At 73.5% G+C, this 57,531-nt stretch carries 49 protein-coding genes and 2 pseudogenes (2 of these 51 only partly in view); 20 read left to right on the top strand and 31 right to left on the bottom strand.

The window, feature by feature from the left end; translation table 11 throughout:
• From OHA91_RS09370 to treY, 3 genes are all read right to left on the bottom strand, one after another.
• Positions 1-817, bottom strand: partial view of a hypothetical protein gene (locus OHA91_RS09370; protein WP_266492894.1) — the 5' portion only. It extends 485 nt beyond the left edge of the window; only the first 817 of its 1,302 coding nucleotides appear in the window; the start codon lies at positions 815-817; its stop codon lies beyond the left edge, outside the window.
• A 4-nt stretch (positions 818-821) separates the two neighbouring features.
• Positions 822-2,588 (bottom strand): protein kinase domain-containing protein, encoded by a 1,767-nt coding sequence (locus OHA91_RS09365; RefSeq protein ID WP_266492896.1) that lies wholly within the window; start codon positions 2,586-2,588, stop codon positions 822-824.
• Positions 2,589-2,673: 85 nt separating this feature from the next.
• Positions 2,674-4,947, bottom strand: coding sequence for a malto-oligosyltrehalose synthase (gene treY / locus OHA91_RS09360; RefSeq protein WP_328739031.1), 2,274 nt, complete (start codon positions 4,945-4,947; stop codon positions 2,674-2,676).
• A gap of 82 nt (positions 4,948-5,029) precedes the next feature.
• Between treY and OHA91_RS09355 the strand changes: the two genes are divergently transcribed.
• The gene (locus tag OHA91_RS09355; protein ID WP_328739030.1) at positions 5,030-6,334 is read left to right on the top strand and encodes an MFS transporter; all 1,305 of its coding nucleotides are present in this window, start codon (positions 5,030-5,032) and stop codon (positions 6,332-6,334) included.
• On the opposite strand, the gene glgX is transcribed toward OHA91_RS09355, so the two are convergent.
• Positions 6,319-8,433 carry a glycogen debranching protein GlgX gene (glgX, locus tag OHA91_RS09350; RefSeq protein ID WP_328741106.1) on the bottom strand — a complete coding sequence of 705 codons (2,115 nt, stop codon included), beginning with the start codon at positions 8,431-8,433 and terminating at the stop codon, positions 6,319-6,321. The two genes, OHA91_RS09355 and glgX, sit on opposite strands and share 16 nt — an antisense overlap.
• Positions 8,434-8,717: 284 nt before the next feature.
• Here glgX and OHA91_RS09345 point away from each other — a divergent pair, with 284 nt between their 5' ends.
• From OHA91_RS09345 to OHA91_RS09335, 3 genes are all read left to right on the top strand, one after another.
• The gene (locus tag OHA91_RS09345) at positions 8,718-9,995 is read left to right on the top strand and encodes an SAV2148 family HEPN domain-containing protein (protein ID WP_031151290.1); all 1,278 of its coding nucleotides are present in this window, start codon (positions 8,718-8,720) and stop codon (positions 9,993-9,995) included.
• Between the two features lie 91 nt (positions 9,996-10,086).
• On the top strand, positions 10,087-10,824 hold the full coding sequence (locus OHA91_RS09340; protein WP_031151292.1) for a 3'-5' exonuclease: 738 nt from the start codon (positions 10,087-10,089) through the stop codon (positions 10,822-10,824).
• Between the two features lie 105 nt (positions 10,825-10,929).
• Positions 10,930-13,791, top strand: a complete 2,862-nt coding sequence (locus OHA91_RS09335; RefSeq protein ID WP_328739029.1) for a hypothetical protein — start codon at positions 10,930-10,932, stop codon at positions 13,789-13,791.
• A gap of 58 nt (positions 13,792-13,849) precedes the next feature.
• Here OHA91_RS09335 and OHA91_RS09330 read toward each other — a convergent pair whose 3' ends face one another.
• Genes OHA91_RS09330 through OHA91_RS09315 form a run of 4 tightly spaced genes read right to left on the bottom strand, consistent with a single transcriptional unit; the run spans position 13,850 to position 16,207 of the window.
• Positions 13,850-14,635, bottom strand: coding sequence for an alpha/beta fold hydrolase (locus OHA91_RS09330; protein ID WP_031151305.1), 786 nt, complete (start codon positions 14,633-14,635; stop codon positions 13,850-13,852).
• Between the two features lie 45 nt (positions 14,636-14,680).
• On the bottom strand, positions 14,681-15,544 hold the full coding sequence (locus OHA91_RS09325; RefSeq protein WP_328739028.1) for a phosphotransferase enzyme family protein: 864 nt from the start codon (positions 15,542-15,544) through the stop codon (positions 14,681-14,683).
• Positions 15,545-15,590: 46 nt separating this feature from the next.
• Positions 15,591-15,962, bottom strand: coding sequence for a hypothetical protein (locus OHA91_RS09320; RefSeq protein WP_381706944.1), 372 nt, complete (start codon positions 15,960-15,962; stop codon positions 15,591-15,593).
• Complete coding sequence (locus tag OHA91_RS09315; protein WP_381706947.1) at positions 15,959-16,207, bottom strand: helix-turn-helix domain-containing protein; 249 nt, start codon at positions 16,205-16,207, stop codon at positions 15,959-15,961. Before OHA91_RS09315 ends, OHA91_RS09320 begins: the two co-directional genes overlap by 4 nt.
• 134 nt (positions 16,208-16,341) lie before the next feature.
• Here OHA91_RS09315 and OHA91_RS09310 point away from each other — a divergent pair, with 134 nt between their 5' ends.
• The 4 genes and pseudogenes from OHA91_RS09310 (at position 16,342) to OHA91_RS09295 (ending at position 20,719) form a co-directional block, all read left to right on the top strand.
• On the top strand, positions 16,342-18,552 hold the full coding sequence (locus OHA91_RS09310; protein ID WP_328739026.1) for an FUSC family protein: 2,211 nt from the start codon (positions 16,342-16,344) through the stop codon (positions 18,550-18,552).
• A 6-nt stretch (positions 18,553-18,558) separates the two neighbouring features.
• Positions 18,559-19,796: pseudogene (mgt, locus tag OHA91_RS09305) on the top strand (macrolide-inactivating glycosyltransferase).
• A gap of 20 nt (positions 19,797-19,816) precedes the next feature.
• The gene (locus tag OHA91_RS09300; RefSeq protein ID WP_031151319.1) at positions 19,817-20,383 is read left to right on the top strand and encodes a DUF1697 domain-containing protein; all 567 of its coding nucleotides are present in this window, start codon (positions 19,817-19,819) and stop codon (positions 20,381-20,383) included.
• A 51-nt stretch (positions 20,384-20,434) separates the two neighbouring features.
• On the top strand, positions 20,435-20,719 hold the full coding sequence (locus OHA91_RS09295) for a hypothetical protein (protein WP_266492953.1): 285 nt from the start codon (positions 20,435-20,437) through the stop codon (positions 20,717-20,719).
• Here the strand turns inward: OHA91_RS09295 and OHA91_RS09290 are convergent.
• Positions 20,716-21,099, bottom strand: a complete 384-nt coding sequence (locus OHA91_RS09290) for a nuclear transport factor 2 family protein (protein WP_031151324.1) — start codon at positions 21,097-21,099, stop codon at positions 20,716-20,718. The two genes, OHA91_RS09295 and OHA91_RS09290, sit on opposite strands and share 4 nt — an antisense overlap.
• 85 nt (positions 21,100-21,184) lie before the next feature.
• On the opposite strand from OHA91_RS09290, the gene OHA91_RS09285 reads away from it, so the two are divergent.
• On the top strand, positions 21,185-22,186 hold the full coding sequence (locus OHA91_RS09285; RefSeq protein WP_031151326.1) for a ketopantoate reductase family protein: 1,002 nt from the start codon (positions 21,185-21,187) through the stop codon (positions 22,184-22,186).
• A 13-nt stretch (positions 22,187-22,199) separates the two neighbouring features.
• On the opposite strand, the gene OHA91_RS09280 is transcribed toward OHA91_RS09285, so the two are convergent.
• The 14 genes from OHA91_RS09280 to OHA91_RS09215 all read right to left on the bottom strand — a co-directional run bounded on the left by OHA91_RS09280 (position 22,200) and on the right by OHA91_RS09215 (position 36,209).
• Positions 22,200-22,955 (bottom strand): sirohydrochlorin chelatase, encoded by a 756-nt coding sequence (locus OHA91_RS09280; RefSeq protein WP_031151329.1) that lies wholly within the window; start codon positions 22,953-22,955, stop codon positions 22,200-22,202.
• Between the two features lie 5 nt (positions 22,956-22,960).
• Positions 22,961-23,845, bottom strand: a complete 885-nt coding sequence (locus tag OHA91_RS09275) for an ABC transporter permease (protein WP_328739025.1) — start codon at positions 23,843-23,845, stop codon at positions 22,961-22,963.
• Positions 23,832-24,626, bottom strand: coding sequence for an ABC transporter ATP-binding protein (locus tag OHA91_RS09270; RefSeq protein WP_328739024.1), 795 nt, complete (start codon positions 24,624-24,626; stop codon positions 23,832-23,834). Before OHA91_RS09270 ends, OHA91_RS09275 begins: the two co-directional genes overlap by 14 nt.
• 41 nt (positions 24,627-24,667) lie before the next feature.
• Positions 24,668-25,789, bottom strand: a complete 1,122-nt coding sequence (locus OHA91_RS09265; RefSeq protein ID WP_328739023.1) for an aliphatic sulfonate ABC transporter substrate-binding protein — start codon at positions 25,787-25,789, stop codon at positions 24,668-24,670.
• A gap of 196 nt (positions 25,790-25,985) precedes the next feature.
• Positions 25,986-27,335, bottom strand: coding sequence for a sulfate adenylyltransferase subunit 1 (locus OHA91_RS09260; RefSeq protein WP_031151923.1), 1,350 nt, complete (start codon positions 27,333-27,335; stop codon positions 25,986-25,988).
• A 2-nt stretch (positions 27,336-27,337) separates the two neighbouring features.
• Positions 27,338-28,276, bottom strand: a complete 939-nt coding sequence (gene cysD, locus OHA91_RS09255; RefSeq protein WP_328739022.1) for a sulfate adenylyltransferase subunit CysD — start codon at positions 28,274-28,276, stop codon at positions 27,338-27,340.
• Positions 28,273-28,818, bottom strand: a complete 546-nt coding sequence (gene cysC / locus OHA91_RS09250; RefSeq protein ID WP_030666272.1) for an adenylyl-sulfate kinase — start codon at positions 28,816-28,818, stop codon at positions 28,273-28,275. The genes cysD and cysC overlap by 4 nt, the downstream gene beginning before the upstream one ends.
• A 35-nt stretch (positions 28,819-28,853) precedes the next feature.
• Positions 28,854-29,597, bottom strand: coding sequence for a phosphoadenylyl-sulfate reductase (locus OHA91_RS09245; protein WP_031151928.1), 744 nt, complete (start codon positions 29,595-29,597; stop codon positions 28,854-28,856).
• Complete coding sequence (locus OHA91_RS09240; protein WP_031151930.1) at positions 29,594-29,782, bottom strand: hypothetical protein; 189 nt, start codon at positions 29,780-29,782, stop codon at positions 29,594-29,596. Before OHA91_RS09240 ends, OHA91_RS09245 begins: the two co-directional genes overlap by 4 nt.
• Positions 29,779-31,482, bottom strand: a complete 1,704-nt coding sequence (locus OHA91_RS09235; RefSeq protein ID WP_328739021.1) for a nitrite/sulfite reductase — start codon at positions 31,480-31,482, stop codon at positions 29,779-29,781. The genes OHA91_RS09240 and OHA91_RS09235 overlap by 4 nt, the downstream gene beginning before the upstream one ends.
• A 139-nt stretch (positions 31,483-31,621) precedes the next feature.
• On the bottom strand, positions 31,622-31,798 hold the full coding sequence (locus OHA91_RS40030) for a hypothetical protein (protein ID WP_158076142.1): 177 nt from the start codon (positions 31,796-31,798) through the stop codon (positions 31,622-31,624).
• Positions 31,799-32,367: 569 nt separating this feature from the next.
• Entirely contained in the window at positions 32,368-32,931 is a 564-nt protein-coding gene (locus OHA91_RS09225) for a GNAT family N-acetyltransferase (protein WP_031151934.1), read from the bottom strand.
• A gap of 5 nt (positions 32,932-32,936) precedes the next feature.
• Entirely contained in the window at positions 32,937-34,229 is a 1,293-nt protein-coding gene (locus OHA91_RS09220; RefSeq protein WP_031151936.1) for a GAF domain-containing protein, read from the bottom strand.
• 336 nt (positions 34,230-34,565) lie between these two features.
• Positions 34,566-36,209: an acyl-CoA dehydrogenase family protein gene (locus tag OHA91_RS09215; protein ID WP_031151938.1), complete on the bottom strand. Its 1,644-nt coding sequence runs from the start codon at positions 36,207-36,209 to the stop codon at positions 34,566-34,568.
• 17 nt (positions 36,210-36,226) lie between these two features.
• Between OHA91_RS09215 and OHA91_RS09210 the strand changes: the two genes are divergently transcribed.
• Positions 36,227-37,342 carry a YihY/virulence factor BrkB family protein gene (locus tag OHA91_RS09210; protein WP_031151940.1) on the top strand — a complete coding sequence of 372 codons (1,116 nt, stop codon included), beginning with the start codon at positions 36,227-36,229 and terminating at the stop codon, positions 37,340-37,342.
• Between the two features lie 21 nt (positions 37,343-37,363).
• Here the strand turns inward: OHA91_RS09210 and OHA91_RS09205 are convergent, their stop codons facing one another.
• Positions 37,364-37,507: a hypothetical protein gene (locus OHA91_RS09205; protein ID WP_158714792.1), complete on the bottom strand. Its 144-nt coding sequence runs from the start codon at positions 37,505-37,507 to the stop codon at positions 37,364-37,366.
• Between the two features lie 552 nt (positions 37,508-38,059).
• Here OHA91_RS09205 and OHA91_RS39855 point away from each other — a divergent pair.
• From OHA91_RS39855 to OHA91_RS09185, 4 genes and pseudogenes are all read left to right on the top strand, one after another.
• Positions 38,060-38,167, top strand: a pseudogene (locus OHA91_RS39855) (AraC family transcriptional regulator); the annotation flags it as partial.
• Between the two features lie 349 nt (positions 38,168-38,516).
• Entirely contained in the window at positions 38,517-39,059 is a 543-nt protein-coding gene (locus OHA91_RS09195) for a GNAT family N-acetyltransferase (RefSeq protein ID WP_031151942.1), read from the top strand.
• 255 nt (positions 39,060-39,314) lie between these two features.
• Positions 39,315-40,421 carry a ribosome small subunit-dependent GTPase A gene (gene rsgA, locus OHA91_RS09190; RefSeq protein ID WP_031151944.1) on the top strand — a complete coding sequence of 369 codons (1,107 nt, stop codon included), beginning with the start codon at positions 39,315-39,317 and terminating at the stop codon, positions 40,419-40,421.
• 209 nt (positions 40,422-40,630) lie between these two features.
• Positions 40,631-42,283, top strand: a complete 1,653-nt coding sequence (locus tag OHA91_RS09185) for a PKD domain-containing protein (RefSeq protein ID WP_158714793.1) — start codon at positions 40,631-40,633, stop codon at positions 42,281-42,283.
• A gap of 157 nt (positions 42,284-42,440) precedes the next feature.
• On the opposite strand, the gene OHA91_RS09180 is transcribed toward OHA91_RS09185, so the two are convergent.
• Together OHA91_RS09180 and OHA91_RS09175 are read right to left on the bottom strand one after the other, a co-directional pair.
• Positions 42,441-43,058, bottom strand: coding sequence for a GNAT family N-acetyltransferase (locus OHA91_RS09180; RefSeq protein WP_031151946.1), 618 nt, complete (start codon positions 43,056-43,058; stop codon positions 42,441-42,443).
• Positions 43,055-43,465, bottom strand: a complete 411-nt coding sequence (locus OHA91_RS09175) for a DUF4345 domain-containing protein (protein WP_328739020.1) — start codon at positions 43,463-43,465, stop codon at positions 43,055-43,057. The genes OHA91_RS09180 and OHA91_RS09175 overlap by 4 nt, the downstream gene beginning before the upstream one ends.
• 99 nt (positions 43,466-43,564) lie before the next feature.
• Between OHA91_RS09175 and OHA91_RS09170 the strand changes: the two genes are divergently transcribed.
• Positions 43,565-43,720 (top strand): hypothetical protein, encoded by a 156-nt coding sequence (locus OHA91_RS09170; protein ID WP_381705449.1) that lies wholly within the window; start codon positions 43,565-43,567, stop codon positions 43,718-43,720.
• A 78-nt stretch (positions 43,721-43,798) separates the two neighbouring features.
• Here the strand turns inward: OHA91_RS09170 and OHA91_RS09165 are convergent, their stop codons facing one another.
• Both OHA91_RS09165 and OHA91_RS09160 read right to left on the bottom strand, forming a co-directional pair.
• Positions 43,799-44,281 carry a DUF456 domain-containing protein gene (locus OHA91_RS09165; RefSeq protein WP_031151953.1) on the bottom strand — a complete coding sequence of 161 codons (483 nt, stop codon included), beginning with the start codon at positions 44,279-44,281 and terminating at the stop codon, positions 43,799-43,801.
• A gap of 24 nt (positions 44,282-44,305) precedes the next feature.
• Entirely contained in the window at positions 44,306-45,283 is a 978-nt protein-coding gene (locus OHA91_RS09160; protein WP_328739019.1) for a helix-turn-helix domain-containing protein, read from the bottom strand.
• A gap of 197 nt (positions 45,284-45,480) precedes the next feature.
• Between OHA91_RS09160 and OHA91_RS09155 the strand changes: the two genes are divergently transcribed.
• The 4 genes from OHA91_RS09155 to OHA91_RS09140 all read left to right on the top strand — a co-directional run bounded on the left by OHA91_RS09155 (position 45,481) and on the right by OHA91_RS09140 (position 53,753).
• A complete protein-coding gene (locus tag OHA91_RS09155; protein ID WP_328739018.1) occupies positions 45,481-49,251 on the top strand; it encodes a S8 family peptidase in 3,771 nt (1,256 codons plus the stop codon).
• A gap of 102 nt (positions 49,252-49,353) precedes the next feature.
• A complete protein-coding gene (locus tag OHA91_RS09150) occupies positions 49,354-51,393 on the top strand; it encodes a protein phosphatase 2C domain-containing protein (protein WP_328739017.1) in 2,040 nt (679 codons plus the stop codon).
• Between the two features lie 28 nt (positions 51,394-51,421).
• Positions 51,422-53,164 (top strand): pyruvate dehydrogenase, encoded by a 1,743-nt coding sequence (locus OHA91_RS09145; RefSeq protein ID WP_328739015.1) that lies wholly within the window; start codon positions 51,422-51,424, stop codon positions 53,162-53,164.
• Positions 53,165-53,339: 175 nt separating this feature from the next.
• Complete coding sequence (locus OHA91_RS09140) at positions 53,340-53,753, top strand: ATP-binding protein (protein ID WP_037632654.1); 414 nt, start codon at positions 53,340-53,342, stop codon at positions 53,751-53,753.
• Positions 53,754-53,792: 39 nt separating this feature from the next.
• On the opposite strand, the gene OHA91_RS09135 is transcribed toward OHA91_RS09140, so the two are convergent.
• Positions 53,793-54,851 carry a DUF2637 domain-containing protein gene (locus OHA91_RS09135; RefSeq protein WP_031151964.1) on the bottom strand — a complete coding sequence of 353 codons (1,059 nt, stop codon included), beginning with the start codon at positions 54,849-54,851 and terminating at the stop codon, positions 53,793-53,795.
• A gap of 248 nt (positions 54,852-55,099) precedes the next feature.
• Positions 55,100-55,960 carry a (2Fe-2S)-binding protein gene (locus OHA91_RS09130; protein ID WP_031151966.1) on the bottom strand — a complete coding sequence of 287 codons (861 nt, stop codon included), beginning with the start codon at positions 55,958-55,960 and terminating at the stop codon, positions 55,100-55,102.
• A gap of 134 nt (positions 55,961-56,094) precedes the next feature.
• Between OHA91_RS09130 and OHA91_RS09125 the strand changes: the two genes are divergently transcribed.
• Entirely contained in the window at positions 56,095-56,754 is a 660-nt protein-coding gene (locus OHA91_RS09125; RefSeq protein WP_328739012.1) for a GntR family transcriptional regulator, read from the top strand.
• A gap of 71 nt (positions 56,755-56,825) precedes the next feature.
• On the opposite strand, the gene OHA91_RS09120 is transcribed toward OHA91_RS09125, so the two are convergent.
• Positions 56,826-57,531, bottom strand: partial view of a hypothetical protein gene (locus OHA91_RS09120; protein ID WP_037632630.1) — the 3' portion only. The gene runs 104 nt beyond the window's last position; the window shows 706 of its 810 coding nt (coding positions 105-810); its start codon lies off the right edge, out of view; it ends in the stop codon at positions 56,826-56,828.

Raw genomic sequence — 57,531 nt, 5'->3', positions numbered from 1 at the left:
GGTCGTGGTCGACGACCGGCTGGTGCAGCGTCGCCAGCAGGTCGCTGCCGTGGAAGCGCTCGGTGAGCTCCGTCCGGTCGTCGAGGAGCTTGAGGACGTCGCTCGCGAGCAGGTTGTCCGCCAGTTCCTCGTCCGTCCAGGCGCTGGAGGCGGGGCGGGTGCGGGTGGACTCGTACCAGTAGGCGGTCGGGTAGGCGCCGGAGAGCGCCTCGATCTCGTGCCGGTGCCCCAGGAACGTGGCGAACGGATCCTCCTCACCGGGGGCTCCGGCGCCTGGACCGGCGCCGACTGCCAGGAGGGGCCAGGGCAGGTCGAGATCGGAGTCGAAGCGGATCCGCAGGTCCCGGCGCCCGAGCAGGTCCAGCAGTCGGCGCCGCACCTCGGCGAGTCCGCGGCCGTCTCCGGCGAGGAGCTCGTCGAGCAGGTACTGGCCCTCCTCGGCCAGCTCGCTCACCTGGGCCAGCACCTCGACGGCAGAACGGCCGCTGAGATCGGCGATGTTGGTGTACGGCAGGACGTCGAGCGGCCCCTGCTGCCGGGACGGCTGGTACGCGACGAACTCCTGCCAGCGGGATATGAGGCGGGCCGACAGCGTCCTGAGCTCCTCCGCGCCGGTCTCCAGCACCGTGTAGTACGAGCCAGTGCGGGGCTGCGGCAGGACGTCCGGGTGGCCCCACAGACTGATGGTGGTCACGGTGTCGGAGGGCGTTCGGATGCAGACGGTCAGGTGCCGCACTCCGCAGGTCGGGGGTTCCGCGAGCAGCCGGTAGCCGCGGCTGGGGTCCTGCGGGGCGGACAGGTCGATCTGGAGGTTCAACGGTTCAGAACTCCGGTCCATCGTGCCGGGCGGAGCCGAGGAGGGCGGGCTCCTCGGCTTCCAGGGTCGCGTCGAGTTCCTGCAGCACCACACCGTGCGCGCGGTCGTACACGGTGATCCGCAGCCGGTGCCGCCCCGGTGCGTGCGCGGTGAACGTGAAGGCCGCGGCCTCCCCTCCGGGTGCCTGTACGCGATAGCCCGCGCACGGCGGCACGAGGGTCGAGCCTGCTCCGCGCGGTGACGCCACCAGCATCAGCTCGGCGGGCGCGCGGGCGTCCCCGGAGGCCCGGTGCCAGGGATGACCGGGGGGCACGTCGAGGGTGAACTCCAGCCGGACGGCCCGCCCCACGTGCGCGGGGGCGTCGAGCAGCGTCAGCCGGGGAGTGCAGGCGGGCAGCCTGAGCAGGTGCGCGGGCGGCGCGGCGGATGCCGCGGGCTCCGGAGCCTGCGCCGCGCCGGAAGGCGCGCCCGCCGCGGCGGGGGGCCGGGGCGCGGCCTGGGCGTCCGGTGCGGGGGCCCCGCGCAGCAGTGCCAGACAGTGCCAGCTCGCCATCAGGACCACTCGTACCGTCCCGTACGCGGCGCCGAACACCGCCCCGGACAGCAGGGCGGTCAGCGGGTCCGGGGCCGAGGGCCGACTCACCAGGTGCCAGCCGAAGAGCGTGACCAGGGTGACCAGCACGCCCGTCAGGAAAGCTGCCATGGCCCGGCTGGTGGCGGTGGTGAACACGTGCACCAGCTGTTCCCGCAGGTGCTCCGAGAAGGAGCGCGGCGGCCGGTTGGCGACGGCCCAGTGCCCGCCGGGCATCGGTTCGTGCAGCCCGGCGAGCCGGCGCAGCGAGACCGCGGCTGCGGCCGCGGAGGTCCGGGCGCCCGGATGCGGGGAGAGCAGGACCGCCAGGAGCAGGGTGAGCTCGGCCTCCCCGGGGACCCGGGGAGGGCGGGCGTCGTGCACCTTCCGGATCCAGCGGAACCTGCGCAGCGGCCCGTACAGGAGACTGCGGCTGCCCATGAGGATCTCGTAGAGGACCATCCCCAGGGCCCACAGGTCTCCCGAGCAGCTCGGGGTGGGAGGCCGGTCGGCCGTGTGCCGGGCCAGTTCGGGCGCGGTGTAGCGGGAATCGGGACGCCAGGGCCGGAGCCACGGCCCCTGCCCGTCGTGCGGGGAGGGGGCCAGTCCGTAGCCGGCGAGGGCCAGGGTGCGGTCGCCACGGAAGAACACGCTGCGGGGGTCGAACCGGCCGTGCGCGATGCCCGCGTCGTGCATCTCCTGGAGTGCGGCCGCCATCTCCACCCCGAGGTACGCGGCCCCCGCGCCGCCGAGCTTGCCCTGCTCCTTCAGTAACTGTCGCAGGGAGATGGGCTGGACGGGATCCATCACGACCCAGACGGAGCCGCCGTGCTCGAACACGTCGTGAACGGCGAGGAGATGTGGACTGCGCGGCGACGACACCCGGCGGACCTGCCGCATAAGATCACCCGGTACGGCGATCTGGTCCTTGCTCGCCCGTGCTCTCGCGGCCGCCTTCGAGGACTTCGTCCAGCCCTTCCCCGACGGTGGCCGGGGCCCGGCCACCGCCGCCCGGTCCGGGAACGGTTCCAGTAACGGCTCGGACCCCGTCCGCTGCGCCAGGGGCTGTAGTTGCTGGACGAATACCTCCGCCCGTTCCTTCTGGTCGAAGGCCGACCAGTAGACGGTTCCCTCGTGTTCCTCCCAGGCCTGGTCCAGCCAGTACCGCTGCTGGAGCACCCCGGGGTTCTCGGCCGCCATGTACTCGCCCCCTCCACCCGGGCGCGCGGGCCGTGCGGCTCGGGTGCGAGGAAGCCTAGCGGGCGGCAGGCCACGCCGCAGGGGTTCAGCGGCGGAGCCAGACACCCACCGGACGGTCGGACAACAGTGCGGACACCTCGACCGAACTGCTGTGCCTGATAGGTGAGTTCGCATGCGGATGTGGTGAAAGGACCGGCGTCCAGGTGCCCGGCGGCAGGTCCACGCGGGTGTCGCGCCACCCGCCCGATCCCGCCAGTCGGTGGGACAGCCGCGTGGCCGCCACCAGCAGGCCCGGGGCCCGGGTGAAGGCCACCAGGTGGCCGGCCGCAGGGCCCCGGGCCGCGACCGGGGCGTAGCCGCGGAAGAGCTCCGGCCGGTCCCGGCGCAGCCGCAGCAGCACCGCCGTGAGGGCCAGCTTCTCCTCGGCCGGGCCGTGCGGGGCGGCGCCCGCGTCCAGCCGCGCCAGCGCACCGCTCGGGAAGTACGCCGGGCGCCGGTTGTCCGGGTCCACCAGGGCCCGGTACTCGGTCTCCGCGCCCTGGTAGACCTCCGGCACCCCCGGCATCGCGAGGTGCAGCAGCGCCATGCCGAGCAGGTTCGCGCGGGCCGCCTCCGCGAGTTCCGCCGGGAGGTCGAGCGGGGCCGGGGCGTAGCCGGGGACGGCCGTCTCGTACGCCTCGTCCCGGTCGGTCCAGCTGGTGCGCAGGGCGGCCTCGCGGGCCCCCTTGAGCAGGGCGTCGGCCAGCCGCGGCACCGCCTCGGGAGCCCGGCCGAGCCCGAGCGCGGTCTGCCGGGCCACCCAGGCCAGGTGGGGGTCGGGGGCCGCGCTCTCCCGGTCCATCAGCTCCGGCGCCTGCGACAACGCGGAGATCCGGGCCCTGACGTCCGCGCTGCGCTTGGTGTCGTGCGTGGACAGCACCGTGCCCGTCTCCGGCCAGTCCCGGGCCAGGGCGGCGCAGTACGCGTGGAACTCCTCGGGCGACACCGCCGGACGCCCCGGCTCCCCGCCCACCTCGGTGGCCGACAGCAGCGGCGCGTACCGGTAGAAGGCCCGGTCCTCCAGGGACTTGGCGCGCAGGGCCGCCGAGGTCTGGGCGAACCGGGCGGCGAAGGCCGGATCCCGCAGCAGCAGCTCCCGTACGCCGGCCACCGCGGCCGGACCGGCCAGCTCGGCCGCCCGCTCCAGCGCCTGCGGCGGCAGCTCGGGCTCGCCGGGATAGGGCCGGTAGACGGGAAAGGCGATCAGCAACTCGCGAACCGCACCGGCGAGTTCCCCGCCGGCCCGGCGCTCCAGCGCCCCCAGCTCGGCGGCCAGGTCGCCGGTCAGCACCTCCCGCGCACAGGCGCGGGCGGTCTCCGGCCACTGCGGCAGGCCGGTGCACTCGCCGTACCGGTCCGCCAGTTCCGCGGCGCCCTCGGGATCGGTGAACACCCCGTCGACCCGGTGCAGCGCGTCGTACCCGGTGGTCCCCGCCACCGGCCAGGCGGCCGGCAGCCGCTCGTGGCGGGCCAGGATCTTCTCGACCACCACCCAGCAGTCGTCGCCGACGGCGGCCCGCAGCCGGCCCAGGTACTCCTCCGGGTCGGCCAGCCCGTCCACGTGGTCGATCCGCAGCCCCTGCGCGACCCCGTCCCGGACCAGCTCCAGCACCTTCGCATGGGTGGCCGTGAACACGTCCGGGTCCTCCACCCGGACCCCGATCAGCTCCGAAATGGTGAAGAAGCGGCGGTAGTTGAGCGCGGTCGAGGTCTCCCGCCACCAGGCCGGCCGGTACCACTGCGCGGCCAGCAGCTCCGGCAGCGCCAGGCCCTCGGTCCCCTCCCGCAGCGGGAACTCCTGCTCCCCGTGGCGCAGCACCCCGCCGTCGACCCGCAGGTCGCAGGAGTCCACCGGCCCGGCGAGCAGCGGGAGCACCACCTGCCCGCCGCCGGCCTCCCAGTCGATGTCGAACCAGCGTGCGTACGGCGAGTCGGGCCCGTCCCGCAGCACCTCCCACAGCGGCCGGTTCAGCCGCAGCGGCGTCGGCACCGCCATGTGGTTGGGCACGATGTCGAGGACCAGGCCGAGGCCGTGCTCCCGGGCGGAACGGGCCAGGGCCCGCAGGCCGGGCTCGCCGCCCAGTTCGGCCCGTACGCGCGAGTGGTCGGTGACGTCGTACCCGTGGGCCGATCCGGGCGCCGCCTCCAGGACGGGGGAGAGGTGCAGGTGCGACACGCCGAGCGAGGCGAGGTACGGTACGGCCGCCTCGGCCGCCGCGAAGGGGAATTCCGGGCGCAGTTGGAGACGGTAGGTCGACGCCGGGGTGACGGGTTTCGGAACATCAGATTCCGATGCGGGGGTCGGGCGCGGCTGGCTCATGAGAACGTACGTACCCAACCTGCCGGATTCCGTGCCATGACCCAATGCATCCGAGTGACTGCGCCGGGTTAGTGTCGATCAAGTGGTCGGAACCGTCAACACCTATCGAAGAGTCATCGCCCTGACCGGGCCCCTACTCCCGCTCGTCTCTTTCCTCGCCCGCCTGCCCGTGGCGATGTCCCAGTTCGGAAGCTTTCTGCTGGTCGCCCAGACCAGCGGCTCCCTGGCCACCGCGGGCATCGTCGGAGGCACCCTCTCCATCGGCCAGGTCCTCTTCGGGCCCGTCCTCGGCTGGCTCGCCGACCGGCACGGGCAGCGGCCCGTCGTCCTGGCCGCCGCCGCGGTCAACGCCGTCGCCACCGCCGCCCTGGTCGCCGGTGCCCTCACCCACCTCGCGACCCTCCCGCTCGCCGAGATCGGCGCCCTCACCGGCGCCTCCGTGCCGCTGATCGGGCCGCTCGCCCGGACCCGCTCCGTCGCCCTCGCCCACCGCGCCAAGGCCGACGAGGGCGTCGTGGGCGCCGTACACGCGCTCGAAGGCACCCTGGACGAGGCCTCCTTCGTCTTCGGACCCGCCCTGGTCGGACTCGCCGCGCTGATCGCGCACCCGGCCTTCGCCCTGGCCGGCGCGGCCGGCCTCGTCGCCGTCTTCGGCAGCGCCTTCGCCCTGCACCCGACCGCCTCCGCCACCGCCGGCTCCCCGGCGCGCGCACGGCGTACGGGCCGCCGGGTCCGGCCGCCCGCGGTGGTCTACGCCGTACGGGGCTCCCTCGCCCTCCAGGGCATGATGTTCGGCGCCTGCCAGGCCGGCATCACCGCGCTCACCATCCGACTCGGCGTCCCGGACCAGGCCGCCGTCGTCTACTCCGCGATGGGCGTCGTCAGCGCCGCCGTCGGCCTCGCGCTCGGCGCGCTGCCCGCCCGCTTCGGCCTGCGGCTGCGCTGGCGGGTGGCGACCGGAGCCGCCCTCGTGCTCTCGGCGCCCCTGCTGGTCACCGACAGCCTGTGGCCGCTGTACGCGGTCGTCACCGTGCTCGGGGCCGCCTACGCACCCCATCTGATCACCGCGTTCGCGCTCACGGAGCGGGCCGTGGAACCGGCCCGGCTCGCCACCTCGATGGCCTTCGCCGCCAGCAGCCTGGTGGCCGGGCAGGCCGTGGCGCTCGTCGTCGCGGGGCGCCTCGCCGAGAGGTACGGCCCGAGCGGGTCCTTCGCCGTGGCCGTGGGGGCGGCCGCGCTCTGCCTGACCCTCGCCCTCGTCACCCGGGTGCCCGCCGCCCGTACGCACACCGCCCCGGCTGCCGGTCCGGCCGTGGCGCCGCCCGGCGAACCGGCCGCCGGGCAGGCCCGGCCACCGGTCCCGGACCCCGCCTACGCCGGCCGCTGAAGCACCACCAGGCACCGCCCCGTCAGCGCCACCCGGTCGCCGGCCGCGTACTGCGGCCCGGTGCCGGGTGGCAGTACGTCCGCCCGGGAGGTGTCCACCACCAGCCGCCACTGCGCGCCGTGCCCCGGCGGGACGGTGAAGTCCTGCGGATCCGCACCCGCGTTGAACATCAGCAGGAACGAGTCGTCGGTGATCCGCTCCCCGCGGCTGCCCGGCTCGGAGATCGCCTCCCCGTTGAGGAACACGGTCAGCGCCCGTGCGTGCTGCGCCTGCCAGTCGCGCGCCCGCATCTCCTCGCCGTGCGGGGTGAACCAGGCGATGTCGGAGAGCTCGTCGTGCGTGCCCTCCACCGGTCGGCCGTGGAAGAACCGGCGCCGCCGGAAGACCGGGTGGTCGCGGCGCAGCCACACCATCCGGCGGGTGAACTCCAGCAGCGACGGCGCCGGTTTGCCGGGCTCCGGCCAGTCCACCCACGACAGTTCGTTGTCCTGGCAGTAGGCGTTGTTGTTGCCGCCCTGCGTGCGGCCGAACTCGTCGCCGTGGCTGAGCATCGGCACCCCCTGCGACAGCAGCAGGGTGGCCGTGAAGTTGCGCATCTGCCGCTCGCGCAGGGCCAGGACCTCCGGATCCTCGGTCGGACCCTCCACCCCGCAGTTCCAGGACCGGTTGTGGCTCTCGCCGTCCCGGTTGCCCTCCCGGTTGGCCTCGTTGTGCTTCTCGTCGTACGAGACGAGGTCGTTCAGGGTGAACCCGTCGTGGCAGGTGGTGAAGTTGATGGAGGCCAGCGGGCGCCGCCCGTCGTCCTGGTAGAGGTCCGAGGATCCCGTCAGGCGCCCCGCGAACTCCGCGAGCGTGCGCGGCTGCCCGCGCCACAGGTCCCGCACGGTGTCGCGGTACTTGCCGTTCCACTCCGTCCACAGCGGCGGGAAGTTGCCCACCTGGTAGCCGCCCTCGCCGAGGTCCCACGGCTCCGCGATCAGCTTCACCTGGCTGACCACCGGGTCCTGCTGGACCAGGTCGAAGAACGACGACAGCCGGTCCACCTCGTGGAACTGGCGGGCCAGCGTCGCCGCGAGATCGAAGCGGAAGCCGTCCACGTGCATCTCGGTGACCCAGTAGCGCAGCGAGTCCATGATCAGTTGGAGCACGTGCGGGGAGCGCATCAGCAGCGAGTTCCCGGTGCCCGTGGTGTCCATGTAGTGCCGCGGGTCGTCCGACAGCCGGTAGTACGAGGCGTTGTCCAGCCCCCGGAAGGACAGCGTCGGCCCCAGGTGGTTGCCTTCGGCGGTGTGGTTGTAGACCACGTCGAGGATCACCTCGATGCCGGCCTCGTGCAGGGCCCGCACGGCCGACTTGAACTCCAGCACCTGCTGGCCGCGGTCGCCCGAGGCGTAGCCGTTGTGCGGGGCGAAGAAGCCGATCGTGTTGTAGCCCCAGTAGTTGCTCAGCCCGTCGTTGACCAGCCGGTGGTCGTTGACGAACTGGTGCACCGGCATCAGCTCCAGCGCCGTCACCCCGAGCTTGGCGAGGTGGCCGATGACCGCCGGGTGCGCGAGCGCCCCGTACGTGCCGCGCAGCTCCTCGGGCAGGTCGGGATGACGCATGGTCAACCCCTTGACGTGGGCCTCGTACAGCACGGTGTGGTGGTACTCGTGCCGCGGCGGCCGGTCGTTGGCCCAGTCGAAGTACGGGTTCACCACCACCGAGCTCATGGTGTGCGGGGCGGAGTCGAGGTCGTTGCGGGAATCGGGGCGGCCGAAGTGGTAGCCGTACACCGCCTCGTTCCAGTTCACCTCGCCGCTGATCGCCCGCGCGTACGGGTCCAGCAGCAGTTTCGCCGCGTTGCAGCGCCGGCCGCGCTCGGGCTCGTAGGGGCCGTGCACGCGGAAGCCGTAGCGCTGCCCCGGCATGATGCCGGGCAGGTACGCGTGGCGGACGAAGGCGTCCGTCTCGCGCAGTTCGACGGCGGTTTCGGAACCGTCGTCGTGGAGGAGGCACAGCTCGATGCGCCGCGCGGCCTCGGAGTAGACCGCGAAGTTGGTTCCGGCGCCGTCGTACGTGGCGCCGAGGGGATACGCCTGTCCCGGCCAGACCTGCATAGACAACGACTCTTCCCTCGTATCGAAAGACTCCCGGATGATCCGGCGTGGACCGCGTCACTGCCAGATCTTCCCCGAAAGAGGGCCCGCACGCGCGGACTTGGGAGTGGTCCTACCGGGTGACCCGCAGAGCTGACAGTCGGGTCAGCAGACTGTCGGCGCATCGGATAATGGGTCGATGGACAGTCCGTGTGCGGGCCATCGGGCTGCACCGGGCCGCGCGCGCGGGATACCCTTCCGTGATCACTGGAGACGGGCGTCCAGACGCAGAAGGCGGTGCACGGGTGAGCTCGGGAGGTCTGGAGCTGCCCCCTGGTGACAGCAGTCACGAGGGTGGCCCGGCGGACGCCCCAGGTGGTGTCCCCGGCGGGGCGCCGACGGGGATCCCGGCAGGGGCGGTCTCCCTGGCGGGCGGGCCGGCGGAGGCCGGGAACGCGCGGGCCGGAGCCGAACTGGACTGGGGCGCGGAGGCCTGGAGCGAGGTCCGTACGCGGGCGCAGCGGGCGGGCCGGGCGTACATCTGGCTCAACCTGATCGAACAGCGGCTGCGGTCGGTGGTCGGCGCGGTGCTGCGGCCGATCTACGAACCGGTGCACGGCGGGGACGACTGGGTCGTCGCGGCCGCCGGGCCCGCCGGGCAGGAGTGGGTGCAGCGGGCCGTTGCCGTGCGCGAGGTCAGCCGCCGCAAGGGCTACCTGCTCGACTCCGCCGACGACAACGTGCTGAGCTTCCTGACCCTGCCGCAGCTGCGGGAGCTGATGGTCCAGCACTGGCCCTGCTTCGAGCCGTACTTCGACGACCGGCGCGAGATCGAGCTGGCCCTGGACGAGCTGGAGGTCACCCGCAACGTCGTCTCCCGCAACCGGGCGCTGTCGCGGCCCGTGCTGGAGCAGGCGGAGCGGGCCTCGGCGCGGCTGCTGGAGGTGCTGGGCGGGGGCTCCGGCAGTCCCGCCGCGGACCGGCTGCCGATCGACGCCGTCGAGGACCTGGTGGGCGACCGGTACGCGGACGTCGTCTCGGTCCACCCGGACCGGGTGCGCCTCCAGCGCAACCTGCCGGCCGAGGACCTCTTCGGGGGCGCGCGGCGGCTCGACGCCATCGGGATAGGCCTCAACCTGCTGGTGCAGAACTTCTCGGGGCGAAGACTCGTCCGGCTGACGGAGGCGGGCTGCCGGGTTCGGCTGCTGTTCCTGAACCCGGCGAGCAGCGCGGTCAAACGGCGCGAGCGGGAGCTGGGGCTGCGCAAGGGCGAGCTGAGCCGTTCGGTCGAGATGAACATCCTGCACGTGCGAAGGGTGCGGGCGGGCCTGCGGGACCCCTCGCGCTTCGAGATCCACGTCTTCGACGAGACGCCGCGCTTCACCGCCTACCTGGTGGAGGGGCAGGCCTCGGGCATCGCGGTGGTCCAGTCGTACCTGCGGCGGGCGCGCGGCATGGAATCGCCCGTGCTGGTGCTGCGGGGCGGCGGCCGCGGGGTGCCCAAGGACGCGGACCACGGACTCTTCACGACCTACCGGGAGGAGTTCGAGTCGATGTGGGAGGACTCCCGGCCGGTGTCGTGAGCACCCCCCGGCAGGGGCGTCGCCGGGCTTGTCAGTGGCCCGTGGCAGGCTGAAACCCGTTGACCGAAGGTGTACGGGGGAGGGACAAGGGGTGGAGGACCAGCGCGGTACGGGGGGCTGGCACGGCCGGGTGCTGATCGGGTTCGACCTGGAGACGACCGGCACGGAGCCGGGCGAGTCGAGGATCGTGACGGCGGCCGTGGTCGAGGTGCGCGGCGGTGCGGTGCACGAGCGGCGAGGCTGGCTCGCGGATCCGGGGATACCGATTCCGGAGGGGGCCTCGGCCATCCACGGGATCAGCACGGAGCGGGCGGTCGCGGAGGGCCGCCCGGTGCGGGAGGTCGCCGACGAGGTCGCGCAGGCGCTGGTCGCGCACTGGCGTACGGGGGCGGTCGTCGTGGCGTACAACGCGGCCTTCGACCTCACGCTGCTGAGCGCCGAACTGGCCCGGCACGGGCTGCCCTCGCTGGCCGACCGGCTGGGCGGCGCGCGGACCGGCCCGGTGGTCGACCCGCTGACCATCGACCGCGCCGTGGATCGCTTCCGGCGCGGCAAGCGGACCCTGGAAGCGGTCTGCGGGGTGTACGGGGTCACGCTGGAAGCGGCGCACGACGCGGGCGCGGACGCGCTGGCCGCGGTCCATGTGGCCCGCGCGATAGCCGAGCGGCACCCGCAGGTGGCCGCGCTGACCCCGGCCGACCTGCACGCACAGCAGGGCACCTGGCACGCCCGCTGGGCCCGGGACTTCCAGTCCTACCTGCGCCGCCAGGGCACCCCGGACGCGGTGATCGACACCGCCTGGCCCCTGCGGGACCTGGTACCGGCCTGACCGGACCCGGCCGGACGGGGCGGTGGCGGGGCACACGAGAATCGGCCACGCCGATCCCGTACGGATGTGCGACGATCGCTCGTCGCACATCACCATGGGGGGTCCATGACAACCGCATCGGCGTCCGGAAGACGCCTGGTTTCCACCGTATTGACGTGTCTGTTCGCCATCCTCGCGGCACTGCTCGCGCCCGTGGGCGCAGCACAGGCCGCACCGGTCGCCGAGGACTGCGTCGGCGTCACCGAGGGGCGGTACGCGGGCACGTTCACCGCGGCCGGGCAGACGCACTGCCTGGAGCTGCCGAGCCCGCAGGGCGCCCGGATCGCCGCCCTCACCTCGCGCGGCGGCGCGGGCCTGACCGTCCAGGTCGAGGTGGTCGATCGCAACGGCACCGCGCAGTGCACCGCCGGCGATCTGGTGCGGGGCGAGTGCGCACTGACCGGGACGGCGCCGTTCCGCGCGCTGGTGCACGCCGACGACACCGAGGCCACCGGTCCGTACGGCGTCCACTTCGTCCGTACGGACGTACTCCAGAAGGAGTGCCGGACCCTGCCCGCGGGGACGTTCGCCGACGACTCGGGGACGGTGCGGCTGGAGACCGGCAACGGCGTCTTCTCGCACTGCCTGACGATTCCGGCCGACGCGCACTCCACCGCCGAGCTCCTCCGTGTCCGCTACAGCCTTCCGGACGACGCGGACCTGTTCCCGGACTACGCGATCACCATGATCGACACCGATGGCGACGGGCCGTCCTGCTACAGCCACCCCACCCCGGGCCAGCAGCTCCGGACGGACGGCCTCACCAGCTGCTCCTTCACCGCGGGCAAGGCCTACACCGTGCTCCTGGAGGGCCAGGACGTCCCGCGCGGCCACACCCTGGACCGCCGCGACGTCACCGCCACGGCCCGCGGCTGCGCCACCTCCGCCGCTACGGCGGTCGGCGCCCCGGCAACGACCGGGACGTCCGGCCAGAGCGGTACCCTGCGCTGCCACCGGGTCACCACGGCCGCCGCCACGGACCGGCTGCACGTCGACGTCCGGGACACCCACGACAGCACGCACATGCTGATCATGGACAACGCCGGCAACATCGCCTGCCATCCGCGGACCTGGGCGTGCACGCCCACCGGGTCCACCGGCTACCAGGTCGTCACCCAGGCTCCCGAGAACTGGTCCCTGCCCGCTTCCTACCGCCTCGACGCCTGGCGGATCGCCACGGCCGCCGGGCCCGCCGCCGAATGCAAGCGCGTCGGTTCGGTCGCGTACGGCTACGGCCCGCTGACCGGCACGCTCTCCGAGGAGCGGACCGGCGTGTGCGCCGTCCTGCCGAGCATCTCGGGCGACCGGTTCAGGGCCGACATCACCGCCACGGACGGTGGGACGTACACCCCGCAGCCCTCGCTGTACAGCAAGGCCGGGACCAACCTCTGCATGAACACCTCGTCCTCGTACGAGTGCCAGGGCTCCGAGCAGAGCCTGTTCGTCCTCGCGCTGCCGGACCGTACGGACCGCACGGCCTACCGCGCCGAACTCGTCTGCACCACCGCGCCGTGCGGCTCGGAGGAGGTGTCCGTCGGGACGGTCACGCCGACCAGCGTGCAGAGCGGTACGGTCGCCACCCTCACCGTTCAGGGCACCGCGCTGGGCATGGGCACCACCGTCCAGCTGACCGGCGGCCCGGCGCCACTGACGGCCACGACCGTCTCGGTCTCCGACGACGCCCGCACCCTGAAGGCGACCGTGGACCTGCGCACGGCTCCCGCGGGCAACTGGAACATCCGCGTGAGCGCGCTGGGCTCCTCGTACGGGGCGGGCACGCTGACGGTGACCCCGCCCGCGGTCTCCGGCCTGGGCACGTACAAGCCGGTCACGCCGACGCGGTTGATGGACACGCGCAGCGGGCTGGGTGTGCCGAAGGCGAAGGTGGGCCAGGGCGGGACCGTGACCCTGCAGGTCGCGGGCCGCGCCGGGATCCCGGCGTCGGGTGTCACGGCTGTCGTCCTGAACGTGACGGCGACCGACCCGACCACGGCCAGCCACGTCTCCGTGTACCCCGACGGAACGCCGCGTTCGAGTGCGTCGAACCTCAACTTCACCGCCGGGCAGACGATTCCGAACCTGGTCGTCGTCCCCGTGGTGAACGGGAAGGTCAGCTTCTACAACAACGCCGGTTCGGTGGACCTGATCGCCGATGTGGCGGGCTACTACACGACGGACGGCTCGGGTTCCTCGTACAAGCCGGTCACGCCGACGCGGTTGATGGACACGCGCAGCGGGCTGGGTGTGCCGAAGGCGAAGGTGGGCCAGGGCGGCACGGTGACCCTGCAGGTCGCGGGCAGCGCCGGGATCCCGGCCTCGGGTGTCACGGCCGTGGTCCTGAACGTGACGGCGACCGACCCGACCACGGGCAGCTACGTGTCGGTGTACCCGGACGGCACGACCCGTACCAGCGCGTCGAACCTCAACTTCACCGCCGGGCAGACGATTCCGAACCTGGTCGTCGTCCCCGTGGTGAACGGGAAGGTCAGCTTCTACAACAACGCCGGTTCGGTGGACCTGATCGCCGATGTGGCGGGCTACTACACGACGGACGGCTCGGGTTCCTCGTACAAGCCGGTCACGCCGACGCGGTTGATGGACACGCGCAGCGGGCTGGGTGTGCCGAAGGCGAAGGTGGGCCAGGGCGGCACGGTGACCCTGCAGGTCGCGGGCAGCGCCGGGATCCCGGCCTCGGGTGTCACGGCCGTGGTCCTGAACGTGACGGCGACCGACCCGACCACGGGCAGCTACGTGTCGGTGTACCCGGACGGCACGACCCGTACCAGCGCGTCGAACCTCAACTTCACCGCCGGGCAGACGATTCCGAACCTCGTCATCGTCCCCGTGGTGAACGGAAAGGTCAGCTTCTACAACAACGCGGGATCGGTGGACCTGATCGCCGATGTGGCCGGCTACTACACGAAGTAGCGCCGCAACCCCCGTCCTTGCGCCGGCCGATCGGGCCGGCGCAAGGACCGCGCCGTGGCTAGCGGGCGAGGAACGGGCCCAGCGCCGACGTGAGTTCGGCGGGCGCGTCCATCGCGATGAGGTGGGCGGCCGTCGGGAACTCGACCAGGGTGGCGCCGGGGATCTCGGAGGCGTAACGCCGGCCGATGTCCTGGAAGTCGGCGACGTCGAGCTTGCCGATGCCGACCAGGGTGGGGACGGAGATCCCGGACAGGTCGCCCCGTACGACGCCCTGGGAGTGCTCCCCGACGACGTCCTGGTTCACCAGCGACGTGCGGATCGGCTCGCGGAGCCGGTCGGCCAGGCCCGTGGCGACGTCCTCCCACGCGCGCGCCGGACCGCGCACCCACATGTCCAGGTTCGTGGCGACGGCGGCGTCCAGATCGCCCGAGGCCAAGGCCTGCGTCTCCGCCTCGTCGTAGGCGATCATCTCCGCGGACCAGTCGTATCCCGGCCACGGCGCGGCCAGCAGCGCGAGGGAGTGGACCCGGTCCGGGTGGGTCAGGGTGAAGTCCACGGCCACCCGGCCGCCCCAGGACGCCCCCACGAGCCGGACCCGCTCGTGCCCGAGGTGGTCCAGGAGGCGGCGCAGGTCGTCGGTCTCCCTGAACGGGCCGCTCGGCGGCGCGGATTGCCCGAAGCCCCGCAGGTCGTAGCGGATGACGGTGTGCCGTTCCGCGAGGGCGGGGACGACCGCGTCCCACATGTGGTGGTCGGCGATCCCGGCGTGCACGAGCACCACGGGCGGTCCGTCGCCGGTGACGACGTAGGAAAGGTGTCCGAGATCGTCGGAGAGTGTGATCATCCGCAGATATTCGCAGGTCGGTGGTGTCCCCACCACCCCTGAACCCTAGAAGGAACGCCACTGCGTCCGCGGGTCGCCGTGCCTGAGGGAGGCCACCCGGCGGCGGAACTCGGCCAGGGCGCCCGGGTCGGCGGGGGCGTGCTGGGCGACCCAGGCGCAGCTGGCCGTCTCGCGGGCGCCGCGCAGGACCGCGCAGCCCTCCCAGTCGCGGACGTCCCATCCGTACGCCGCCGCGAAGGCCTCGTACTCCCCGGCGGGCATCCCGTACCGGTCGCGGGACAGGGCCATCACCACCAGGTCGTGCTCGCGCAGGTCCGCCGATACGGTCTCCAGGTCCACGAGAGCCGGGCCGTCCGGGCCGACGTGGACGTTGCGGGGCAGGGCGTCGCCGTGGACCGGGCCCGGCGGCAGGTGCGGGGACAGGGCCGCCACCTCGTCCGCGTAGCCGTCGCGGCGGGAGCGCAGGTACGCCGCGTCGGCCGGGTCGATCGCGTCCCCCGCCAGCCGCAGCCAGCGCTCCACCCCGCCCAGCAGGTCCCGTGCCGGCAGGGCGAACGGCGGGTCGGGCAGCGCGTGGACGGCCCGCAGCAGCACCGCCAGGTCCTCGGGCCCCGCGGGCCGCACCGCGTCCGGCAGCCGGTGCCACAGGGTCAGCGGATGTCCGCCCACCAGCCGCGGCCGCGGCTCGGCCGCGCGGACCGCCGGGATGCCGGACGCGGCGAACCAGTCCGCCACCGCCAGTTCGCGCTCGGCCCGCTCCAGCAGCGCGGCCTCCCGGCCCACCTTGACCACGAGGTCGCCGGCCGCGAACACGGCGTTCTCGCCGAGGGCGAGCAGGACGGGCTCCGCGGTCCCGCCCCCGGTGAGGCCCGCCGCCGTCAGTACGTCCCTCGCCCGCGCTTCGTCCATGCGGCTGTTCTACCACCGCCCGGACGGGGCGGTCCGGGACGGCCGGTCAGAGGGGGTCGCCGAGCGGGCCGTGTTCCGCCTCCAGGCTTTTCGCCCAGTGGGCGGCGAAGTCGGGCCGGGTCCCGTCGGCGTCGGTGAACCCGTACTCCTGGTACAGGCCCCAAGTGGCCAGGGCCCGGCCGGACTTGGCCATGATCTGCGGGTCGGCGGCCAGCGCCGCGACCGCCCGGCCCAGATACGCGGGGGATTCGGAGTGGGCGAAGGCCGGGTCCTGTGCCACGCCGTCGTGCCAGGTGGCCTCGGTGACGCCGAAGTGGTCGAGCACGGCCTCCGAACGCAGGAACCCGGGGGTGATCGCCACGGCGGCGACGCCGTGCGGCCTGAGCTCGGCCGCCTGCGCGAAGGCGAGGCGGATCACCGCGGACTTGGCCAGGTCGTAGAAGAACGAGCCGCGGTAGCGGGCGGTGTTGCCGTCGGTGACCGGTCGGCGAGCGCCAGCAGCAGACCGCGCTTGGACCCGAACCGCTGCACGAGGGTGCCGGGCACCAGACCGACCTCGCCGGCCACGGCCGCCAGGGTGAGCCCCGCCGGCCCCACCCGGCCCATGACCCGGACCGCGGCCCGGAGGATCACCGCGTCCTCGACCCCGCGCGGGCGTGCCACGACCGGCCACCTCCCACTTAATAAATGCCTGTTCATTCATTGAACCCTCCGGTCGGGGGCGCGGCAAGCCCGGCCGGCGGGTGGTGGCTTCCGGTGGCCGGCCCGATGCTGGAGTGGTGGGTGCCGAAGAAGACGTGAGCGCAGGCCGCGGCCCCAGTGGCGTGGCACGGCGCGCGATCCGCACCACCCTCTGCGCGTGCGGCGCGTTCTACGTGTGCCTGTACGGGCTGGACCGGCCCGTGGCGGCGACGTACGCCCTCTTCGCGGTGGTCTCGATGGCCGCCCTCTCCCGCATCCCCGGTACCGGCGACCAGCGGGCCGCCGTACTGGTCAGGACCCTGCCGGTGGCGTGGCTGCTCCTGACCGCCGGCACCTTCCTCGCGGTACGGACCTGGACCGCCGTGGCCGGCATGCTGCTCTTCGGCTTCGCCATCGCCTTCGTGGCCGCGGTCGGACCCCGGGCGGCGGGCGCCGCCCCCGGGCTCCAACTGCTCTACATCCTGCCGTGCTTCCCGCCCTACGCACCCGACACCCTCGGCCAACGGCTGGGGGGCGCGACCTTCGGCCTGATCCTGCTCATCCTCGCCGAGAAGTTCATCCTCCCCGAGCCGCGCGGCACCACCTACCGGGAGCTGGCCGCCGGGGCGGCCGGCACCGCCGCCCGCTTCGCCGCCGAGCTGGGCCGGCCCCCGTACACGCTGCCCGCGGCCGAGGTCGAGACCGCCCGGAAGACCGGCGAGTCGCTGCGCCCCCTCCACGTGGAGGAGGCCGAACGCCCCGCCGGGCCGGGCCTGCGCGACCGCGCCCTCGCCCACACCGGCCTGGGGGCGCGCACCCTGCTCGGGCGACTGGTGACCCTGCCCCCGCCCCCTCCGGGGCAGCCGCCGCACAAGACCGGACAGCAGCTGCTGGAGACCGTCGGCCGGTCCGCCGCCGAGACCGGAGCCCTGCTGGCCGGGACGGGCCGCGCGACCGCCGAGGCCGACGCCCTGCGGCGGCTGCGGGAAGAGGTGAGGGAGGCCGCCGAGCGGGAGCCGCAGCCGGTGACCGAGGTGCGCGGCCGCCGACGGGCGGCGCTGCTGGAGGTGGCGGACGCCGCCGTGGCCTTCGCGACCGCCGCCGAGCTGGCGGTCCGGGGCCGGCGCGCCCCGCTGCCCCCCGGGACCGACTCCGGCCGGTTCTGGTACGCGGGCCGGCGCGCGCCCCGCCTGTGGTGGCACCGGCTGGCGGCGCACGCCGGGCCGCGCTCCGTGCACTTCCAGAACGCCGTCCGGATCAGCCTCGCGCTCGCGGCCGCCCGCACGCTCGCCGGCGTGGAGTCGCTGCCCCACGGCTTCTGGGCGATGCTGGCCGTCCTCAGCCTGACCCGGACCACGGTCTCCCAGACCAAGGCGACCGTCCGCCAGGCACTCGCCGGGACCCTGCTCGGCGCGCTCCTGGCCGCCGGGATCCTGGCCCTGGTCGGCGGCCACACCACCGTCTACGCCGTCATCCTGCCGCTGGTGATGCTCGTCGCCTTCACGGTGGGACCGGTCCGGGGCGTGGGCTGGGCCCAGGGCATGTTCACCCTCGTCGTGTCCTTCGTCTTCGCGCAGCTGGCGCCCGTGACCTGGAGGCTGGCCGGGGTCCGGCTCATGGACGTGATCATCGGCAGCACGGTCGGCGTCGTGTTCGGACTGCTGGCCTGGCCGCGGGGGGCGCAGACCGAGCTGCACCGCGCGGTCGCTCTGCTGCTGGCGCGGGAGGCCGAGACGGTCGAGGCCACTACGGCCGCCGTGGTCGCCGGCAGGCGGGACACCGCCCCCGACGACCGGGCGCTCCAGCTCGCGCTGGCGCTGGCGGAGAGCGCGTACGCACAGCGCCAGAGCGAGCCGCGGGCGCCGGTGGCCGGCGCGCCCGACTGGCAGGCGGCCATGATCACGGGCCACCACGTGCTCTGGGGCTCCCGGAGGCTGCTCGCCCGCGCCGGCCCGGACCTCGGGCCGGGCAACGGGGAGCGGCTCAGCGGCCGGGCGGACGGTGTGGCCGCCCGGATGAGGGGTGCGGCGCAGCGTGCGGCCACGATCCCGTCGGCGGACGGGTCGCACGGCAGCGGTGCCGCCGCCGTCGGCGCGGCCGCCGAACCGGCGGCCGGACTAGGCGGAGGAGGCGGAGGAGGCGGAGCGGGCGGCGGTGCCGCGCAGGTGCCGGAGGTCGTCGCCCCGTCCGAGTTCTTCGCCGCCCAGACCTGGCTCGACTCGCTCGCCCTCGACGTCGAGCGCGTTCTGGCGCCCTACCGCGCCCCCGATCCGGCCGGGGCCGACTCCACCGACGGGGCCGCGCCCCGTCCACCGCGGTCGGCCTGAAACAGATTGCACGAGACGTATCGTCTCGCTAGAGTCGGATCATGACCTCAGCCAAGCCCGCCCACATCGCCATGTTCTCCATCGCCGCCCACGGGCACGTGAACCCGAGCATCGAGGTGATCCGGGAGCTCGTCGCCCGGGGCCACCGCGTCAGCTACGCCATCCCCGCCGCCTTCGCCGAGAAGGTCGCCGAGACCGGCGCCACGCCCGTGATCTACACCTCCACCCTTCCCACCGACGACGACCCGGAGGCCTGGGGCACCGAACTCATCGACAACCTGGAGCCCTTCCTGAACGACGCCATCCAGGTCCTCCCGCAGCTCGCCGCCGCCTTCGACGGCGACGAACCGGACCTCGTCATCCACGACATCACCTCCTACCCGGCACCCGTGCTCGCCCACCGCTGGGGCGTCCCCGCCGTCTCCCTCTCCCCGAACCTCGTCGCCTGGGAGGGCTACGAGGAGGAGGTGGCCGAGCCGATGTTCGCCGGACTGAAGGCCTCCGAGCGCGGGCAGGCGTACTACGCCCGGTTCACCGCCTGGCTCACCGAGAACGGCCTCGACGGCCAGATCGAACGTCTCCAGAGCCGCCCCCGCCGCAGCCTCGTCCTGATCCCCAGGGCCCTCCAGCCCCACGCCGACCGCGTCGACGCCTCCGTCCACACCTTCGTCGGAGCCTGCCAGGGCGACCGCAGCGCCACCCAGGGCACCTGGAACAGGCCCGAGGCCGCCCACGGCAAGAAGGTCGTCCTGGTCTCGCTCGGCTCGGCCTTCACCAAGCAGCCCGCCTTCTACCGCGCCTGCATCGACGCCTTCGCGGACCTGCCCGACTGGTACGTGGTCCTGCAGATCGGCAAGTTCACCGACGAGGCCGACCTGGGCGAGGTCCCCGCCGACGTGGAGGTCCACCGCTGGGTGCCCCAGCTGGACATCCTGCGCCAGGCCGACGCCTTCATCACCCACGCGGGCGCCGGCGGCAGCCAGGAAGGGCTCGCCACCGCCACCCCGATGGTCGCCGTCCCCCAGGCCGTCGACCAGTTCGGCAACGCCGACATGCTCGCCTCCCTGGGCGTTGCCCGGCACGTCCCGATGGCCGAAGCGGACGCGGCCACCCTCCGCGAGGCCGTCCTCGCCCTCGTCGCCGACCCCGCCGTCGCCACCCGCGCCGAGGAGATCCGGGCCGCGATGGCCGCCGAGGGCGGCACACGCCGGGCGGCCGACCTCATCGAGGCCGAACTGTCATAGGCGCCACCTAAGGTGCCCCCATGACCAAGAAGGCCACGGAGACGACGAAGTACGCGGCGCTGCTGCGCGGGATCAATGTCGGCGGCAGCAAGAAGGTCCCGATGGCGGAGCTGCGCTCCGTGCTGGACGGACTCGGGCACGGCGACGTGCAGACGTACCTGCAGAGCGGCAACGCGGTCTTCAGCAGCGCGAAGACCGACCCGGTGGCGCTCGCCCGGGAGCTGGAGACGGCCATCGAGGACCACTTCGGCTTCCGGGTCGCGTGCCTGGTGGTGGACGGGACGTACCTGCGGGCCGTCGCGGAGGCCTGCCCCTTCCCGGCCGCGGAGCTGGAGGGCAGGCAGCTCCACGCCACCTTCTTCTCCGAGCAGCCCGGCCCGGAGCGCTTCGCCGCGCTCGACGGGGCCGCGTTCCTCCCCGAGGAGTACCGGCTCGGCGACCGCGTCCTCTACCTCTACGCCCCCGACGGCCTCGGCCGCTCCAAACTGGCCGAGGCCCTCGGCCGGGCCGCCGTCGTCAAGGGCATCGACGTGACCACCCGCAACTGGAACACCGTCGCCAAGCTCGTGGAACTGACCACGCCCTGAAGCGACTTCCGCACCGGGCGGCGTTCGCCCCTTCCCGGGTACGTTGTGCGCATGAACGAGGGTGACCAGCCGGACCTGGACGAGATCGACGCGCGCTTCGCCGCCGTGGCGGAAGGCCGCACGAGCCGGGACGCGGCTGACCGGTGGGCCGCCCGCTGGGTCGACGACACCACGCTGGACTGGGACGACCTGTCCTGGTGGGCGCTGCAGCTCCTGCACGGCATCGACCTGCGGCCGGGCCCCGGAGAGCCGTACCTGCACGACGACGAGCAGGTACGGGATTGGCTGAGGGAGCTCCGGCGCCGGCGCGCCGGCCGCCCGGCCGAGGAGTCCTAGGGGGTGTCCGGCACCGGCGTGGCCTGGTGGTAGTACATCCGCCAGCCGGTGCCGTCGGCCGGGTTCCGCCAGATGGAACTCCTGCGCGCCCGGCGCCCGTCGATCACGGTCTCGTACGTGAGGTGCACCACCCCCGGTGCCAGTTCGACCCCCGTCATGCCCGCGGGCTCGTACCGCGGGCCGTCTTCGGCAGCGCCCTCCAGGTCCGGCAGCGCCGCGAGCACCGCCTCCCGGTCCCACCTGCGGCCCGAGGCGCCCACCTCGACGAACTCCGGATCGAGGAGCCGGTCCGTCAGGACCCCCGACGTCCGCACGCCCGGGCTCATCAACTGCATCTCGCGCGCGACCGCCTCGGCCACGCCCTCTTCGTCCATACCCATGGGAGCATCCTGGCCCGGGCCGGCGGGGCGTCGCCGACCGGCCCCGGCGAAGACGGAGCCGGCAGGGTGTGCCAGGCTCATCGGCATGCGGTACATCATCATCGGCGCGGGCGCCGTGGGCGCCACCATCGGCGGACGGCTCGCCGAGGCGGGCGGCGAGGTCGTCCTCGTCGCGCGCGGCGCGCACGCGGACGCCCTGCGGGCCGAGGGGCTGCGGCTCACAACGGCGGACGGGAGCCGGGTGCACCGGCTGCCGGTGGTCACCGGACCGGACGAGATGGGCGAACTGCGCCCGGACGACGTGCTGTTGCTGGCGGTGAAGACCCAGGACGCGATCGCGGCGCTCGACGTGTGGGGCGACGCGGAGGTCGCGGGCGGCGGCACGGCCGCCCAGCGGCTCCCGGTGTTCTGTGCGCAGAACGGCGTGGAGAGCGAGCGGATGGCGCTACGGCGCTTCGCCCGCGTGTACGGGGTGTGCGTATGGCTGCCCGCCACCTTCCTGGAGCCGGGCGTGGTCTCGGCGCTGTGCACCCCGCTGACCGGCATCCTGCACCTGGGCCGGGCCGCCGGCGGCACGGACGCGCTCGCCCGGTCCGTCGCGGCGGACCTCGCCAAGGCCGGCTTCGAGGCCCCGCCGGTCGAGGACGTCATGCGGTGGAAGTACGCGAAGCTGCTGGGGAACCTGAGCAACGCGATCCAGGCGACGACCGGCCCGGAGCCCGATCCGGCGAAGGCGGCGCTGCTGCAGCGCGCCGTCCGCGAGGCGAAGACAGCCTTCGGGGCGGCCGGCATCGCCTACGCCTCGGACGCGGAGCAGTCGCAGGCCCGCGACGGGAAGGTCGAGCAGCCGCCGGGCGTGCGGGGCGGATCCTCCTGGCAGAGCCTGGCGCGCGGCACGGGCTCGGTGGAGGCGGACTACCTCAACGGCGAGATCTCGCTGCTGGGCCGGCTGCACGGGGTGCCCACCCCGGTCAACGACGTCCTGCGGCACGCGGCGAACATCTTCGCCCGGGAGGGCCTGCCGCCGGGTGCGATGTCCATCGCGGACCTGACGGCCCTGGCCGACGAGGCCGCCGCCCGCGCGTAGGCCGGTCGGCCGGTCAGGCCGTCAGGGCCGGGAGCCGGGCCGGTGCCGCGGCGGCCGCGTCGTAGCGGCGCAGCAGCAGGAGGGCCAGTTCCGGGGCGGCGCCCAGGACGTCGGCCACCACGTCGGCGCCCGCGGCCTCGGCGCCGGCCGCGATGCGGTCCGGCAGCCGGCCGGCGGCGATGACGTACGGGGCCACCGCCACCCGGGCGAAGCCCTCGGCGCGCAGGGCCCGTACGGCGTCCTCCGTGCGCGGAAGAGCAGCGGAGGCGAACGCAGGCCGCACGGCGCACCAACCGGTGTGCCGCCACTCCCGCGCGATTTCAGCGATCACTGCGATCGCCTCCGGGTCTGTGGAGCCGGCGGACGCGAGCACCACCGCGGTGGTGGCGCGGTCCGCCGGGGTGAGGCCGGCCTCGGACAGCCGGCGTTCGAGGGCCTCGACGAGCAGCGGGGACGGGCCGAGGACGTCCGCCACCGAGACCGAGAGGCCCGGCAGACGGGTCAGCGCGTCCGACAGCGCCGCCGGGATGTCGGCCTTCGCGTGGAAGGCCCGGGTCAGCAGCAGCGGCAGGGCCACCACGTCGCGGACGCCGTCGGCGTGCAGCGCCGACAGCACCTGCTCGACCCGCGGGGCGTTGAAGTCCAGGAAGGCCGTCTCCACCCGCAGTCCGGGACGCAGCGCCCGCACCCGCCGGGTGAGGGCGTGCACGGTCGCGGCGTGCCGCGGATCGCGGCTGCCGTGGGCGATGACCAGCAGTACGGGTGCCATGCGGCTCAGCTCTTCACCAGGAGGCCGCGGCTGCGCAGGACGTACCGTTCGAGCGGGCTGAAGATCAGCAGGTCGATGGCGATGCCGACGACGAGGATCAGGATGATGGCGAGGAACACGCCGGGCAGGTCGATGTTGTTGCGGCCGTTCTCCAGGAGCTGGCCCAGGCCCAGGCCCAGGTCGGGGGAGGAGGCGATGATCTCGGCGGCCATCAGTGAGCGCCAGGAGAAGGCCCAGCCCTGCTTGAGGCCGGCGACGTAGCCGGGCAGCGCGGCCGGCATGACCACGTGCCAGGCGCCGCGCAGGCCCGTGGCGCCGAGCGTGCGGCCGGCCCGCAGGAACAGCGGCGGGACCTGGTCGATGCCGGAGACGAGCCCGTTGGCGATCGAGGGGACGGCGCCGAGCAGGATCACCGTGAACATCATGGCGTCGTTGAGGCCGAACCAGAGCACGGCCGGCGGCACCCACGCCACCGACGGCAGGGACTGCAGGCCCTGGAGGATCGGGCCGATCGCGGCGCGCACGAACTTCACCCGGGCGACCAGCAGACCGAGCGGGGTGCCGATGGCCAGGGCCAGCAGGAAGCCGAGCAGACCGCGGGAGACGGAGGTCCAGATGACCTCCAGCAGGGTCCCCTTCAGCCACATGTCGGACAGGCTGTCCCACACCGCGGAAAGGGCGGGGAGCTTCGTCTCGTCGGTGACCTTCAGGGAGACGAGGACCTGCCAGACCACCAGGACCAGGCCGACGGCCAGGACCGGCGGCAGGACCTTCTTGACCAGGACCTCGCGGACCGGCGTGCGGTGGGTGTGGACCGCGTCCAGGGCGTCGAGGCCGGCCTCCAGTCCCGCGAGGTCGTCCCTGGTCGCCTTCGTTTCAGTGCTGGCCATGGCGGCGGATCTCCCCACGCAGGTGTTCGGTGATCTCGAGGGACATTTCCGCGACGTCCGCGTCCTCGATGCGGCGCGGCTGGGGGATGTCCACGGTCCATTCCTTGGCGACCCGTCCGGGGCGGGAGGAGAGCAGGACCACGCGCTGGGCGAGGCGGACGGCCTCGCGCACGTTGTGGGTGACGAACAGGACCGAGAGGCCCGTCTCTTCCCAGATGCGGGTGAGTTCGCCGTGGAGGACGTCGCGGGTGATGGCGTCGAGGGCCGCGAAGGGTTCGTCCATGAGCAGCAGGCGGCTGTCCTGGGCGAGGGCGCGGGCCAGGGCGACGCGCTGGCGCATGCCGCCGGAGAGTTCGTGGACGCGCTTGCCGTGGGCGCCGCCGAGGCGGACGAGGTCCAGCAGGCGTTCGGCCTCGGGCTTGCGGTCGGCCTTGGCGACCCCGCGCAGGCGCAGGGCGAGTTCGATGTTCTTGCCGGCGGTCAGCCAGGGGAAGAGGGCGTGTTCCTGGAACATGAGCGCGGGGCGGCCGCCGGGGGTCTCGATGGATCCCGCGGTCGGCTTGTCGAGGCCGGCGACCAGGTTGAGCAGGGTGGACTTTCCGCAGCCGGAGGCCCCCAGGATGGTGACGAACTCTCCGGGAGCGACATCGAGGCTGATGTCGTCCAGGACGAGCTGCGATCCGGCCGGGCCGGAGAAGGACTTCGAGACGTGCTCGATACGGGCGGCGTGCGTGTGCTCCGCCACCGTGCCCTCGGCAGCCTTGGCAAGTGTCGTGGCCATGGTCGTCACCTCCTGGGATTGCTGGATTGCTGGCTTACGGGTTACTTGGCGCCGAGGCCGGCGTCGGAGACCTCGGGCTTGCCGGCGGCCTTCAGGACCTTGTTCAGGAGCGTCAGGTCGTAGATGCCGGCCAGGTCGGGCTGCTCGATGAGCTTGGCCTTGACCGCCCAGTCCGACTGGGTCTTCAGCGTCGACGCGAGCGGGTCGTCGGTGATCGCGATGCTCGGCCACGCCGGGTCGATGACCTTCGCGTCGAGCGCCTTCCCGCTGTCCGCCGCCAGCTTGGCGTTGGCGGAGGCCTTCGCCTTGTCCGGATTGGCGTTGATCCACTCGTTCGTCTTCACGGTGCCCGTGAGCACGGCTTCGACGACGTCCGGGTGCTCCTTGAGGAACTTCTGCGACACGATGATGTTCGTGATCACGAACTTCTTTTCGGGCCACAGGGCGGTCTCGTCGAGGAGGACGGAACCGCCGTCGGAGACGAGCTTGGAAGCCGTCGGCTCCGGCACCCAGGCGCCGTCGATGGAACCCTGCTTGAAGGCGTCCGGGGTGACCTTGTTGTCGGTGCGGACGACGGAGACGTCACCCTTGCCGGACTCCGGGTCGACCGTCCAGCCCTTCTCGGAGATCCAGTTGAGGAACGCGACGTCCTGCGTGTTCCCCTTCTGCGGGGTGGCGATCTTCTTGCCCTTGAGGTCGTCCAGGGTCTTGATCTTGTCCGGGTTCACCACCAGCTTCACGCCGCCCGAGGCGGAGCCGGAGATGATCCGCAGGTTGGAGCCCTTGGACTTCACATAGCCGTTGATCGACGGCGAGGGGCCGATGAAACCGATGTCGAGCGAACCGCCGTTGAGCGCCTCGATCTCCGACGGACCGGCGTTGAAGGTCTGCGGCTTGACTGCCGTGCCGCCGAGTTCCTTCTGGATCAGGCCCTCCTGGAGCCCGACCAGGGCGGTGGCGTGGGTCAGGTTCGGGAAGTACCCGATACGGACCTCGGACGCCGACAGCTTCCTGCCGTCCGCGGCAGCGGCGTTCGCTTTCTTGTCACCCTTGTCGTCCGACTGGGAGCCGTAGCCGCAGGAGGCGAGGGCGCCGATCAGCAGCGGCAGGGCAGCGGCAGCGGCGAGGCCGCGGCGCAGGGTGGTCCGGGTGGTGGCAGGCACGGGAGGACTTCCTCTCGGCGCGCCGTGGTCTACGGCGCGGGTCTTCGTCTGTGGGACGGGGGCAGGTACGGCTCGTCGGGGACGGGGGCGGTCATCGCGCACATCGCGCCACCCCTCCCTGGCCGCTGCCGAGGGCGCCGCTGCCCACGCGGCCGCCCTCCTTCGCGAAGGTCGAGTAGAGATCGGTGAACATCGCCTAGAAGTCCCAGCCCTCGTCGTCCGGCTGGACGGTCGTCTCGGCCTTGGAGGCGAAGGACTCGCCCGCCATGCCCGCCGCCAGCGTGGTGCCGTCGGCCGGGTCGATGAGCAGGAACGATCCGGTGCGGCGGGAGTCGGCGTACGCGTCGAGCGCGAGGGGCTCGGCGGTACGGACGACCACGAGGCCGATGTCGTTGGCCACGAGCTGCCCGGGCTCCGGGTGCTGGGACAGGTCGTCCAGGGTCAGCCGCGAGGGGATCTCCTTGACGATCGCCTTGACCGTGCGGGTCGTGTGCTTGATCAGCACCCGGGCGCCCACGGAGAGGGGCTGGTCCGCCACGTGGCAGACGGTCGCGACGACGTCCTGCGTGGTGGCGGGGGCGTTCGCGGACGGCGCGATCAGGTCGCCGCGCGAGATGTCGATGTCGTCCTTCAGACGCACCGTCACCGACTGCGGCGCCCAGGCGATGTCCACCGACTCGCCCAGCGCGTCGATGCCCTCGATGACCGAGGTGCGACCCGACGGCAGGACGGTGACGGCCTCGCCGACGCGCAGCACGCCGGAGGCGATCTGGCCCGCGTAGCCCCGGTAGTCGGGGTGCTCCGCGGACTGCGGACGGATCACGTACTGCACCGGGAAACGCGCCGGGCAGGCGGTGAGGTCGTGGCTGACCGGGACCGTCTCCAGGTGCTCCAGCACCGTCGGCCCGCCGTACCAGTCCATGTTCGCGGACGGCTCCACCACGTTGTCGCCGGCCAGGGCCGAGATCGGGATCGCGGTGATCTCCGGGACGCCCAGGTCCGAGGCGTAGGCGGTGAACTCCTCCGCGATCGCCGCGAAGACCGACTCCTGGTAGCCGACCAGGTCCATCTTGTTCACGGCGAGGACCACGTGCGGGACGCGCAGCAGGGCCGCGACGGCCGCGTGCCGGCGGGTCTGCTCGATCACGCCGTTGCGGGCGTCGACCAGGACCACGGCCAGGTCGGCAGTGGAGGCGCCGGTCACCATGTTCCGGGTGTACTGCACGTGCCCGGGGGTGTCCGCGAGGATGAACCGGCGGCGTGCGGTGGCGAAGTAGCGGTACGCGACGTCGATGGTGATGCCCTGCTCCCGCTCGGCCCGCAGGCCGTCGGTGAGCAGCGCGAGGTCGGGGGCCTCCTGGCCGCGCTGGGCGGAGACGGCCTCGACGGCCTCCATCTGGTCGGTCAGGACCGACTTGGAGTCGTGCAGCAGCCGGCCCACCAGGGTGGACTTGCCGTCGTCGACGGAACCGGCGGTCGCGAAGCGCAGCAGGGTGGTCGCCGCGAGGTCGTCGAGCCCGGCGACCTGATCGGTGGTGCTGGTCATTTCTAGAAGTACCCTTCGCGCTTGCGGTCTTCCATCGCGGCCTCGGACATCTTGTCGTCGGCGCGGGTCGCGCCCCGCTCGGTGAGGCGGGAGACGGCGATCTCGGCGATCACGGCGTCGAGCGTGACGGCGTCGGAGTCGACGGCGCCGGTGCAGGACATGTCACCGACGGTGCGGTAGCGGATGAGCCGCGTCTCGGGCGTCTCGCTCTCCTTCGGGCCGCCCCACTCGCCGGCCGTCAGCCACATGCCGTTGCGCTTGAAGACCTCGCGCTCGTGGGCGAAGTAGATCTCCGGGAGTTCGATGCCCTCGCGGGCGATGTACTGCCACACGTCCAGCTCGGTCCAGTTGGAGAGCGGGAAGACGCGCACGTGCTCGCCGGGGGCGTGGCGGCCGTTGTAGAGCTGCCACAGCTCGGGCCGCTGGCGGCGCGGGTCCCACTGGGAGAACTCGTCGCGGAGGCTGAACACCCGCTCCTTGGCGCGGGCCTTCTCCTCGTCGCGGCGGCCGCCGCCGAACACGGCGTCGAACTTCAGTTGCTGGATCGCCTCCGTCAGCGGGACGGTCTGCAGCGGGTTGCGGGTGCCGTCGGGGCGCTCGCGCAGCTTGCCCGCGTCGATGTAGTCCTGGACGGACGCCACGTGCAGGCGCAGCCCGTGCTCGGCGACGGTGCGGTCGCGGTACTCCAGCACCTCGGGGAAGTTGTGGCCCGTGTCGACGTGCAGCAGCGCGAAGGGCACCGGCGCCGGCGCGAACGCCTTCAGCGCCAGGTGCAGCATGACGATGGAGTCCTTGCCGCCGGAGAAGAGGATCACCGGCTTCTCGAACTCGCCCGCCACCTCGCGGAAGATGTGCACGGCCTCGGACTCGAGGGCGTCGAGGTGCGACAGCGCGTAGGGCGCGTCCGTCTCGCCGTGGACGTGTGCGACGGTCGTCGTCATGCCAGACCCCTCTCGGTGAGCAGCGCGTGCAGGGCCGAGGCCGACTCCTGCACGGTCTGCGTGTGCGACTCGATACGGAGGTCCGGGGACTCCGGCGCCTCGTACGGGTCGTCGACCCCGGTCAGACCGGAGATCTCGCCCGCCGCCTGCTTGGCGTACAGACCCTTCACGTCACGCTCGGAGCACACCTCGACCGGGGTGGCCACGTGCACCTCGAGGTAGTCCGTCGCCGCGGCGGCGTGCCGCCCCCGGACGGCCTCGCGGCTGTCGGCGAACGGCGCGATCACCGGCACCAGCGCCTTGACGCCGTTGCTCGCGAGGAGTTCGGCGACGAAGCCGATCCGCTGCACGTTGGTGTGCCGGTCCTCGCGGGTGAAGCCCAGGCCGGCGGAGAGGAACTCGCGGATCTCGTCCCCGTCGAGCACCTCCACGCGGTGGCCCTCGGCGCGCAGCCGCTCGGCCAGCGCGTAGGCGATGGTGGTCTTGCCCGCGCTCGGCAGCCCGGTCAGCCACACGGTGGCGCCCTGGTCGCTCACGCTCATCTGCTCTGTCTCCGTAGGTTCTTCGCTGGTCGTCATCAGCCGTGCAGTCCGCACTCGGTCTTGCCCCGCCCGGCCCAGCGGCCGGACCGCGCGTCCTCGCCCTCCGCCACGCGGCGGGTGCAGGGGGCACAGCCGACGGAGGCGTAGCCGTCCATCAGCAGCGGGTTGGTGAGTACGCCGTGCTCGGCGACGTACGCGTCCACGTCGTCCTGCGTCCAGCGGGCGATCGGCGAGACCTTGACCTTCTGCCGCTTCTCGTCCCAGCCGACCACCGGGGTGTTCGCCCGGGTCGGGGACTCGTCGCGGCGCAGGCCCGTCGCCCACGCGTCGTACGCCGTCAGGCCCTCTTCCAGCGGCTTGACCTTGCGCAGTGCGCAGCACAGGTCGGGGTCCCGGTCGTGCAGCTTCGGGCCGTACTCGGCGTCCTGCTCGGCCACGGTCTGACGCGGGGTCAGCGTGATGACGTTGACGTCCATCACCGCGTCGACCGCATCCCGGGTGCCGATGGTCTCCTCGAAGTGGTAGCCCGTGTCGAGGAAGACCACGTCCACACCGGGGAAGACCCGCGAGGCCAGGTGGGCGACGACCGCGTCCTCCATGGAGGAGGTCACGGCGAACTTCCCGCCGAAGGTGTCGGCCGCCCAGCGCAGGATGTCCGGCGCGGAGGCGTCCTCCAGGTCGCGGCCCGCCTGCTCGGCCAGCTCCTTGAGCGTCTCGGCCTTGAGCGCCGCGTTCTTGAGCGTTGCGTTCTTGAGACCGGCGTCTTGAGTGGTGGTCATATCTCGTCGCCTCCCGCTGATTCCGCCGAATCGGACCGAACGCCCCGGGCCAGCAGCCCGAGGTACTTCAGCTGGAAGGCCCGGTTGCAGGCCCTGCACTCCCACGCGCCGTGGCCGGTCTCGTGCGGGAACAGGTCCTCGTCGCCGCAGTAGGGGCAGTAGAAGGGTGCGGCTCGCTCGCTCACGAGAGGCTCTTCTCGTCCGCGCGGGCGACCCAGGCCGCGAAGCGCTCGCCGTCCTCGCGCTGCTCCTCGTAGCTCTTGACGACCCGCTCGACGTAGTCGGGCAGACCGGCCGAGGTGACCTTGAGGCCGCGGACCTTGCGGCCGAAGCCGGCCTCCAGGCCGAGGGCGCCGCCCAGGTGGACCTGGTAGCCCTCCACCTGGTTGCCGTCGTCGTCCAGGACCAGCTGCCCCTTGAGACCGATGTCCGCCACCTGGATACGGGCGCAGGCGTTCGGGCAGCCGTTGATGTTGATGGTGAGCGGCTCGGCGAAGTCCGGCAGGCGGCGCTCCAGTTCGTCGATGAGCGAGGCGCCGCGCGCCTTGGTCTCGACGATGGCCAGCTTGCAGAACTCGATGCCGGTGCAGGCCATCGTGCCGCGGCGGAACGGAGACGGCTTGACCCGCAGGTCCAACGCCTCCAGCGCCTCGACGACCGAGTCGACCTTGTCGGACTCGATGTCGAGCACGATCATCTTCTGCTCGGCGGTGGTGCGCAGGCGGCCGGAGCCGTGCTGCTCCGCGATGTCCGCGATCTTGGTCAGGGTGGCGCCGTCCACGCGGCCCACGCGGGGCGCGAAGCCGACGTAGAACTTGCCGTCCTGCTGCTGGTGGACGCCGACGTGGTCGCGCCACTGGCCGGAGGGCTGCTCGGGCGCGGGGCCGTCGGTCAGCTTCCGCTTCAGGTACTCGTCCTCCAGGACCTGGCGGAACTTGGCCGCGCCCCAGTCGGCGACGAGGAACTTCAGGCGGGCACGGGTGCGCAGCCGGCGGTAGCCGTAGTCGCGGAAGATCGAGATGACGCCCTCGTACACGTCCGGGACCTCGTCGAGCGAGACCCAGGTGCCCAGGCGCACACCGAGCTTGGGGTTGGTGGACAGCCCGCCGCCGACCCAGACGTCGAAGCCGGGACCGTGCTCGGGGTGGTTCACGCCCACGAACGCGATGTCGTTGATCTCGTGCGCCACGTCGAGGAGCGGCGAGCCGGAGATCGCGGACTTGAACTTGCGGGGCAGGTTGGAGAAGTCCTTGTTGCCCACGATGCGGCGGTAGATCTCGTCGATGGCGGGCGTGCCGTCGATGATCTCGTCCTGGGCGATGCCGGCGACGGGCGAGCCGAGGATGACGCGGGGCGTGTCTCCGCAGGCCTCGGTGGTGGACAGGCCGACGGCCTCCAGGCGGCGCCAGATCTCCGGGACGTCCTCGATCCGGATCCAGTGGTACTGCACGTTCTGGCGGTCGGTGAGGTCGGCGGTGCCGCGCGCGAACTCCTCGGAGATCTCGCCGATGACGCGCAGCTGCTCGGTGGTCAGCCGGCCGCCGTCGATGCGCACGCGCAGCATGAAGTACTTGTCGTCCAGCTCCTCGGGCTCCAGGATCGCGGTCTTGCCGCCGTCGATCCCGGGCTTGCGCTGGGTGTAGAGGCCCCACCAGCGCATACGGCCGCGCAGGTCGTTGGGGTCGATGGAGTCGAAGCCCCGGTGGGCGTAGATCGTCTCAATGCGTGTCCGCACATTGAGACCGTCGTCGTCCTTCTTGAACTGCTCGTTGCCGTTGAGGGGCGTGTGGTGTCCGACGGCCCACTGTCCCTCGCCGCGGTGACGGCCGGTCTTGCGGCGCGCGGCGGCTGCGGCGGGCGCGGGCGTTTCGGGGGTGGCGGCCATGGCGGTACGTCCTTCTTGGGCGGCTCAGGGCAGGGGCTGGTGAAGCGGGCGGGGTGGCGTGACCCCTGGACGCTGAGCGGGTGCGGCTGATTGCCCGCGCCTTGCCGGGGTGACCGGCGGACAGGGCGGAATTCGGCCTTCAGGGGACTGCGATGATCGACACTTCCACGGCGGCGATGCCGGGATTGCGGCGATGTGCGGCGGTTGCTGGTTCCGTCAGCACGCCGGACAGATGGCGCTGGACATGCGGCCGAGGTCGACGTGCCGCCGACTCACCAAGGCAATTCCAGCTCCATTCATGGCGGAAGCGTGTCATGGGCCGATTGGAGGAGTCCACTACTGTCCAGGATGCGGACGAACTGGTCCCGAATGGTGGGACGGGGTGACGGGGGTCACGCCCTTGCCCTGGCCGGGCGGTGCCCTTCTCCGGGTGCGGGGCGGTGGCCGCCGCTGCCCTGGCCGGGCGGTGCCGCCTGTTCTCCGGCTGCGGGCCGGTGGCCGCGCCTCAATCGCCGGCGGAGCTCGGTTGATGCGCCTGGGCGGGGTCGGGATGGGGGGTGGGGGTGCGGGGCCGCCGGGGGGGTCTCCTCGGCTCGGCGCGTGCGGGTGTGTCACGGGCCAGACGGGGTGGTCGCGCCCTCGTCCTGCGGGGACACCCCCCACCGTCCCCATACCCCCGCGCGGCGGTACCGGCCCGCCTCGGACGAAGCGGAGCCGTGGGGTGGGGACACTGCGGGGGCTCCCCGCTGGACGAGCGTGCGACCCGGGCCGCCTGGCCGGGACACGGCCGCACGCGCCGAGCCCCCGGAGGGGCACCGCCCCACCCGAGCCCGACGGGCCGCAGACGGGGCAGCGCCCCGAAATCGGCAGGCCGCGCCGGAGGCCTTACGCGCCGGGCCAGGGGCCCGGCGTCGGGGTTTCTTCCTTCTGCTCCGTCTCCGTTTTGAAGACCTTGAAGCCGCGGCGCTGGTAGTTGCTCATCGCCGACGGGCCGTCCTGGCTGCAGGTGTGGACCCACACCCGGCGGGTCGCCTCGCGCTGCGGCCAGCGCGAGGCGAGGTCCCAGGCCCGTTCGATGCCGACGGACAGCAGGTGCCCGCCGATGCGGCGGCCGCGGAAGTCGGGGAGCAGGCCGAAGTACATGATCTCCACGACGCCGTCGTCCTGCGGGTCGAGCTCCACGTACCCCGCCGGCGTGCCGCGGTCGTACGCCACCCACGTCTCCACGCCCGGCCGGCCGAGCTGCTCCACCCACTGCGCACGCGTGAGGGACAGCCGGTCCGTCCAGTGGATGTCGCCGCCCACCGAGGCGTAGAGGAAGCGGCTGAACTCGGGAGAGGGGACCTCCGACCGCACGACGGATATCTCCGGGCCCGCCGGAGCCGCCGGGACGAGGTCCGCCGGAGAGGTCATCTCCAGCGACCAGGTGGTGAGTGTGATGGTGCTCATGCAGCTCAGGGAATCATGCCGGGGCCCGTCCGGCCCAGGCGGGCCCGTACAACCGTCGGGGCCGTGGAGTGCCGGAGCAGCGCGGTCGGGTCCGCCGGGCGGATCAGCTCCACCTCGACGTCCTCCGCGAAACGGTACGGCCGGTGGGTCAGGATGCCCGCGAGGTGGCGGCGTACGCGGGACAGCTCCGCCCGGACCGTCACGGTGCGGGTCGGGTCGCCGAACAGCTCCGCGGACAGCTCCGCCGCCGAGCGCCCCAGCGGGCTCTCCGCCAGCAGGAACAGCAGCTCCGCGTGGCGCGGGCTCAGCTCCTGCGACCAGCTCCCGGACGACCCGTACACCGTCGCCGACCACGAACCCGCCCGGCTGAGGTCCAGGACGACCCGGGTCGCCGCCGTGCCCGCACGGTCCTGCGCGATCCGCAGCAGCCAGCCGCCGGGCAGCGGCTCCGCCACGCAGTCGCCGAGCTGCGGCACCCACACCCGGCCCGGCACCAAGTCCTTCGGCAGCGGGATCCGGTCCGCCGGGGCCAGCCCCGTCACCGCGGCCGTCCAGCCGTGCGGGTCCACGGCCAGCGCCCGCCCGGGCAGCCGGGCCATCAGCGGGGCCGCCACCGCCCGCAGCCGCTCCAGCGACTCCAGGTGCCGGATCCGCAGCTCCCGTTCCGCGAGCCGGGCCACCGAGCTCACCCAGGCCAGCGTCGCCGGGTGCATGGTGGCCAGCGGCCCGCTGACGTCGACGACGCCCAGCAGCCGCCCGTCCCGCGGGTCCCGCACGGGCGCCCCCGCACACGTCCAGTCGTGGTGGCTGGAGACGAAGTGCTCCGCCGAGAACACCTGCACCGGTCGCCGGGCCACCAGGGCGGTCCCCACGCCGTTCGTGCCGACCACGGCCTCGTCCCAGTCCGCGCCGACCGCGAAACCGAGCCGGTCCGCCTTGCGCAGGATGGAGCTGTGGCCCTCCCGCCACAGCAGCCGGCCGTCCGCGTCCGCGACGACCATGATGTGGAGCGCCCCGTCGAGCGCGGGCAGCAGACCCTCGCGCAGTACGGGAAGCACCTCCCGCAGCGGGGAGACGTGGCGCCGCTGTTCCGTTTCGGCGGCCGACAGCATCCGCGAGCGCGCGTCCCGGTCCGGGTGCACACCGCCGGCCAGCATCCGGCGCCAGGACTCCGCGATCTCCGGCCGGGGCGCGGCCGGCGGGCGGTCGCCCGCCAGCGCGGCCGCCCGCACCCCCTTGAGCAGACGCGTGGCCTCCCGAGGGTGCATGGCCGAGATGCGTGCCACATCGACCGTCATGCCTGTGGTGTCGGCCACCGGAACCTCCCCGTGCGAACAGGACGTACGACGCCGGCCGCCCGGCGGTCCGCAGGTGCCTCGGGGCCGCTTCCCCCGGCGCCCCCGACGGGCGGCTGCCGACTCAAAGGTTGCAACGCTATGCAACTCTCGCCAAGTCCCGGTCGTCCGACCGAAAATGTCCGGACGTCGCCCGAGCGGCGTGACAGCTCCTCCTCGGGGCTTCGGTTCAGAGGTGGTGCCGAGTCGGCGCGGCGCCACCTCTGTGCCGGTCGACGGGCCCGGATCCCGGCTCGGAGCGGTTTGGGGACCGCAGGGGAGCCCGACGGGGGCTCCTCCCTAGCCCGCGATCCGCGCCCGTTCCACGACCGCACGCAGGTCCAGGCTGTGCGGCAGCGTGCCGAAGGCCGAACCCCAATCGCCGCCCAGCCGCGAGGCGCAGAACGCGTCCGCGACCTCCGGCGGAGCCCACCGGACCAGCAGCGATCCCTGGAGCACCAGGGCCATGCGCTCCACGACCCGGCGGGCCCGCGCCTCGATGCCCTCCAGATCGGCGAGATCCGTCAGCAGGTCCTTGATGGCCGAATCCAGCCGGTGGTCGGCGCCCCGGGCCAGGCCCACCTCCTGGAGGAAGGCGTTCAGCGCCTGCGGCTCCCGCTGGAGGGCGCGCAGTACGTCCAGGGCCTGGACGTTGCCCGAACCCTCCCAGATGGAGTTCAGCGGGGATTCGCGCAGCAGTCTCGGCAGCCCGGACTCCTCGACGTAGCCGTTGCCGCCCAGACACTCCAGGGCCTCGGCCACCATCGGCGTACAGCGCTTGGTCACCCAGTACTTGGCGGCGGGCACGGCGAGGCGCAGGAAGGCCTTCTCCTGCTCGGTCCCGGCGTCGTAGGCGGCGGCCAGGCGCAGCGTCAGGGTGGTGGCGGCCTCCGACTCCAGGGCGAGGTCCGCGAGCACGTTGCGCATCAGCGGCTGGTCGACGAGCAGCGCTCCGAAAGCAGAGCGGTGCTCCGCGTGGTGCACCGCCTGCGTCAGCGCCTGCCGCATCAGCGCAGCCGAGCCGATGACGCAGTCCAGCCGGGTCGCCGCGACCATCTCGATGATGGTCCGCACCCCGCGGCCCTCCTCGCCGACCCGCCGCGCCCAGGTCCCGTCGAACTCGACCTCGCTCGACGCGTTCGACTTGTTGCCCAGCTTGTCCTTCAGCCGCTGGATCGCGAAGACGTTGCGCGTGCCGTCCTCCAGCACCCGCGGCACCAGGAAGCAGGTCAGCCCGCCCGGGGCCTGCGCCAGCACCAGGAAGCCGTCGCACATCGGCGCCGAACAGAACCACTTGTGCCCGGTCAGCAGGTACTCGCCGGACGCGTCCAGCGGCACGGCGGTCGTCGTGTTGGCCCGTACGTCGCTGCCGCCCTGCTTCTCGGTCATCCCCATGCCGAAGAGCACGCCGGCCTTCTGCGAGGCCGGCCGCAGCCCCTCCTCGTACACGTGCGAGGTCAGCCGAGGCTCCCATTCCGCCGCGATCGACGGATCGGCCCGCAGGGCCGGCACGGCCGCGTGCGTCATCGAGACCGGGCAGCCGTGGCCGGCCTCGGCCTGCGACCACAGGAAGAATCCGGCCGCCCGGCGCAGGTGCCCGGCCGGACGCCCCCAGGCGTCCGTGAGCCCGGAGCCCACGGCGTGCCCGAGCAGCCGGTGCCACGCAGGGTGGAACTCCACCTCGTCGACGCGGTTCCCGTACCGGTCGTGCGTGCGCAGTTTCGGAGGGTTCTCGTTCGCCTGCACGCCCCATTCCTGGGCCTGCGCGGAACCGGCCGCGCGCCCGAGGCCGCTGAGCTCCTCCCGTACCTCGCCGAGGAGTTCGGGATCCGCGGACGCCAGGTGACGCTCGACGCCCTCGGTCAGGGCCCGATCGCCGCCGTAGACGTCGTACCCCACCAGGGGCGGGGCCTGGTTGCTGACTGTGTGGGTGGTGGCTGCCATGCGGATACCGTAAGGACGTGCAGCCAGCAAAAGAAACACCCGAGCGGATCCCAGGACGGCTCCACCGGGCCCGCGCCCTCTACCGCAACGTCTCGAAGCGGAAAATGGGCTGGCTGCTGTTGAAGGACACCGTCAACTCGTGCATCGAGTACCGGATCCTCGGGCTCGCGGCCGAGGCGGCCTTCTTCACACTGCTCTCCCTGCCCCCGCTGTTCCTGGGCCTGCTGGGCCTGCTCGGCTACGTCGACGGGTGGACGGACACCCGTACCGTCGAGAGCATCGAGGAGAACATCCTGCGCGCGGTCGGCACGGTCCTGTCCGACCGCGGCGTCAACGACATCGCCAGACCCCTGCTGGACGACGTCACCCGCAGCGGCCGGCCCGACCTGATCTCGCTCGGTTTCGCCTTCGCCCTGTGGTCGGGATCCCGGGCCGTCAACGTCTTCATCGACACCATCACCGTGATGTACGGGCTCGACGGGCAGCGCGGCATCGTCAAGACCCGGCTGCTGGCCTTCCTGCTCTACATCATCGCCCTGCTGATCGGCGCGATCGTGCTGCCGCTGATGGTGGTGGGCCCGGACGCCGTCGTCCGGCTGGTGCCGTGGGGCACCGAGGTGATCGCCGTCCTGTACTGGCCGACCGTGACCCTGCTGTCCATCGTCTTCCTGACCACGCTCTACCACGTGTCCGTGCCCGTGCGCTCGCCGTGGATCGAGGACGTGCCGGGCGCACTGGTCGCCCTGGCGATGTGGGTGCTGGGCTCGTTCCTGCTGCGGATCTACCTCACCAACACCGTGGAGGGGCCCACCATCTACGGCTCCCTGGCCGCGCCCGTCGCCGTCCTGCTCTGGATCGGCATCTCGGCCTTCGCCGTGCTCGTCGGCGCGGCCGTGAACGCCGCCATCGACCGCGTCTGGCCGTCGGTGGCCACGGCGGCGGCGCGTGAGGCGAACGAGCGGATCCGGGAGGCGGAGGCCGCTCAGCTGGTCGCACGGGCCGCCGCCTGGCGGGCGATGGCGGAGGGCGAGTCGGAGGACGACGAGGACGAGGGCATGCCGTCGGAGTTCCCGGAACGCTGGTCGAAGTTCCTGCCGCCCGAGGACTACTCCTCGCGCCTGCGCAAGCACTGACCGCCGGGACGCGGGGGCCGCTCAGCCCTCGGCCCGGACGACGAGCCGTCCGCCCGGCGCGGGGGTCCTCCTCTCGTCGCCGACGTCCTCGACGAGGGCCATGGCCACGGGGCCGCGCTCGGTGACGGAGCACAGGGCGGCTCCCCGCACGCGGTCGGCCCCCATGCGCACCGGACCGGAGCCGTGCCCGCGGCCATCCGGCACGGGCTCGAAGGCCAGGGGCCGCCCGGCGCGCGCCTGCGGCCGATGCCGCCGCCATGAGAGGGGGGCCGGTACTCCAGCTCGGCGGTCGACGAGTACCCCCGTACCGCAGATCGGGGGTGCCACACCCCACCTGGCCTGCTGCGACCGGTAGCCGGACGGTGCCGAGGGCGGTGGCGGGCGGCGCGGCGCTCGCGGGCGCCGCCGGGGTGCCGCTCCGCCCCGAGGAGGCGAGGACCGTCGCCTCCGTCCCCGGGACGGGAACCACGATCCCGATCGTACGGCGGCCCCGCCGGCCTCGGCGGGATCCGTCCCGGATCATGCCTCAACTCCCCCTGGAACCAACGAACACGGCGACCCTGCCGGCGGGGTGGCGGGCAGTCCTTCGAATGATCTCGGGAGAGGGGCGGGCCTAGCCTGGAGGCGTGTACGAGGAGACGCCGTCGGCCGGGATTCCCGGGGCCGTGCTGTGGCGCACCGCGGGCGGCGGCGGGGTTGGTGCTGCCCGACGGGTGCATGGACCTGCTCTGGGTCGACGGGCGGCTCCTGGTGGCCGGGCCCGACACCGGGCCGCATCCCGCCGGGGAGGTCCACGCCGGGGCGGTCGCCGGGATCCGGCTCGCGCCCGGCACCGCGCCCGCGCTGCTCGGCGTACCGGCGCACGCCCTGCGGGACCGGCGCGTCGGGCTCGCCGACCTCTGGCCCCCCCCGCGAGGTACGCCGCCTCACCGGGCTGGTGGCGGGGCACGGAGACCCCCGCGCGGGGCTCGAAGCGCTGGCCCGGGCCCGCGCCGCGGAGGCCGGGCCGCCCGATCCCCTCACCGCCGAAGTCGTCGCCGGGCTCCGGGCCGGACGGGCGGTGGCGGCGATCGCGGCCGCGGCGGCTGCGCTCGGACTTCATCAACGGCATCAAGTACCTGCCGGTCCGCTTCGGGTGAGGCCGCACGAGGCCGGCTCCGGATAGGCTTCCGGCGTGAACGACACCGCGCACGCGATACGGATCCGGCCGGGCGGCCCGGCGGACGCACCGGCCCTGCTGGACATGCTCGACGGCGCCGTGGCCTGGATGAACGCCCGCGGCAACACCGAGCAGTGGGGCACGGCGCCGTACTCGCAGCGCGCCGGCGGCCCGGAGCGGGTCGAGCGGTACACGACCGAGAACACCCCGTACGTCGCAGAGCTGGACGGGGCGCCCGTCGGGGCCCTGGTGCTGGACCACGGCCCCAGCCCGCAGCTGCCGATCGCGCCGGCCGGGGAGCCCGAGCGGTACGTGCGGCTGCTCGTCTCCGACCGGCGGCACGCGGGCCGCGGCATCGGGGCGGCGCTGCTCGCGCACGCCGCCGAGGAGACACGGCGGGCCGGCGTCGCCCTCCTGCGGGTCGACTGCTGGGCGGGGGGCGGCGGCGAACTGGTCGCGTTCTACGAGCGCAACGGCTTCGCCCCCACCGAGGGCTTCCTGTCCGGGGACTGGCCGGGACAGGTGCTGGCCCGGCGGGTCGGCCCGACCCTCGGCTGACGGTGCGGAAAAAGAAGTGGCCCCGACGCGAGGGGGCTTGTTAAAGTCGGTCCGTTCCCACCGAGTGGTGAGGGACCACGGCCACGTGCTGACCCGGAGGTGAGTTCATTGATGACTGTCGTTGCGCAGGGCGCTGCCCGCACTCAGAAGACCATCGATGTCACCCCCGTGGTCTCCGGCTGACCTCACACTTCTCTTCACGCACCGCCGCAGAGCGGGCGCGTGCGGCCGGGGCCACCCTGTGAAGGGTTCCCCTTGTCTTTCAACGCTTTCCCGCAGGCCTCGCTCGCGCACACCCTCACCTCCCTCGGCTGGGACGACGCGTGGGCTGCCGAGTTCACCCCGTACGCCGAGCAGGGCCTCGTGCCCGGCCGTGTCGTACGCGTCGACCGCGGTCAGTGCGACGTGCTGACCGCCGACGGCATCGTCCGCGCCGACACCGCCTTCGTCACCCCCCACGACCCGCTGCGCGTCATCTGCACCGGGGACTGGGCCGCCGTCGAGACGGCGGGCAACCCGCGGTACGTGAAGGCGTACCTGCCGCGCCGGACCGCCTTCGTGCGTTCCACCTCGTCGCAGCGGTCCGAGGGGCAGATCCTCGCCGCGAACGTCGACCACGCGATCATCGCCGTCTCCCTCGCCGTCGAGCTCGACCTGGGGCGCATCGAGCGCTTTCTGGCCCTGGCCTGGGAGTCGGGGGCGCAGCCGCTGGTCGTCCTCACCAAGGCGGACCTGGTTCCGGACCCGGTCACCCTCGGGCACCTGGTCCAGGACGTGGAGACCACCGCCCCGGGCGTCCAGGTCCTCACGGTCTCCTCCCACACCGGGGAGGGCACCGACGTCCTCGGTGCCGTCGTCGGCTCCGGCACGAGCGTCCTGCTGGGCGTCTCGGGCGCGGGCAAGTCCACCCTGGCGAACGCGCTGCTCGGCACGGACGTCATGGAGGTCCAGGCCACCCGCGACGTCGACGGCAAGGGCCGCCACACCACGACCACCCGCAACCTCCTCGTCCTGCCGGGCGGAGGGGTCCTCATCGACACCCCGGGCCTGCGCGGCGTCGGGCTCTTCGACGCGGAGGCGGGGGTCGGGCAGGTCTTCTCCGAGATCGAGGACTACGCCGCCGAATGCCGCTTCCACGACTGCGCCCACGAGGCGGAGCCGGGGTGCGCGGTGCTCGCCGCGCTGGAGTCGGGGGCTCTGCCGGAGCGGCGCCTGGAGAGCTACCGCAAGCTCCTGCGGGAGAACCAGCGGATCGTGGCCAAGACGGACGCCCGGCTGCGGTCGGAGATCCGCCGCGACTGGCGGCTGAAGTCGGCCGAGGGCCGGGCCAACTACTCCGCCAAGCGCGGCGGCCGGGTCTGACCCGCCCCGCCCCGCCCCGCCCCGGGCCGTCCGGCCCGGGGCGGGGCGGGGCGAGCCCCCAGGCGTGGACGCGGTCCGGATGGATCCGGACCACCTCGTCGCTGCCGTGCGGGCCCGGCGCCGATATAGGGGTGATCAACAGCCGGATGCCTGTGTACTCTGGGCGAGCTTTCGAACCTGTTCAAGCATCAACAGAAAATGGGGGGCCGGTGCGCAATCGCCGACTCATAGTTTCCGCCGCCGTCATCGCGGCCGGTGTAGGTCTCGTACCCGGCATGGCCCAGGCCGACGAGTCCGCCAAGCCCGATGCGCACGGGGTGAGCGCTCCGGACGCGGACCTCGGCAAGGCCGCGGCGTCGAACTTCGAAACTTTCACGAGCGCCGCCGAGCGCACGGTCCGGCCTGCCGGCAAGGGCAAGGCCCAGGCGCAGGGGACCGCCGCCTCGGAGCCGACGGTCGGCCTGAGCGCCAAGGGCACCAGCGCCCGCGGGATCAGCCTGGCCCTCGCCGTCAGCATCGACCCGGACGCCCAGATCTCGGCCTACATCGAGTGGGGCGACGGCACCACCGACGTGTTCGACACCTACGGCCCCACCAACCAGACCGTGGCCCACTCCTACGCGGAGATCGGCGCCTACACGGTCAAGGTCACCCTGAAGGACGCCACGGGCGACCGGGGCACCAACACGCTCGCCGTCGTCACGCCGGGCTCCGACTTCACGCCGTACGCGCCCACGCGCCTCCTGGACACCCGCAACGGCACGGGCGGGCCGAAGGCCAAGGTCCCGGCGTACGGCACCACCCGGGTGCAGATCTCCGGCAACGGCAACATCCCCGCCGGCGTCACGGCCGTGGTGCTCAACGTCACCGCCACCAACACCACCAGCGGCGGCCACGTCACGGTGTGGCCCGCGGGCAGCGAGCGTCCGACCACGTCGAACGTCAACTTCGCCAAGGGGCAGACCGTCCCGAACCTGGTGATCGTGCCGGTCGACAGGAACGGCTTCGTCAACCTCTACAACGGCGGCTGGGAGTCGGTCGACCTGATCGCCGACGTCACCGGCTACTTCACCCGGACCTCGTCCAGCGGCTACACCCCGCTGAACCCGTCGCGCTTCGTCGACACCCGCAACGGCACCGGCACCGCCCAGGGCAAGGTCGGCGGACAGAGCACCTTCGGCGTCAAGTTCACCGGCAGGGACGGCATCCCGGACGGCGCCACGGCGGTCGCGCTGAACGTGACCGTCACGAACCCGCGCGAGGACGGCCACCTGACCGTGTTCCCCGGCGGGGGCGCCGCCCCGACCACGTCCAACGTGAACTTCCGCGCCGGCCAGACGGTCGCCAACTCGGTGATCGTGCCGGTCGGCCCCGACGGCTCCGTCAACTTCCGCAACGGCTCCTGGAACGGCACCGACGTCATCGTCGACGTCGTCGGCTACTACCACGCCGACAGCCAGGGCGCCTACCTGCCCTTCCTCCCGGAGCGTCTGCTCGACACCCGTGACAGCTCGGACTGGGCGTGGGGCCCGCTGGGGGGCCAGGGCTACATCTACATGCCGCTGTCCACGCAGTACCCGGCCAACACGGCCTACGTGCTGAACACCACGGTCACCAACACCCGCGGCGAGGGCTACCTCACGGTCTCCCCGGACCCGAACTCGCTGAGCGCCTACAAGGGCGGCTGGGACACCTGGCCCACCCCGCCCAACTCCTCCAACCTGAACTGGAAGCGGAACGAGACCGTCCCGAACCTGGTCCAGGCCGGCATGGGGTACAACGGCATCGTCGACTTCTGGAACCGCGGCTGGGACGACATCGACCTCGTGGTCGACATCTTCGGCGTCTACCAGACGAACTGACCCGCCGGCAGAACCCGTACGCCACGGCGCCCCGGGAACGGACCCCACCGGTCCGCCCCCGGGGCGCCGCCCGTTTCCCGCCGCAGCCCAGGACACTGCCTGGGGCCGGAGGGGTGCGGCAGTGGACCCCTCCGGCCTCGGCGTCAGGTGTCGGGCGTCAGACGCCGGCCGGGGTGCGCGGGGCGCGGCGCATCGCCCACAGGACCGGGCCGCCGCCGGGCAGCCGGGCCTCCCCGAGCACGGTGAAGCCGAAGTGCTCGTAGAAGGGCAGGTTGTCGGGCTTGGAGGACTCCAGGTAGACCGGCAGGCCCGCCGCGTCGGCCTGGGCCAGGCCCGAGCGCAGCAGGGCCGCCCCGTGGCCCTGGCCCCGGGCGGCGGGGTCGGCGCCGACCACCGCCAGGTACCAATGGGGCTCGGTCGGGGAGTGCTTCGCTGCCTCCTCCACGGCCTCCCGGAACAGCGCGGCCCGGTCGCCGAGGATGTCCTGGAGCTCCTGGACGGTCTCCGCGTCGGGCACGGCCTTCGCCTGCCCCTCGGGCGCCACCCAGAAGGAGGCCGCGGCGTCGGTGCGCTCGCACACGCCGTGGTGGACGTACTGCCGGGTGAACAGCGTGGTGAAGTAGCGGTTCAGCCCTGCCTCGCGGGAGGCGTCGTCGGGGAAGAACCAGCGCATCATCGGGTCGTCGCCGAAGGCGGCGGCCAGGGTGCGGCTGACCATGCGGGCATCGTCGATCGTTGCCGTCTTCGGAGCGTTCGTTATGGGCATACGGGTCATTCTGCACCCTTGATGATCTTGACTTGCGAGTGGGCCCGCTCGTCGGCGTCGGCCAGCCGGAAGTACAGCGGCGGCATGGCCAGTTCGATGGCCAGGAGGCCCACCTGGAACCCGTGCGGCCATCCGTGCACCGCCAGCGACAGCAGCCGCCCGGCCGCTCCCAGCAGGAACACCGCGGCCAGCCGCCGGACGACGTTCGCCGGGATCGGGGACTGCCGGGCCGCCCAGATCCAGGCGAGCCCGTAGCCCGCGAAGGCCGCGCCCAGGAACCGCCCGAGGCTGTCGACCGTCGCTCCGGCCGCCCCGATGCCGGGTACCGCCGCGTTGCCGAGGGCCACACGGCCCAGGCCGATCGCCACGCACGCCATGCCCGTCGTCAGAACGAGCCACTTGAGAGCCCTGGCCATGGTCCGACCTACCACCCCTGGTAAGCGGATACACCAGGCGTCCTGCGGACCCGGCTCCTCGACGTCCTACCGCTCGCCGACGACTCCGCGCGGGCGGCCGTGGCCGCGGTCCTGAAGAGCTGGCTGGTGTTCGTCCGGGTGCTGTGCCTGGACTGGCTCACCGGCGAGACCTGCACGCGCGCCGAGCTGCGCGACACCTGCGCGGGCGCACTCCTCGGCGCCCTGCGCCCGTTCCTGCGCGACGAGACCCCCTGACCGGGGCCGCGGCAGGGACCCTGACCGGGGCGCGTGGCCAGGAGTCGGCCGGGGGCGTGGCCAGGAGTCGGCCGGGGGCTACTCCGTGGCCACCGCGCCCACCCACGCCCCCACCACCAGCAGGCACGCGAACAGTTCCACGAGCACGCTCGTGCCCACCGCCCGCATCACCGCCCGCGTCGACGCCCAGGCCTCGCCGTGTCCGCCCAGACGCAGCCGCTCACAGAGGTAGATGCCGCCCACGAAGCCCGGGACCGCCCCCACCACGGGGACCAGTACGAAGCCCAGCAGCGCGCCCGCGCCCGCGAAGGCGGCCGTACGGGGGGTGGCCGGCAGCCCGTGCGGCCGCCGGGGCGGCAGCTGCCACTTCACCACCTGGACCACCAGCAGCAGGGCCGTCGCCGCGACCAGCAGGGACCACGACAGCGCCGACCGCTCGTGCAGCGCCCACCAGAGCAGCCCCGCCCACACCAGCCAGGTCCCCGGCACACCGGGAACCAGTACCCCGACCAGCCCGAACAGCAGCACCAGACCCACCAGGAGCAGCTGCGGCACGTCCACCCGCCCAGCGTGCCCGACGGTCGGCTACCGGGCCACCCAGCCGCGCTCGTACGCGTGCCAGCCCAGTTGCAGCCGGGTCGTCACCCCGGCCGCCTCCATCAGCCCCTTGACCCGCCGCTGCACCGTCCGCAGCCCGAGCTCCAGGTGCTTGGCCACGCTCGCGTCCGTCATGCCCGCCAGCAGCAGCGAGAGGATCTCCAGGTCCGTGGCGTCCGGGATGCCCTCGGACTCCTCCGGTGAACCGGACGCGCCCAGCCGCAGCGGCATCGCCTCCCGCCACACCGCCTCGAACAGGCCCGTCAGGGACTCCAGCAGCCCGGACGCGTGCACCACCAGCGCCGCCGGCTCCGCGCCGCGCGCCGTCAGCGGGACCATGGCGAGGGTCCGGTCCGCGATCACCAGCTTCGTCGGGACCTCCGCCGTCACCCGGACCTGCTCGCCCCGGGCCAGGGCCGTGGACGCCTCCCGGATCCCGCTCGGCAGGGTCAGCACCTCCCGCTCGATCACCACCCGGTAGTCGACCCCGCGCACCGAGGCCCGGTCCTCCGCCTCGTTGTCCGTGCCCGTCACCACCTGGGGGCGGCCGCTGACCAGCGCGCACACCTCCTTCTCCGCGCCCAGCTGGAGCTGGTGGAAGCGGTGCGCCACCGCGCTCGCGCCCTGCACCACCTCCACGAGGTCGTGCACCGCCGGTTCGGCCGCCTCCGCCCGGTACTCCTCCGCCAGCAGCGCCGCCGCCAGCTCCGCCTGCTCCAGTTCGTGCCGCTGCTGGGTCAGCAGGGCCCCGAGCGCGACCCCCGGCGGGGCCGCCACCCAGCGCCCCGGCCGGGCCGAGGACTGCGCCGCCAGCCCGTGCCGCTCCAGGTGGCGCAGGGCCCGTTCGGTCTGCGGCACCGGCAGGGTCAGCCGGTGCGCGAGGTCGGGGACCTCGGCCGCGCCCAGCGCCACCAAGACGCGGTACGCAGACTCCTGGCCCTCGTCCAGGCCTATGGCACCCAGCACCCGTCCACCACCTTTCGACACGGCTCCTGGCGGGAAGCGGCCACGGCGCAAACCCGCCGCCGCCATCATCGCCGCACCCCCCGCCCCTCTGCCAAGGTTGCGCCACCGCAGCACCAACATCCGCCGGCCAGAAGCCATTTGCGTGGCAGCTTTGCCGTGCAATGCAGCACTTGGCCGGAATTCACCTGGGGAGAGCGATGCGCCCGATATCGCGCACGGCGATCGGGGCGGCCACAGCAGCCGTCCTCGCCGCCACCGCCGTCGGCCCGTCGACGGCGCAGCCGGCCGACGGAACGCCCGGAGCGGGGAAGAGACCACTCGTCGGCAGCCAGGCGGCCGGAAAGCAGCCCACCGCCCCCGTCACCGTGACCCTCGTCACCGGTGACCGGATCCTGGTGTCCACCGACGCGTCCGGCCGCACCGCCGCGACCGCGATGCCGCGCGGGGACGGCTCCCAGCCGCTCGTGCAGACCCGGCAGTCGGGCCAGGACCTGTACGTGTACCCCGAGGCCGCGGTCGCGGCCCTCGCCGCGGGCCGGGTCGACCATGAACTCTTCAACGTCACCGGCCTCGTCCGGCAGGGCTACGACGACGCCCACACCAAGAAGCTGCCGCTCATCGCCGTCTACGACGGATCCGTGGACGTGGCGCGCAGCGCGCCGCCCGCGCCCCGCGGCGCCGACCGCTCCCTGGTCCTCGGCTCCATCGGCGCCGTGGCCCTCTCCGCGGACAAGGAGCAGGCCGCGGCCTTCTGGGCCGACGTCACCGGTACGGACGCCACCGCGCGAACGGCCACGGGCGGCCTGAAGAAGCTGTGGCTGGACGGCAGGGTCCAGGCGAACCTGGAGCGTTCCACGCGCCAGGTCGCCGCGACCGCCGCCTGGGCCGCCGGATACGACGGCAAGGGCACCAAGGTCGCCGTCCTCGACACCGGCACCGACCTGGAACACCCCGACCTCAAGGGCCGCGTCTCCGCCTCGAAGAACTTCACCGACTCCGACACCGACGGCGACCGGCAGGGCCACGGCACCCACACCATCTCCACCGTCGGCGGCTCCGGAGCCGAGAGCGGCGGAGCCAAGAAGGGCGTCGCCCCCGGCGCGGAACTGCTCAGCGGCAAGGTCCTCAACGACGGGGGCTACGGCCTCGACTCGTGGATCATCGCCGGCATGGAGTGGGCCGTCGAGTCCAAGGCCGACGTGGTCTCCATGAGCCTGGGCGACCCCTCCCAGACCGCCTGCGACGACCCGCTCGCCGCGGCCGCCGAACGGCTCTCCCGGCAGGGCCCGCTCTTCGTCGTCGCCGCGGGCAACTCGGGCCCCGGCAACAACACGGTCTCCTCGCCCGGTTGCGCCCCCAGCGTGCTGACGGTCGGCGCAGTCGACCGCGACGACACCACGGCCCCCTTCTCCAGCCGCGGCCCGGCGGGTCTGCAGCACACCCTCAAGCCAGAGATCGCCGCACCCGGCGTCGGCATCTCCGCCGCCGCCGCGGGCGGCCGCGGGGTGTACGCCTACCAGTCCATGTCCGGCACCTCCATGGCCACCCCGCACGTCGCGGGCGCCGCCGCCGTCGTCAAGCAGCGCCACCCCGACTGGACCGGGCAGCAGATCAAGGCCGCCCTCGTCGGCTCCGCGAACACCAAGGTCCCCGGGGACGTACGGGAGGCCGGCGCCGGCCGCCTCGACGTCAAGGCCGCCCTCGACACCGCCGTCACCGGCGCGCCCGCCGTCCAGGGCGGCACGTACAACTGGCCGCAGGACCGCAGCGACCGCCGAAACGTCGAGGTCCCGTACACCAACCTCGGCAAGAACCCCGTCACGCTGCACCTCGCCGTCGAGAAGGTCACGGGCAACGACGGATCCGCCGTCCGCAGCCAGATCGCCCGGCTCGACCGGCGCACCGTCACCGTCCCGGCCGGCGCCACCGTCACCGTGCCCCTCGCCCTCGACCCGGCCGCCAAGCTGGAGCGCGCCCAGTACGGGGACGTCACCGGCCGGGTCGTCGCCACGGCCGACGGCGTACGCGTCTCCACCCCCTTCTCGCTCCACGTCGAGCCCGAGACGGTGACCCTGCGGGTCAAGCTCCTCGACCGGGCCGGCAAGCCCGCAGCCGGTCCCTCCTCGCTGGACGTGATCGGCACCGACGACGCCTCCGGCGAGCGCCGGTTCAACGACGGCGCCACCGACCAGGTCTACCGGGTCCGCCCCGGCGCCTACTTCCTGTCCGCCTTCGTCGCCACCGCCGACCCCGGCGAGGGCGCGGAGATGATCGACTCCCTCACCTACCTCGGCCGCCCCCAGACCGAGGTGAAGAAGGACACCACGATCGTGCTCGACGCCCGCAAGGCCGGGCGCCTGTCCGTCGAGGCCGACAGGCCGGTCGAGGCACGCAACACCACCCTCGGCTTCGCCCGCAGCTGGGACGACACCTGGCTGCACGCCGGAACCGCCATGGGCGGCCGCACCATCCGCGGCTTCTACTCCTCCGTCGAAGGCCGCGCGAAGGACGGCGACTTCGAATTCGCCGGCTACTGGCGGGCGGCCGCCCCGCTGGTCTCCGAGCTGAAGGTCGCCGGCGGACCGGTCCTGCACCCGCTCACCGCGTCCACCGGCAGCGACAACCTCGACGGCACCGGCGGCGCCCCGCTCGTCGACGCCGGCTCCGGCACCCCCGCGGAACTCGCCGCGGCCGGCGCCAAGGACGCCGTCGTCCTGGTGAAGGCCGTGGACGGCGCCCTCCACGAGGTCGCGCAGAACGCGCAGGCCGCCGGCGCCAAGGCCGTCCTCGCCCACCGCGAGGCCCCGGGCCGCTGGGCCGCCTTCACCGGCTACGCGGGCGGCTCGCTGCCCACGATGACCATCGAGGCCGCCGAGGCCAAGGCGCTCCTGGCCAGGCTCGCCGCCGGCAAGGTCGCACTGTCCTGGAAGGCCACGGCGAAGAGCCCGTACGTCTACTCGCTGGCCTTCCCCGAGACGGGAGAGATCAAGGGCGGCCGCACCTACCGGGTTCGGGACCGCGACCTCGGGCAGGTCGAGTCCACCTACAACTCCATGGGCGTGGCCGCCGACTTCGTCGACATGGCGGGCGCCTACCGGCCCATCGGCAGCGCCGTGTACTTCGGCGGGATCGAGACCGTCGCGACGCCCGGCAAGCGGACCGAGTTCTACTCCGCCGGGGACACCGCCTGGGACCAACTGCTCTCCAGCAGCTTCCCCTGGGGCGAGTTCATGACGGGCGAGCAGCGCACCTACGCCAAGGGCGCCAGGAGCAAGGCCGCCTGGTACGACGGGGTGACCGGCCCGGTCGCGCCGCGCGACCCCGCCGGCCGGGAGACCCTCGCCGCCGAACGGCAGGCGAACCTGATCGGCTTCGCGCCCGCCATGTGGGGCGACAGCGCGCACGCCGCGCAGCCGGGCTCCTTCGGGGACATCGGCAACCTCCGGCTCCGGCGCGACGGCGAGGTCATCGGCGACAGCTGGTACCCGTTCGGGGTCTTCGAGGTCCCGGCCGAAGAGGGCCGCTACGAACTGACCCAGTCCATCGAGAAGATCGGCCCGCCCTCGCGCACCTGGCAGCGGTCCACCTCGGTCAGCACGACCTGGGGCTTCACCTCGAAGCTCGACGCGTCGGCGTACTCGCAGGGCCTGCCGTTCCTCTTCCCGCGGTACGCGGCCCCGCTCGACGGCATGAAGACCGTCGCGGCGGAGAACGGCCAGACGATCGGGCTGGGCGTCACCGGCCACGCGGGCTACGTGCCCGGAGCGCTCACGTCGGCCGCGCTGGCGTACTCCTACGACGGCGAGAACTGGACGCAGGCGAAGGTCGGCCGGCGCGACGGCACCTGGACGGCGGTCGTCGACCACGCCGGGGCCTCCGGCAAGCCGGTCTCGCTGAGGGTCGAACTGACCGACGCGAAGGGCGCGACGGTCACCCAGACGGTCGCGCGGGCGTACGACGTCCGCTGATCCGTACGGGCAGGACGGAAGGGGTCCACCGGGCGGCGGCCCGGTGGACCCTTTTCGCGCATTCGGCGTTTTCGGCCCCCACCGGAGGCCGAGAATGAGGGCATGAGTCAGCAGGGCGCGGACGACTGGTGGCAGAAGCTCTACGAGGACCCCGAAGCGGGACCGGCACCCGACCCGGGGGACACCCTCGACAACCGGTTCCGGTCGGCGGCCGGAGTGACGGGGGACCCGGCCGGGGCGCCGCCCCCCGCGCCGCCGGAGCCGGTCCGGGAGGCCGAGCCCGGACCCGGGCCGGGACGCGGGCCGCTGCCGGCCCCCCGCCCGGACCCGGACGCCGGCCTGCCCGCGCGGCCGCCGCTGCCGGACGCGGTCCGGCGGGAGCCCGCCCGGCCCCCGGTGGCGGGTCCGGTCCCCGCACCGCGCCCGGTCCCCGACACGCTGCCCGCGTCGCCCTCTGAGCGCTACGTTCCGCCGCCTGCTCCGCCCGTCGCCGGTGACGCGCCGGCCGTGCCGCCGGCGCCACCGGCCGTGCCGCCCGCCAGGGAGTGGGCCCCGCCCGGCGACCGGAGCGGTCCGCCGCCGGGGCCCACTGCGGACGCTCCGCCCGGCGGACGGTACGCCCCGGCGCAGCCGCCGGGCCCTGCGCTCGACCAGCCGGCGGTGCAGGTGCCGTTGTCCGGCGAGGCGTACGGCCCGCCGCCCGCACGGGCGCCCCTTCCGGGTGAAACGGCCGGGGCGGATCCGGCTCCGGGTGCGGCTGCCGACGTACCGGCCGGGCCACCGCGGGCGCCGTCGCCCGGTGAGCGGCTCGGTCCGCCGCCCGGGCCGCCCGCCGCGGAAGGGGCCACGTCCGGCCCGGGGTTCGGGCCGCTCGCACCGCCGCAGGCCCGGGGCGTGCCTTCCGGCGCGCCCGCCGCGCCACCGTACGGTCCGCCGCCGGTCGCGCCGCCCGCCGCGCAAGCCGCCGCGCCGCCCGGCGAGCGGTACGTCCCGCCACCGCCCCCGGCCCCGCCCTGGCACGGCGCACAGCCGCGCGATCCGCGGACCGGCGGCGCCACCGGCTACGCCCTAGGGGGCGTCGAGGTGCCGCCGGCGCCCGGACCGGAGCTGCCCACCCGGCGCGTCCAGGCGCCGCGCCGGGAGGACCGCACCGAGGAGGTGCCGCAGCCCGTAGCCCCGCCCGAACCGGTACGCGCCCCCGCCGCCGCCCCCGTCCCGGAGGCCGCGGCGCCGCAGCAGCGGCCCGAAGTACGGCACCTCGGCGACCGCGCCCCCACCTACGCCGCCGAACCGGGCCCGCTCCCGCCCGCGGACCCGGCCGCCCTCGACGCGCTGGTCCCGGACACCGTCCTGGAGGGCGCCCGCTACGGCGCCTACACCCTCCGGGCCGCCTCCCTGCGCGGCGACTCCGCCCGCTACCGCGGCGAGAGCCGCCGGGACTTCCTGCTCACCGCCCGCTTCGGCAGCGGTGACGACGCCCTGGTCCTGGTGACCCTCGCCGGCGGGGACCGGGCCGCGCCCGGCGCCGCCGAGGCCGCCGCCGAACTGTGCCGCACGGTCGCCGCGGCCGTCGGCCGCAGCCAGGGCAGGCTCGCCGACGACATCCGGGCCGGGCGCCGCGACGCCCTGCGCTCGGGCCTGCAGCGGCTCACCGACCGCGGCTACGGACGCCTGCGGGCCCGCGCCGCCGAGCTGGGGCTCGCGGAGGAGGAGTACACGGCGGGACTGCGCGGGCTGCTGCTCCCGGTGGACCCGCAATGCCGCACCCGGGTGTGCTTCGGATCCGGCGCGGGCGGGCTGTTCCGGCTCCGTTCGGGTCAATGGCAGGACCTGGAGCCCACCGGCCCGGCCGCGCCCGCACCGGCCCCCGCGGCCGATGCCGCCGAGCCGGCCGACGCGGTCGGCGAGCCCGGCAGCGTCTTCCGGTTCCGGGCAACCGTGGCCAGACCGGGGGACACCCTGCTCCTGTGCTCGGGCGGCCTGGCGGAGCCCATGCGGGAGGAGGCCGCCCTCCAGGCGGAGCTCGCCGCGCGCTGGGCCGAGCCGGAGCCGCCCGGCCTCGCCGCGTTCCTCGCGGACACCCAGCTCCGCCTCAAGGGGTACGCCGACGACCGCACGGCCGCCGCCGTCTGGGAGGCGTAACCGGCGCGGGCATGGCTGGATGGGAGGCATGGCCAAGCAGAACGTGGCGGAGCAGTTCGTCGACATCCTCGTGCGCGCCGGCGTGCGGCGGATGTACGGAGTCGTCGGCGACAGCCTCAACCCGGTGGTGGACGCGATCCGCCGGACCGACGGCATCGAGTGGATCCAGGTCCGCCACGAGGAGACCGCGGCCTTCGCGGCGGGCGCCGAGGCCCAGATCACCGGCCGCCTCGCCGCCTGCGCCGGCTCCTGCGGCCCGGGGAACCTGCACCTGATCAACGGGCTGTACGACGCCCAGCGCTCGATGGCCCCGGTCATCGCGCTCGCCTCGCACATCCCCTCCGGCGAGATCGGCCTGGGCTACTTCCAGGAGACCCACCCCGACCAGCTGTTCCGCGAGTGCAGCCACTACAGCGAGCTGATCTCCAACCCGCAGCAGATGCCGCGGCTGCTCCAGAGCGCCGTACAGCACGCCATCGGCCGCAGCGGCGTCAGCGTGGTCGCGCTGCCCGGGGACATCGCCGCCCAGCCGGCCCCGGAGAAGGCGGTGGAGCACGCCCTCGTCACCGCCCGGCCCACCGTGCGGCCCGGCGACGGTGAGATCGAGAAGCTGGTCCGGCTGGTCGACGAGGCGGACCGGGTGACGCTCTTCTGCGGCAGCGGCACCGCCGGCGCACACGCCGAGGTCATGGAGTTCGCCGGCCGGGTCAAGGCCCCCGTCGGGCACGCCCTGCGCGGCAAGGAGTGGATCCAGTACGACAATCCCTACGACGTCGGCATGAGCGGGCTGCTCGGCTACGGCGCGGCCTACGAGGCCACCCACGAGTGCGACCTGCTGGTCCTGCTCGGCACGGACTTCCCGTACAACGCCTTCCTGCCCGACGACGTGAAGATCGTCCAGGTGGACATCCGCCCCGAACACCTCGGCCGACGCTCCCAGTTGGACCTCGCGGTGTGGGGAGACGTACGGGAGACCCTGCGCGCCCTCAACGCGCGGGTGAAGGCCAAGACGGACCGCCGCTTCCTGGACCGGATGCTGAAGAAGCACGCGGACGCCCTGGAGGAGGTGGTGAAGGCCTACACCCGCAAGGTCGAGAAGCACACCCCGATCCATCCCGAGTACGTGGCCTCGGTCCTCGACGAACTGGCCGACGAGGATGCGGTGTTCACGGTCGACACGGGCATGTGCAACGTGTGGGCGGCACGCTATCTTTCCCCGAACGGCAAGCGCCGCATCATCGGCTCCTTCAGCCACGGCTCGATGGCCAACGCCCTCCCGCAGGCCATCGGCGCGCAGTTCACCGATCCCGGCCGTCAAGTGGTGTCGATGTCCGGCGACGGCGGTTTCTCCATGCTGATGGGAGATTTCCTCACCCTGGTGCAGTACGACCTGCCCGTCAAAGTAGTGCTCTTCAACAACTCATCCCTCGGAATGGTCGAGTTGGAGATGCTGGTTTCCGGCCTCCCCTCCTACGGGACGCGGAACAAGAACCCGGACTTCGCCGCGATCGCCCGCGCGGCGGGCGCCTACGGGGTGCGCGTGGAGAAGCCCAAGCAGCTCACCGGTGCTTTGAAGGACGCTTTCCGGCATCGGGGACCCGCTCTGGTGGACGTGGTGACCGACCCCAACGCCCTGTCCATTCCGCCGAAGATCAGCGCCGAAATGGTGACCGGATTCGCACTTTCGGCCAGCAAGATCGTGCTCGACGGAGGGGTGGGGCGCATGATCCAGATGGCTCGATCCAACCTCCGCAACGTGCCCCGCCCGTAAGCCCGCAGGAGTGCGGATCCCCCCGGGGGGCATGCATCCCGTAGGCCTGTTCGAGAGCAACGGACACGGGAGGGACACCGCCGTGCGGGTGGGGGCGAAGACGGGGAAGCTGTGGAGGAGAGGGGCGCCGGTACCGCGCGAACCGTCCACCGCCGAGGACGGGGAAGCGGTGGACATGCTGCGCATCACCCGGAGCGTGCGCCGCGCGGACCTGAAGGCGGTGGGCGAGGTCCGCCGGGCACTCAGGGAGCTGATGCGCCACCGGTGCAGGACCGAGGCCACGGACGTGGCCGAGCTGCTGATCACGGAGCTCGTCACCAACGCCCTCGTCCACACCGACCGGGGCGCGGAGGTGTCCGCGAGCCTCACGGCCGCACGGTTACGGGTGGAGGTCCGCGACCACGCGGCACGCCGACCCCGGCCGTACGTACCGACCGCCGACGACGGTACGCACGGCCGGGGACTGGTGCTGGTGGAGGCGCTGGCCGACGAGTGGGGCGTGGACGCGCTCGCCCTGGGCGGCGGCAAGGTGGTGTGGTTCGAGCTCGACGGGCGCCGCGAGGCCCCGTACGCCGCAGGGCCCGCCTGAACCGGCGGGCCCTGCGGGGTGTCCCCTTGTCCGGACCTGTCAGCCGAACTGCTGCTCCAGGTCTTTCAGTTTGCGCTCCAGCGAGTCCAGCCGGGGAATGGTCTGGGTGTCGTCCTCGGCGGTGAGGTCCACCGTCCGGGTGCCGGTCACGTCAGTGGGTTCGGTGCGGCCCACGGCCTGCAGGGAGGGCCGGAGGAGTAGCGGCAGCTGTCCCGATTCCGGTATGGCCGGCTCCGCGCCGACCGGCGCGGAGCCCGCTCCCTGCGTCAGCTCCGGGAGCTCGACCTGACGGCCGCGGGACCGCCCGAACGCCCGGTTCTGCCGGCCCAGCGCCTTGATGCGCGCCCGGTCGAGCCGGTTCTGGTCGCGCCTGCGGTGCCGGTCCTGCTCCCGCTCCTTCTTGTCCTCGCGCACCTCGTCCACGGCCTCGTCGAGGGTGCGCACCCCCTCCAGCAGCATGAGGGACCATGCGCCGAAGGTCTCCCGGGGGGCCCGCAGCCAGCGGACCATCCGGATCTGCGGCAAGGGCCTCGGGATCAGGCCCTGTTCGCGCAGCGCCGCCCGGCGGGTCTGCTTGAGGGCGCGGTCGAAGAGGACGGCCGCCGAGAGCGACATCCCCGCGAAGAACTGCGGAGCGCCGTCGTGACCCAGACCGCGCGGGGCGTGCACCCAGTTGAACCAGGCGGCCGCCCCCGCGAACAGCCAGACCAGCATGCGCGAACCGAGGGCCGCGTCACCGTGGCTGGCCTCGCGGACGGCGAGGACCGAACAGAACATGGCGGCGCCGTCGAGGCCGAAGGGGACCAGGTACTCCCAGCCTCCGGAGAGGTTGAGGTTCTGCCGGCCGAAGCCGACCAGCCCGTGGAAGGAGAGCGCGGCGGCCACCGCCGCGCAGCAGAAGAGCAGGACGTAGGAGGCCGTGCCGTAGACGGCCTCCTTGCGCCGCCGCCGCTCCTCGCTGCGCTCCCAGCTGTCGTCGGCCGCGGCCTTCTCGCTCTCGCGCTTGCCACGTGCCAGTACCGCAACCGCCGCAAGTACGCCCAGGATCAGCAGACTGCCGGGCAGCAGCCAGTCCAGCGATATGTCGGTCAGTCTCATGCGGATGTCCCTTGCCTCGCGTATGCGGCTGTGCGGTTTTCCGGGCGCCATAGTGGCGCAGGTGGTGCGCCGTGCACGCGGGTTTCGGGGCAAGTGGACGCCATCGGGGGGCGGGGCCCGCCGGATAGGGTGTTGTATCTCGAACTGACTCCCGTGCGGCCGGAGTTGCGTTCGATTACGGCCACCTCTACGGGTGGGTTAGCCCCCGTCGCCCGGACCGGCCGCGTCCCGAGTCGGTACGGGTGGGCTCAGGCGGCTTCGGCCGTGAGGCGGGTGATGCGGTCCGCGTCGCAGGTGCGGGGGCAGGTGACGCAGGTGTCCTCCGGGCGGATCGTGTAGAAGAAGCAGCAGCTGGCCCGGTCCCGGGTGGGGAGTTCGCGGCCGTCGGGGCCCGCGAGCGTACGGAATCCGGCGGCCCCGGTGTACGGGGCCGTCGAGCCCGGCAGGAGCGCCTCCAGTTCGGCCATCGTCCGCTGTTCCTCGCCGAGCAGGTGGCCCACGTACCAGAGGCTCTCGACGACCTCGTCCGTGACCATGCCCCACAGGGCGCGGCGGCCGCGCCGCATGCGCGGGCCGAAACCTTCCAGCACGGGTTCGAGGTGCTGGGCCACCGCAGCCCGCACCTCCTCGCGCAGCGCCTCCTCGTCGGGCACGACCCGGGCCCCGGGGAGGGCGGCCGCCGGGTCGTCCGGCAGGCAGGCGAAGCTCTCGACGTGCACGGTCATCCGGCCGAGGGCCCGGTGGAAGGCGACCTCGGCGACCGGGAGCCGGGGGACCCGCCGGTGGAGGAACCACGGGAGCGTGATCAGCAGGCAGGCGGGCCACGCGTACCGGTGCAGCCCGAAGCTCGCGACCACATCGGGCCGCGCCTGGGTCCCGTAGTCCCTCAGGACCTGGGCGTTGTCCCAGGCGAGGAAGGCGTCCAGGGCGGCCCCGCCGGCCGCCAGCTCGTCCGCGCCGACCCACCCCGCACCGCGAGGGGAGGGCTCGTGCGCGGCTCGCTCGGCGACGCGCAGTCCGCCGTACACGTCGGCCAGCCGGGCGAACGCTTCGGCCACCGCAGAGCCGGGCGGGGCGGGGGCGAGCGCCGGGAGGGTCGAGACGGTCATGACGGACCACCGATCACACGATCGTTAACAGGTTAGCCTTACCTTACCTGATTCGGAACGATCCGCACCCACCCGTCGCGCGGCGCGTCACCTATTCTCTCGGGACAGGTCGAGACCCGGAGGAGGAGGACCGAGTGCACGAAACGGCCCACGCCCGGGTACCGGCACAAAAGCGGAAGGTCATGCGCCATTCGGTGCGCGGGCAGGTCCTCGACGCCCTGCGCGCGGCCCTGGTCGACGGCGAGCTCGTGCCCGGGGAGATCTACTCCGGCCCGGCGCTGGGGGAGCGCTTCGGGGTCTCCGCGACCCCGGTGCGCGAGGCGATGCAGCAGCTGGCCGTCGAGGGAGCGGTGGAATGCCTCCCGAACCGGGGCTTCCGCGTCCTGTCCCGCACCCCGCGGGAGCTCGCCGAGCTGGCCGAGGTCCGGGCGCTGCTCGAAGTCCCCGTCATGCTGCGACTGGCCCGCACCGTGCCCGAAGCCACCTGGCAGACCCTGCGCCCGGCCGCTGCCGCCACGGCCGAGGCGGCCGCCGCGGGCGACCTGCCGGGCTACGCGGAGGCGGACCGGGCCTTCCACCGGGCGGTGCTGCGGCTCGCCGGCAACGACCGGCTGGTACAGGTGGCCGAGGAGCTCCACCGCCGCGCCCAGTGGCCCCTGCCGGGCGCCCCGCGCGTGCGGCGGGCCGATCTCGTCGCCGACGCGGCCGAGCACTCGGCCCTGCTGGAGGCCCTGATCGCCCGAGACCTCCCGGTGGTGGAATCGCTCGTACGGGAGCACTTCGCCGGAGCCTGACCCCTGCGGGGGCTCGGCGGCTCCAGGGCCCGGGCCCGCCCGGGCCCGGGCCTCGAACGCGTGGCGCCGGGCTACGCCGCGGGCGAAGGGGCGGGCGAGGGGGCCGGGGCCGGATGGAGCTGGTCCGCCAGCCAGGTGGGGATGCCGCCCAGCAGGTGGAACAGCCGGCGCGCCTCCGCGCGCAGCCGGGTCGCCTCCGGCTCCGGCTCCGCCTCGGCCAGCGCCGCCAGCGCCGGGGCGGTGCCGATCAGGAAGCCCAGGTCCTCCCGGATCCGCAGCGACTCCGCGAACCCCTTGCGGGCCTCGGCCACCTCGCCGTCCCGCAGGGCCAGCGCGGCCAGGTGCCGGAACGTGAACGACAGCAGCAGGGTGTCCCCGTGCGCCTCCGCCCCGGCGTGGGCGCGGCGGTAGGCGGGCCGGGCGGACTGCGGGGCGTCCGCGAGGTGCTCGGCGACCAGGCCGCGGCGGAAGTCCAGCAGCGGACGGGTCCGGGACCCGGGCGACAGCAGGGCCGCGGCCCGGCCCAGCGCGGAGCGGGCCTCGTCGGCCCGGTCGCGTACCCCCAGCACGGTCGCGGCGTAGGCCAGCTGGCCCCGCTCGCACGCGGCAGCGCCCCGGTCGTCGTCGTCCTGGGCGACCGCTTCGGCGACCCGCAGCGCGTCCTCGGCCTCGGACCAGCCCTGGGCCGTGAACAGACACCGCTCGACCAGCAGCGCGGTGCGCTGCACCGCGGCCGCCGCCTGGCCGGCCTTGCCGACGTGAGGCGTCAGCAGGGCC

The organism is Streptomyces erythrochromogenes (assembly GCF_036170895.1).
GTDB lineage: Bacteria > Actinomycetota > Actinomycetes > Streptomycetales > Streptomycetaceae > Streptomyces > Streptomyces erythrochromogenes.
This window is presented reverse-complemented; position numbering and strand designations above follow the sequence as displayed.

Coding starts and splice junctions, on each gene's coding strand:
- OHA91_RS09300 (WP_031151319.1), top strand. CDS start 19,817: ATGACCAAGAAGGCCACGGAGACGACGAAGTACGCGGCGCTGCTGCGC.
- OHA91_RS09335 (WP_328739029.1), top strand. CDS start 10,930: ATGACAACCGCATCGGCGTCCGGAAGACGCCTGGTTTCCACCGTATTG.
- OHA91_RS09135 (WP_031151964.1), bottom strand. CDS start 54,851: ATGAGACTGACCGACATATCGCTGGACTGGCTGCTGCCCGGCAGTCTG.
- OHA91_RS09140 (WP_037632654.1), top strand. CDS start 53,340: ATGCTGCGCATCACCCGGAGCGTGCGCCGCGCGGACCTGAAGGCGGTG.
- OHA91_RS40030 (WP_158076142.1), bottom strand. CDS start 31,798: ATGACACGCTTCCGCCATGAATGGAGCTGGAATTGCCTTGGTGAGTCG.
- OHA91_RS09220 (WP_031151936.1), bottom strand. CDS start 34,229: ATGACGGTCGATGTGGCACGCATCTCGGCCATGCACCCTCGGGAGGCC.
- glgX (WP_328741106.1), bottom strand. CDS start 8,433: ATGCAGGTCTGGCCGGGACAGGCGTATCCCCTCGGCGCCACGTACGAC.
- OHA91_RS09235 (WP_328739021.1), bottom strand. CDS start 31,482: ATGGCCGCCACCCCCGAAACGCCCGCGCCCGCCGCAGCCGCCGCGCGC.
- OHA91_RS09150 (WP_328739017.1), top strand. CDS start 49,354: ATGAGTCAGCAGGGCGCGGACGACTGGTGGCAGAAGCTCTACGAGGAC.
- OHA91_RS09155 (WP_328739018.1), top strand. CDS start 45,481: ATGCGCCCGATATCGCGCACGGCGATCGGGGCGGCCACAGCAGCCGTC.
- OHA91_RS09205 (WP_158714792.1), bottom strand. CDS start 37,507: ATGGGGGCCGACCGCGTGCGGGGAGCCGCCCTGTGCTCCGTCACCGAG.
- OHA91_RS09280 (WP_031151329.1), bottom strand. CDS start 22,955: ATGGCACCCGTACTGCTGGTCATCGCCCACGGCAGCCGCGATCCGCGG.
- treY (WP_328739031.1), bottom strand. CDS start 4,947: ATGAGCCAGCCGCGCCCGACCCCCGCATCGGAATCTGATGTTCCGAAA.
- cysD (WP_328739022.1), bottom strand. CDS start 28,276: ATGACGACGACCGTCGCACACGTCCACGGCGAGACGGACGCGCCCTAC.
- OHA91_RS09270 (WP_328739024.1), bottom strand. CDS start 24,626: ATGGCCACGACACTTGCCAAGGCTGCCGAGGGCACGGTGGCGGAGCAC.
- cysC (WP_030666272.1), bottom strand. CDS start 28,818: ATGAGCGTGAGCGACCAGGGCGCCACCGTGTGGCTGACCGGGCTGCCG.
- OHA91_RS09290 (WP_031151324.1), bottom strand. CDS start 21,099: ATGGGTATGGACGAAGAGGGCGTGGCCGAGGCGGTCGCGCGCGAGATG.
- OHA91_RS09215 (WP_031151938.1), bottom strand. CDS start 36,209: ATGGCAGCCACCACCCACACAGTCAGCAACCAGGCCCCGCCCCTGGTG.
- OHA91_RS09330 (WP_031151305.1), bottom strand. CDS start 14,635: ATGATCACACTCTCCGACGATCTCGGACACCTTTCCTACGTCGTCACC.
- OHA91_RS09365 (WP_266492896.1), bottom strand. CDS start 2,588: ATGGCGGCCGAGAACCCCGGGGTGCTCCAGCAGCGGTACTGGCTGGAC.
- OHA91_RS09260 (WP_031151923.1), bottom strand. CDS start 27,335: ATGACCAGCACCACCGATCAGGTCGCCGGGCTCGACGACCTCGCGGCG.
- OHA91_RS09180 (WP_031151946.1), bottom strand. CDS start 43,058: ATGACCCGTATGCCCATAACGAACGCTCCGAAGACGGCAACGATCGAC.
- OHA91_RS09145 (WP_328739015.1), top strand. CDS start 51,422: ATGGCCAAGCAGAACGTGGCGGAGCAGTTCGTCGACATCCTCGTGCGC.
- OHA91_RS09245 (WP_031151928.1), bottom strand. CDS start 29,597: ATGACCACCACTCAAGACGCCGGTCTCAAGAACGCAACGCTCAAGAAC.
- OHA91_RS09130 (WP_031151966.1), bottom strand. CDS start 55,960: ATGACCGTCTCGACCCTCCCGGCGCTCGCCCCCGCCCCGCCCGGCTCT.
- OHA91_RS09175 (WP_328739020.1), bottom strand. CDS start 43,465: ATGGCCAGGGCTCTCAAGTGGCTCGTTCTGACGACGGGCATGGCGTGC.
- OHA91_RS09225 (WP_031151934.1), bottom strand. CDS start 32,931: ATGAGCACCATCACACTCACCACCTGGTCGCTGGAGATGACCTCTCCG.
- OHA91_RS09275 (WP_328739025.1), bottom strand. CDS start 23,845: ATGGCCAGCACTGAAACGAAGGCGACCAGGGACGACCTCGCGGGACTG.
- OHA91_RS09325 (WP_328739028.1), bottom strand. CDS start 15,544: ATGGACGAAGCGCGGGCGAGGGACGTACTGACGGCGGCGGGCCTCACC.
- OHA91_RS09295 (WP_266492953.1), top strand. CDS start 20,435: ATGAACGAGGGTGACCAGCCGGACCTGGACGAGATCGACGCGCGCTTC.
- OHA91_RS09285 (WP_031151326.1), top strand. CDS start 21,185: ATGCGGTACATCATCATCGGCGCGGGCGCCGTGGGCGCCACCATCGGC.